Origin of the sequence: Amycolatopsis sp. NPDC049252 (genome assembly GCF_043197175.1) — a bacterium.
In the GTDB taxonomy this organism is placed as follows: Bacteria; Actinomycetota; Actinomycetes; order Mycobacteriales; family Pseudonocardiaceae; genus Amycolatopsis.
In genome coordinates, this window is sequence record NZ_JBICSQ010000049.1 from 1 (window position 1) to 57,149 (window position 57,149).

Annotated in this window: 51 protein-coding genes (1 of these 51 running past the window's edge); 18 read left to right on the forward strand and 33 right to left on the reverse strand. The window is 72.4% G+C overall.

All coding sequences use genetic code 11. The features are described from left to right. Positions 1 to 153: 153 nt before the first annotated feature. Positions 154 to 2,328 (forward strand): molybdopterin oxidoreductase family protein, encoded by a 2,175-nt coding sequence (locus ACGFMK_RS33850; RefSeq protein WP_392771985.1) that lies wholly within the window; start codon positions 154 to 156, stop codon positions 2,326 to 2,328. A 310-nt stretch (positions 2,329 to 2,638) separates the two neighbouring features. On the opposite strand, the gene ACGFMK_RS33855 is transcribed toward ACGFMK_RS33850, so the two are convergent. The 10 genes from ACGFMK_RS33855 to ACGFMK_RS33900 all read right to left on the reverse strand — a co-directional run bounded on the left by ACGFMK_RS33855 (position 2,639) and on the right by ACGFMK_RS33900 (position 10,181). Beyond that, positions 2,639 to 3,820, reverse strand: a complete 1,182-nt coding sequence (locus ACGFMK_RS33855) for an FAD-dependent monooxygenase (protein ID WP_392772110.1) — start codon at positions 3,818 to 3,820, stop codon at positions 2,639 to 2,641. Between the two features lie 84 nt (positions 3,821 to 3,904). Further along, positions 3,905 to 4,672, reverse strand: coding sequence for a cytochrome P450 (locus ACGFMK_RS33860; protein ID WP_392771988.1), 768 nt, complete (start codon positions 4,670 to 4,672; stop codon positions 3,905 to 3,907). Beyond that, entirely contained in the window at positions 4,672 to 5,103 is a 432-nt protein-coding gene (locus ACGFMK_RS33865) for a hypothetical protein (protein WP_392771991.1), read from the reverse strand. The genes ACGFMK_RS33860 and ACGFMK_RS33865 overlap by 1 nt, the downstream gene beginning before the upstream one ends. A 5-nt stretch (positions 5,104 to 5,108) precedes the next feature. After that, positions 5,109 to 5,579, reverse strand: a complete 471-nt coding sequence (locus ACGFMK_RS33870) for an SRPBCC family protein (protein ID WP_392771994.1) — start codon at positions 5,577 to 5,579, stop codon at positions 5,109 to 5,111. 109 nt (positions 5,580 to 5,688) lie between these two features. After that, complete coding sequence (aroF, locus tag ACGFMK_RS33875) at positions 5,689 to 6,735, reverse strand: 3-deoxy-7-phosphoheptulonate synthase (RefSeq protein ID WP_392771997.1); 1,047 nt, start codon at positions 6,733 to 6,735, stop codon at positions 5,689 to 5,691. 112 nt (positions 6,736 to 6,847) lie between these two features. After that, entirely contained in the window at positions 6,848 to 7,399 is a 552-nt protein-coding gene (locus ACGFMK_RS33880) for a carboxymuconolactone decarboxylase family protein (RefSeq protein ID WP_392772000.1), read from the reverse strand. Then, positions 7,371 to 7,811, reverse strand: a complete 441-nt coding sequence (locus tag ACGFMK_RS33885; RefSeq protein WP_392772002.1) for a DUF6187 family protein — start codon at positions 7,809 to 7,811, stop codon at positions 7,371 to 7,373. The genes ACGFMK_RS33880 and ACGFMK_RS33885 overlap by 29 nt, the downstream gene beginning before the upstream one ends. Beyond that, positions 7,804 to 9,120 carry an NAD(P)-binding protein gene (locus ACGFMK_RS33890; protein ID WP_392772005.1) on the reverse strand — a complete coding sequence of 439 codons (1,317 nt, stop codon included), beginning with the start codon at positions 9,118 to 9,120 and terminating at the stop codon, positions 7,804 to 7,806. Before ACGFMK_RS33890 ends, ACGFMK_RS33885 begins: the two co-directional genes overlap by 8 nt. 34 nt (positions 9,121 to 9,154) lie before the next feature. Then, entirely contained in the window at positions 9,155 to 9,640 is a 486-nt protein-coding gene (locus ACGFMK_RS33895; protein ID WP_323336650.1) for a DUF6423 family protein, read from the reverse strand. 220 nt (positions 9,641 to 9,860) lie between these two features. Next, positions 9,861 to 10,181 carry a DUF6235 family protein gene (locus ACGFMK_RS33900; protein ID WP_392772008.1) on the reverse strand — a complete coding sequence of 107 codons (321 nt, stop codon included), beginning with the start codon at positions 10,179 to 10,181 and terminating at the stop codon, positions 9,861 to 9,863. 289 nt (positions 10,182 to 10,470) lie between these two features. On the opposite strand from ACGFMK_RS33900, the gene ACGFMK_RS33905 reads away from it, so the two are divergent. The 5 genes from ACGFMK_RS33905 (at position 10,471) to ACGFMK_RS33925 (ending at position 14,977) form a co-directional block, all read left to right on the forward strand. Next, the gene (locus tag ACGFMK_RS33905) at positions 10,471 to 10,764 is read left to right on the forward strand and encodes a hypothetical protein (protein WP_392772011.1); all 294 of its coding nucleotides are present in this window, start codon (positions 10,471 to 10,473) and stop codon (positions 10,762 to 10,764) included. Positions 10,765 to 10,912: 148 nt separating this feature from the next. Beyond that, positions 10,913 to 11,341, forward strand: coding sequence for an SgcJ/EcaC family oxidoreductase (locus ACGFMK_RS33910; RefSeq protein WP_392772013.1), 429 nt, complete (start codon positions 10,913 to 10,915; stop codon positions 11,339 to 11,341). Further along, the gene (locus ACGFMK_RS33915) at positions 11,338 to 12,717 is read left to right on the forward strand and encodes a cytochrome P450 (protein WP_392772016.1); all 1,380 of its coding nucleotides are present in this window, start codon (positions 11,338 to 11,340) and stop codon (positions 12,715 to 12,717) included. The genes ACGFMK_RS33910 and ACGFMK_RS33915 overlap by 4 nt, the downstream gene beginning before the upstream one ends. A 30-nt stretch (positions 12,718 to 12,747) precedes the next feature. After that, the gene (locus tag ACGFMK_RS33920) at positions 12,748 to 13,956 is read left to right on the forward strand and encodes a class I SAM-dependent methyltransferase (RefSeq protein WP_392772019.1); all 1,209 of its coding nucleotides are present in this window, start codon (positions 12,748 to 12,750) and stop codon (positions 13,954 to 13,956) included. A gap of 10 nt (positions 13,957 to 13,966) precedes the next feature. Then, complete coding sequence (locus tag ACGFMK_RS33925) at positions 13,967 to 14,977, forward strand: carboxymuconolactone decarboxylase family protein (RefSeq protein ID WP_392772021.1); 1,011 nt, start codon at positions 13,967 to 13,969, stop codon at positions 14,975 to 14,977. Between the two features lie 464 nt (positions 14,978 to 15,441). Here the strand turns inward: ACGFMK_RS33925 and ACGFMK_RS33930 are convergent, their stop codons facing one another. The 14 genes from ACGFMK_RS33930 to ACGFMK_RS33995 all read right to left on the reverse strand — a co-directional run bounded on the left by ACGFMK_RS33930 (position 15,442) and on the right by ACGFMK_RS33995 (position 33,694). Then, positions 15,442 to 15,636 (reverse strand): acyl-CoA carboxylase epsilon subunit, encoded by a 195-nt coding sequence (locus ACGFMK_RS33930; RefSeq protein ID WP_392772023.1) that lies wholly within the window; start codon positions 15,634 to 15,636, stop codon positions 15,442 to 15,444. Between the two features lie 10 nt (positions 15,637 to 15,646). Further along, a complete protein-coding gene (locus ACGFMK_RS33935) occupies positions 15,647 to 17,362 on the reverse strand; it encodes an acyl-CoA carboxylase subunit beta (protein WP_392772026.1) in 1,716 nt (571 codons plus the stop codon). After that, positions 17,359 to 17,538 carry a DUF6222 family protein gene (locus ACGFMK_RS33940; RefSeq protein WP_392772029.1) on the reverse strand — a complete coding sequence of 60 codons (180 nt, stop codon included), beginning with the start codon at positions 17,536 to 17,538 and terminating at the stop codon, positions 17,359 to 17,361. The genes ACGFMK_RS33935 and ACGFMK_RS33940 overlap by 4 nt, the downstream gene beginning before the upstream one ends. Before the next feature lie 53 nt (positions 17,539 to 17,591). Then, the gene (locus ACGFMK_RS33945; protein WP_392772032.1) at positions 17,592 to 18,167 is read right to left on the reverse strand and encodes a flavin reductase family protein; all 576 of its coding nucleotides are present in this window, start codon (positions 18,165 to 18,167) and stop codon (positions 17,592 to 17,594) included. A 3-nt stretch (positions 18,168 to 18,170) separates the two neighbouring features. Beyond that, entirely contained in the window at positions 18,171 to 18,623 is a 453-nt protein-coding gene (locus ACGFMK_RS33950; protein ID WP_323336586.1) for an acyl-CoA thioesterase, read from the reverse strand. Further along, positions 18,620 to 24,445, reverse strand: coding sequence for an SDR family NAD(P)-dependent oxidoreductase (locus tag ACGFMK_RS33955; RefSeq protein WP_392772035.1), 5,826 nt, complete (start codon positions 24,443 to 24,445; stop codon positions 18,620 to 18,622). Before ACGFMK_RS33955 ends, ACGFMK_RS33950 begins: the two co-directional genes overlap by 4 nt. A 154-nt stretch (positions 24,446 to 24,599) precedes the next feature. Next, positions 24,600 to 25,394 carry a TIGR03084 family metal-binding protein gene (locus tag ACGFMK_RS33960; RefSeq protein ID WP_392772038.1) on the reverse strand — a complete coding sequence of 265 codons (795 nt, stop codon included), beginning with the start codon at positions 25,392 to 25,394 and terminating at the stop codon, positions 24,600 to 24,602. A 27-nt stretch (positions 25,395 to 25,421) separates the two neighbouring features. Beyond that, a complete protein-coding gene (locus tag ACGFMK_RS33965) occupies positions 25,422 to 27,074 on the reverse strand; it encodes a GMC family oxidoreductase N-terminal domain-containing protein (RefSeq protein WP_392772041.1) in 1,653 nt (550 codons plus the stop codon). Beyond that, the gene (locus ACGFMK_RS33970) at positions 27,071 to 27,628 is read right to left on the reverse strand and encodes a DUF5987 family protein (protein ID WP_392772044.1); all 558 of its coding nucleotides are present in this window, start codon (positions 27,626 to 27,628) and stop codon (positions 27,071 to 27,073) included. Before ACGFMK_RS33970 ends, ACGFMK_RS33965 begins: the two co-directional genes overlap by 4 nt. Before the next feature lie 53 nt (positions 27,629 to 27,681). Then, a complete protein-coding gene (locus ACGFMK_RS33975) occupies positions 27,682 to 28,689 on the reverse strand; it encodes an enediyne biosynthesis protein (protein WP_392772046.1) in 1,008 nt (335 codons plus the stop codon). 4 nt (positions 28,690 to 28,693) lie between these two features. After that, entirely contained in the window at positions 28,694 to 30,667 is a 1,974-nt protein-coding gene (locus ACGFMK_RS33980; RefSeq protein ID WP_392772048.1) for a CRTAC1 family protein, read from the reverse strand. Next, positions 30,664 to 31,647, reverse strand: coding sequence for a DUF1702 family protein (locus ACGFMK_RS33985; RefSeq protein WP_392772051.1), 984 nt, complete (start codon positions 31,645 to 31,647; stop codon positions 30,664 to 30,666). Before ACGFMK_RS33985 ends, ACGFMK_RS33980 begins: the two co-directional genes overlap by 4 nt. Positions 31,648 to 31,761: 114 nt before the next feature. After that, on the reverse strand, positions 31,762 to 32,760 hold the full coding sequence (locus tag ACGFMK_RS33990; protein ID WP_392772054.1) for a DUF1702 family protein: 999 nt from the start codon (positions 32,758 to 32,760) through the stop codon (positions 31,762 to 31,764). A 28-nt stretch (positions 32,761 to 32,788) separates the two neighbouring features. Then, positions 32,789 to 33,694, reverse strand: coding sequence for a helix-turn-helix transcriptional regulator (locus ACGFMK_RS33995; RefSeq protein WP_392772057.1), 906 nt, complete (start codon positions 33,692 to 33,694; stop codon positions 32,789 to 32,791). A 488-nt stretch (positions 33,695 to 34,182) separates the two neighbouring features. Between ACGFMK_RS33995 and ACGFMK_RS34000 the strand changes: the two genes are divergently transcribed. Together ACGFMK_RS34000 and ACGFMK_RS34005 are read left to right on the forward strand one after the other, a co-directional pair. Then, complete coding sequence (locus tag ACGFMK_RS34000; RefSeq protein ID WP_392772060.1) at positions 34,183 to 34,989, forward strand: BTAD domain-containing putative transcriptional regulator; 807 nt, start codon at positions 34,183 to 34,185, stop codon at positions 34,987 to 34,989. Between the two features lie 69 nt (positions 34,990 to 35,058). Further along, positions 35,059 to 35,757, forward strand: a complete 699-nt coding sequence (locus tag ACGFMK_RS34005; protein WP_392772062.1) for a winged helix-turn-helix transcriptional regulator — start codon at positions 35,059 to 35,061, stop codon at positions 35,755 to 35,757. A 405-nt stretch (positions 35,758 to 36,162) separates the two neighbouring features. Here ACGFMK_RS34005 and ACGFMK_RS34010 read toward each other — a convergent pair whose 3' ends face one another. Both ACGFMK_RS34010 and ACGFMK_RS34015 read right to left on the reverse strand, forming a co-directional pair. After that, positions 36,163 to 37,431 (reverse strand): RNA polymerase sigma factor, encoded by a 1,269-nt coding sequence (locus ACGFMK_RS34010; protein WP_392772064.1) that lies wholly within the window; start codon positions 37,429 to 37,431, stop codon positions 36,163 to 36,165. 1 nt (position 37,432) lies between these two features. Continuing rightward, positions 37,433 to 37,816: a YciI family protein gene (locus ACGFMK_RS34015; RefSeq protein WP_392772113.1), complete on the reverse strand. Its 384-nt coding sequence runs from the start codon at positions 37,814 to 37,816 to the stop codon at positions 37,433 to 37,435. Positions 37,817 to 37,951: 135 nt separating this feature from the next. Between ACGFMK_RS34015 and ACGFMK_RS34020 the strand changes: the two genes are divergently transcribed. Further along, positions 37,952 to 38,614, forward strand: a complete 663-nt coding sequence (locus ACGFMK_RS34020) for a maleylpyruvate isomerase family mycothiol-dependent enzyme (RefSeq protein ID WP_392772066.1) — start codon at positions 37,952 to 37,954, stop codon at positions 38,612 to 38,614. A 6-nt stretch (positions 38,615 to 38,620) separates the two neighbouring features. Here ACGFMK_RS34020 and ACGFMK_RS34025 read toward each other — a convergent pair whose 3' ends face one another. Next, positions 38,621 to 39,241 carry an L-threonylcarbamoyladenylate synthase gene (locus tag ACGFMK_RS34025; protein ID WP_392772069.1) on the reverse strand — a complete coding sequence of 207 codons (621 nt, stop codon included), beginning with the start codon at positions 39,239 to 39,241 and terminating at the stop codon, positions 38,621 to 38,623. Between the two features lie 154 nt (positions 39,242 to 39,395). On the opposite strand from ACGFMK_RS34025, the gene ACGFMK_RS34030 reads away from it, so the two are divergent. Further along, positions 39,396 to 39,914, forward strand: coding sequence for a DUF899 family protein (locus tag ACGFMK_RS34030; RefSeq protein ID WP_392772071.1), 519 nt, complete (start codon positions 39,396 to 39,398; stop codon positions 39,912 to 39,914). A gap of 232 nt (positions 39,915 to 40,146) precedes the next feature. Next, positions 40,147 to 42,420 (forward strand): sensor histidine kinase, encoded by a 2,274-nt coding sequence (locus ACGFMK_RS34035; protein ID WP_392772073.1) that lies wholly within the window; start codon positions 40,147 to 40,149, stop codon positions 42,418 to 42,420. A 695-nt stretch (positions 42,421 to 43,115) separates the two neighbouring features. Here the strand turns inward: ACGFMK_RS34035 and ACGFMK_RS34040 are convergent. Both ACGFMK_RS34040 and ACGFMK_RS34045 read right to left on the reverse strand, forming a co-directional pair. Beyond that, positions 43,116 to 43,721 carry a response regulator transcription factor gene (locus tag ACGFMK_RS34040; protein ID WP_323336620.1) on the reverse strand — a complete coding sequence of 202 codons (606 nt, stop codon included), beginning with the start codon at positions 43,719 to 43,721 and terminating at the stop codon, positions 43,116 to 43,118. 319 nt (positions 43,722 to 44,040) lie between these two features. Then, a complete protein-coding gene (locus ACGFMK_RS34045) occupies positions 44,041 to 44,223 on the reverse strand; it encodes a hypothetical protein (RefSeq protein ID WP_392772075.1) in 183 nt (60 codons plus the stop codon). Positions 44,224 to 44,679: 456 nt separating this feature from the next. Between ACGFMK_RS34045 and ACGFMK_RS34050 the strand changes: the two genes are divergently transcribed. Both ACGFMK_RS34050 and ACGFMK_RS34055 read left to right on the forward strand, forming a co-directional pair. Then, positions 44,680 to 45,432, forward strand: coding sequence for a helix-turn-helix domain-containing protein (locus ACGFMK_RS34050; protein WP_392772078.1), 753 nt, complete (start codon positions 44,680 to 44,682; stop codon positions 45,430 to 45,432). A 182-nt stretch (positions 45,433 to 45,614) separates the two neighbouring features. After that, complete coding sequence (locus tag ACGFMK_RS34055) at positions 45,615 to 46,220, forward strand: response regulator transcription factor (protein ID WP_323336624.1); 606 nt, start codon at positions 45,615 to 45,617, stop codon at positions 46,218 to 46,220. 70 nt (positions 46,221 to 46,290) lie between these two features. Here the strand turns inward: ACGFMK_RS34055 and ACGFMK_RS34060 are convergent, their stop codons facing one another. From ACGFMK_RS34060 to ACGFMK_RS34070, 3 genes are all read right to left on the reverse strand, one after another. Next, positions 46,291 to 47,496, reverse strand: a complete 1,206-nt coding sequence (locus tag ACGFMK_RS34060; protein ID WP_392772081.1) for a sensor histidine kinase — start codon at positions 47,494 to 47,496, stop codon at positions 46,291 to 46,293. A 79-nt stretch (positions 47,497 to 47,575) separates the two neighbouring features. Then, positions 47,576 to 49,015: a SagB family peptide dehydrogenase gene (locus ACGFMK_RS34065; protein WP_392772083.1), complete on the reverse strand. Its 1,440-nt coding sequence runs from the start codon at positions 49,013 to 49,015 to the stop codon at positions 47,576 to 47,578. 37 nt (positions 49,016 to 49,052) lie between these two features. Beyond that, positions 49,053 to 51,344 (reverse strand): TOMM precursor leader peptide-binding protein, encoded by a 2,292-nt coding sequence (locus ACGFMK_RS34070; RefSeq protein WP_392772085.1) that lies wholly within the window; start codon positions 51,342 to 51,344, stop codon positions 49,053 to 49,055. A 295-nt stretch (positions 51,345 to 51,639) separates the two neighbouring features. Between ACGFMK_RS34070 and ACGFMK_RS34075 the strand changes: the two genes are divergently transcribed. The 3 genes from ACGFMK_RS34075 (at position 51,640) to ACGFMK_RS34085 (ending at position 54,422) form a co-directional block, all read left to right on the forward strand. Further along, complete coding sequence (locus ACGFMK_RS34075) at positions 51,640 to 52,335, forward strand: helix-turn-helix domain-containing protein (RefSeq protein ID WP_323336629.1); 696 nt, start codon at positions 51,640 to 51,642, stop codon at positions 52,333 to 52,335. Between the two features lie 168 nt (positions 52,336 to 52,503). Continuing rightward, positions 52,504 to 53,082, forward strand: coding sequence for a hypothetical protein (locus ACGFMK_RS34080; protein WP_392772088.1), 579 nt, complete (start codon positions 52,504 to 52,506; stop codon positions 53,080 to 53,082). Then, positions 53,079 to 54,422, forward strand: a complete 1,344-nt coding sequence (locus ACGFMK_RS34085; RefSeq protein ID WP_392772090.1) for a copper resistance CopC/CopD family protein — start codon at positions 53,079 to 53,081, stop codon at positions 54,420 to 54,422. The genes ACGFMK_RS34080 and ACGFMK_RS34085 overlap by 4 nt, the downstream gene beginning before the upstream one ends. A 279-nt stretch (positions 54,423 to 54,701) precedes the next feature. Here ACGFMK_RS34085 and ACGFMK_RS34090 read toward each other — a convergent pair whose 3' ends face one another. Next, positions 54,702 to 55,376: a maleylpyruvate isomerase family mycothiol-dependent enzyme gene (locus ACGFMK_RS34090; protein WP_392772092.1), complete on the reverse strand. Its 675-nt coding sequence runs from the start codon at positions 55,374 to 55,376 to the stop codon at positions 54,702 to 54,704. Between the two features lie 121 nt (positions 55,377 to 55,497). On the opposite strand from ACGFMK_RS34090, the gene ACGFMK_RS34095 reads away from it, so the two are divergent. Then, entirely contained in the window at positions 55,498 to 56,274 is a 777-nt protein-coding gene (locus ACGFMK_RS34095; RefSeq protein ID WP_392772115.1) for an MgtC/SapB family protein, read from the forward strand. A 120-nt stretch (positions 56,275 to 56,394) separates the two neighbouring features. Beyond that, positions 56,395 to 57,149: the 5' portion of a M protein gene (locus ACGFMK_RS34100; RefSeq protein WP_392772095.1), read on the forward strand. 88 nt of this gene lie beyond the right edge of the window; only the first 755 of its 843 coding nucleotides appear in the window; the start codon lies at positions 56,395 to 56,397; its stop codon lies beyond the right edge, outside the window.

The following is a 57,149-nucleotide window of genomic DNA, read 5'->3' on the forward strand; positions in this document are numbered from 1 at the left end:
GGGGGGGCGTGGGGGGCTCCCGGCCGTGGGCGCGCGCGCCGCCGCCGCTGCGTCGGGCGGCTCGACCCCCCCCCCCTGCCCCGTGGCCCGGGCGAGTCCCGCCGGGACTCCCGTGGCCGCGCCCGTAGGGGCGACCCCACCACTGGAGTGCCGATGACCACCGCGCACCGCACCTGTCCCATCTGCGACGCCGTCTGCGGACTGAAGATCGACCTCGACCCCGCCGGCCGCGTCACGAAGGTGCGCGGTGACGAGCAGGACCCGTTCACCAAGGGCTACATCTGCCCGAAGGGCGCGAGCCTCGGCACCCTCGACGAGGACCCGGACCGCCTGCGCCACCCCATGATCCGCGAAGGCGACGAGTGGCGGGAGGCCTCCTGGGACGAGGCGTTCGCGGCCGTCGAGCGCGGGATCACCGGCGTCATCGAGAAGTACGGCCGCGACGCGGTCGCCGTCTACTTCGGGAACCCGACCTACCACACGATGGCCGGGTTCCTGTACCGCATCCCGCTGATCCAGTCGCTGGCGACGAAGAACGTCTACTCCTCCGGCACGATCGACCACATGCCGAAGCACGTCGCCTGCGCCCACCTCTACGGCGACCCGTTCGCCATCGCCGTGCCGGACATCGACCGGACCGACTACCTGCTCGTGCTCGGCGCGAACCCGATGGAGTCGCACGGTTCCCTGTTCTGCGCCCCGGACATGCCGGCGCGGCTGCGGGCGCTGCGCGCGCGCGGCGGCAAGCTGGTCGTGGTCGACCCCCGCCGCACCCGCACCGCGAAGGCCTGCGACGAGCACTTCTTCGTCCGGCCGGGCACGGACTCGGTGCTGCTGCTGGGCATCGTCCACACGCTGCTGCAGGAGAACCTCGCCACGATCACCCACGACGTCGCCGGGATCGACGAGCTCAAGGCCCTGACCGAGGAGTTCTCGCCCGCGGTGGCCGAGCTGGTGTGCGGCGTGCCGGCCGAGGACATCGCGCGGCTCGCCCGCGAGCTGGCCGCGGCGCCGACGGCCGCGGTGTACTCGCGCATGGGCGGGTCGACCGTCGAGTTCGGGACGATCACGCAGTGGCTCGTCGACGTGATCAACATCCTGACCGGCAACCTCGACAACCCCGGCGGGACGATGTTCACCCGGACCGCCGCGCTCGAGGTGTTCCGCACCGGGCAGCCGTTCGAATGGGACCGCTGGCGCAGCCGCGTCAAGGGTTTCCCCGAGGTGCTCGGCGAGCTGCCGACCGCGACGCTGCCCGACGAGATCGAGACACCCGGCGAAGGCCAGGTCCGGGCGCTGATCAACATCGCGGCCAACCAGGTGGTCGCGGCCCCCAACGGGCCGCGGTTCGGGCGGGCGTTCGACGAGCTGGACTTCATGGTCTGCGTCGACCCGTACCTCACCGAGACCACCCGGCGCGCGCACGTGATCCTGCCGCCGCCGCGCATCCTGCAGATGGCGCACTACGACTTCCTGATGCAGATCGTGATGGTGCGCAACTACACCCGCTACTCCCCCGCGGCCCTGCCGCTCGACGACGACCAGCGGTCGGAGGCGGAGATCCTGGCGCGGCTGACGCTGATCGCGGGCGGCGCCCCGCTGCAGGTGCCGGCGGGCGCCGTCGACGAGGGCTTCATCGGCCAGCTGCTCACCGGGGCGACGCAGATGCCCGGCTCCCCGGTGGAGGGCATGGACGTCGAGGTGCTGCGCGCGACGATCGAGGGCGACGACGGCCCGGAGCAGATCCTGGACACCCTGCTGAAGTTCGGCCCGTACGGGCTTTCCCTGGCCAAGCTCAAGGAAAAGCCGCACGGCATCGACCTCGGCCCGCTCGAGCCGCGGCTGAAGGAGCTGGTGTGCACCCCGTCGGGCAAGGTCGAGCTGACGCCGGAGCCGATCGTCGCCGACTTCGCGCGGCTGCGCGCGCGGCTGGCCGAGCCGGCGCCGGAGATGCTGCTGATCGGTCGCCGCCAGCTGCGGTCCAACAACAGCTGGCTGCACAACGTCCCGTCGCTCGTCGGCGGCAGCAACCGGTGCACGCTGCACGTCAACCCGGCCGACGTCACCCGGTACGGCCTGGGTGAGCGCGCGGTGGTGCGCTCGTCGGCCGGCGAGCTGGTCGTCGAGGTCGAGCCGACCGACTCGATCATGCCGGGCGTGGTGAGCCTCCCCCACGGCTGGGGGCACGCGGGCAGCACGCAGCGCGTCGCCGCGCAGCACCCCGGGGTCAACGCGAACACGCTGACCGACGAGCTGGTCGTGGACGTCCCGTCCGGCAACGCGGTCTTCAACGGCGTGCCGGTCACGGTCGGCCCGTACTCGTCCTAGCGAGACAGAAGATCTCGCCCACGGTGTAAGCGAAGCCGCGGCACGGCCTGCGGGCGGTGGCGGTCTAGCGCAAGTTGTAGAGTCGCGTCACGACAGGGGCCCTCTGCGTTCGACGATGGAGGTTTCTGGCCACTCAACGTCCCAGATCCTCCATCGTCGCCTCGCGGTCACGTCTCCAGCCGGAAGATCTCCGCGTAGAACCGGCTCGACCTAGGCAAGCGCGCCGGCCGGTGCGAGGCGGGTCTCGTCACCCTGCCGTTCGAGGACGACCTGCCGAAGCTCGCCTGACCCGGGCCGGGCCACCGCGAAATCAGGCGGTGGCCCCGGAATCCGGCACTCCGGCGTAGTCGGGCAGCTCGACGCCGTTGAGCGCGCGCTCGACCAGCGCGGTGAGCGCCTCCATGTCCGGCTCCGGGGCCGGCTCGGCGCCAGGCTCCGCCGCGGCGAGGCTGTCCACGTGCAGCCGGCCGATCTCCTGGTTGGCCTCGACGAACGAGCGCATCCGGGCCTCGTAGGCGGCGAACCCGGCCGCCGGGTCCCAGCCGGCGGCGGCCAGCTCCCCGGCCAGCAGGTAGGCGCCGACCAGGGCCAGCCCGGTGCCCTGCCCGGACATCGGCGACGCGCAGAACGCCGCGTCCCCGAGCAGCCCCACCCGGCCGCTCGACCAGCGCTCCAGCACCACCTGGGCGACCTGGTCGAGGTAGAAGTCCGGGGTGTCGTCCAGGTGCGCGAGGATGCGCGGGGTCAGCCAGCCCAGGCCGGCCACCCGCTCGCGCAGCAGGACCTTCTGGGCTTCGACGTCGCGGTGGTCGACGTCGAAGTCCGCCGCGGGGAAGGAGAACATGGCCATCGCCCGGGTGGCGTCCCGGATGGGCCGCAGGCTCGCGGAACGCCCGGACTCCTTGTCCTGGTGGTCGATCAGCCAGCGATCCAGCCCGAACTCGTTGGGCACGCTGTAGAAGGCGAGCACGAGCCCGAGGTGGCGGACGAACCGCTCGCGCGGCCCGAAGACCATCGCCCGCAGCGACGAGTGCAGCCCGTCCGCCCCGACCACCAGGTCGAAGCGCCGCCGGTCACCGCCCGCGAAGACCACGTCGACGCCGTCGGCGTCCTGGGTGAGCTCGGCGATCCGGTCGCCGAAGACGTACTCGACACCGTCGCGGGTGTCGTCGTAGAGCACCTGGGACAGGTCGCCGCGCAGGATCTCGATCTCCGAGATGTAGCCGTCGCCACCGTCGTCCTCCGCGCTGAAGGTCTCCAGCACGGTCCCGTCCGCGTCCACTGTGTACGCGCCGGCGGTCCGGGTGCGGGCCGCGCGCACCGGCGCGTCCAGCCCCATCCGCACGATGACCTCCTTGGTCACCCCGCGCGCGTCCACCGCCTGCCCGCCGGGACGCAGCCCGGGGGCCCGCTCGACCACGGTCACCGCGGCCCCCCGCCGGCGCAGCCAGTGGGCCAGCGCCGGCCCCGCGATGCTCGCCCCCGCCACCAGAACCCTGATACCGCCCACCGTGCCCCCAGTCCACCGTCCGGATCTCGTCCGGATTGTACGGTGGCCCGCGGCCCGGTCCCGGCGTCACCGGCCGCCGAAACGCAGGGGAAGGCTGTTCGGCCCGTGGATCCCGATCGGCGGCCGCCACGTGAACGGGCCCGCGAACTCCGGCGCCCCCAGCCGGCCCGCCAGCGCCGGCAGCGCCTCGCCCAGCTCCAGCTTGGCCAGCGCGATGCCGAGGCAGTGGTGCGGTCCCGCCCCGAACTGGAGCAGGGGTGCGTCGCGGGCGGCCGTGATGTCGAACGCCGCGCCGTCGGTGAAGACGCGCGGGTCGCGCTGGGCGGCGGTCACGACCACGGTGAGGAAGGTGCCCTCGGCGATGTGCCGGCCCTCGAAGTCGAAGTCCCGCGCGGCGAACCGGTAGATCGTCGGGGAGGACGGCAGCCAGCGCATGACCTCGTCGACCGCCTGGTCCGCCAGGCCGGGACGGCGGCCCAGCAGCCGCCACTGGTCCGGGTGCCCGGCGAAGGCGACCATCGCGTTGGCGAGCTGGTGGCGGGTCGTGTCGTGCGCCGCGAACACCGTGGTGACGATGAGGTTGCGCAGCTCCGCCGGGCTGATCAGCGGATCCTCCCGCTGGGCGGCGACGAGCGCGGAGACGAGATCGTCGCCCGGCGCGGTTCTCTTGGCCTCGATCAGCTCGTCGACGTACTTGTTCAGCCCGACGAGCGCGGTCTCGACGCGGGTCACGACGTCGCCGCCGAGCGCGAGGCTGAACACCAGGCCGATGTCCGTCGTCCAGGTGTGGAAGAGCTCGTGGTCCTCGGGCGGCACGCCGAGCATTTCGCTCATCACGGCCAGCGCAACGGGTTGGCGAACTCCTCGACGAAGTCGCCCTCCGCCGCCGACGCCAGGTGTCCGGCCAGCTCCCGCGCCCGGTCCCGGACGAACGGCCGCAGCCCGTCGACCATCCGCGGGGTGAAGGCCTTGCCCACCAGCCCGCGCAGGCGGCGGTGGTGCGCGCCGTCGTGGTTCATGATCATCGGGACGAACCAGTCGTGGATCGGCCCGCCGGAGACGCCGTTCATCGCCATGAAGCGCTTGCCGTTGTGGTCGAGGCGCTGGTCGCGCAGCAACGCGCGCGCCTCGGCGTAGCGCAGCACGAGGAGGCCGACCGGGCTGTCCGCGTACCAGTTCTTCGCCTGCGCCTCGGCCACTTCCGGGGTGCCGAAACCGAACCCGGGCGCGGTGACGTCCAGGAAGGCGACGTCCGTGCGGTCCATCGTGGCTACTGAGCCGGCGGGGCGAAGTAGTCCCGGACCACGCTGATCTGGTTGTCCATCATGGTCATGAGCGCCTCGACGATGCCCGGCTCGGCGTCTTCGGTGACCATGAACTCCCGCGAGTACTCCAGGAAACTGCGGCCGGGGTCGTTGGTCACCGGGAAGACGCGGTAGGTGGCGACGTAGTCGTAAAGACACAGCACGGGCGCGAGCGTCCGGTAGGTGAGCGAGCGGGCCACGTCGTTGCGCCCGGCGACCTCCTGCTGCACCAGACCCTGGTTGGCCAGCATCGTGAACTCGTAGCGCGACGGCACCCGCTCCGGCGAGCCGCCCTCGACCCACTCCACGCCGCCGACGGTGTCCCCGAAGAGGATCTTCACCAGCTTCAGGACGTCGCGGACCTCGGCCCAGACCGCGTCCGGATCGGCGTCGAGCACGGTCGTCTGGTACATCGTGTGCTTCGGCTTGACAATCACGACATCTCCACGGAGTTGAGGGGAACCGTCACCGCACGGTAGCCAGAACCGTTGCCACGACGGAACATTCGAGCGTGCGCACCGGTGATCCGGCGCACGGGAAAGGAAATCAGCCGGCCAGGAGGCGGCGGTTCCACCACGTCGGCGGACGCCGGCCGAGCACCTCGGCGAGCTCCTCGATGGACTGCTGGAGCACCCGCAGGTCGTCGGCGAGCAGCGCCTGCGGGCCGTCGCACAGGGCCTGTTCGGGATGGGGGTGGACGTCGACGAGCACGCCGTCCGCGCCGACCGCGACCGCCGCGCGCGAGAGCGGCAGCACGAGGTCGCGCCGTCCGCCGGAGTGCGACGGGTCGATCATCACCGGCAGGTGCGAAAGCCGCTGGACCACCGGCACCGCGGAGATGTCGAGCGTGTTGCGGGTGGCCGTCTCGAACGTGCGGATCCCCCGTTCGCACAGCACGATGTCGAGGTTGCCGCGCTGGGCGATGTACTCCGCGGCCATCAGCCACTCTTCGATGGTGGAGTTCATCCCGCGCTTGAGCAGCACCGGCTTGCCGGCCTCGCCCGCCGCCTGCAGCAGCGCGAAGTTCTGCATGTTTCGGGTGCCGATCTGGAGCATGTCCGCGTACTGGGCGACCATTTCGACGTCGTGCGCCGCGACCACCTCGGTGACCACCGGCAGGCCGGTTTCGGCCCGCACGTCGGCCAGGATCCGCAGGCCGAGCTCGCCGAGACCCTGGAAGGCGTAGGGCGACGTGCGCGGCTTGAACGCGCCCCCGCGCAGCAGGGTCGCGCCCGCGGCCTGCGCCATCCGCGCGGCCTCCAGGGTCTGCTCCGGCGTCTCCACCGCGCACGGCCCGGCGATCAGGGTGATGGTGTCCGGGCCGATCGGCACACCGCGGACGTGCACCGTGGAGCGCTCCTTGTGGTGCTCCAGGCTCACCAGCTTGTACTTCGCGGAGATGCGGGTGACGCTGTGCACTCCCGGCAGCCCGCTGAGGTTGAGCGCCTCGAACCGGTCGACGTCGCCGACCAGCCCGATGATCACCCGGCTCACCCCGCGGCTGACGAACGCTTCGCCGCCCGCCGCCGTCACCCGGTCGACGACGGCCTCGACGTCTCCTGCCGCGGCATCGGTCGCCATGACGATGACCATGAGTTCGGCACCTTCTCCCCGGCTGCGGCCACCACCGTCGGCGGCCCTCTGCACCGAGCATCCGGCAGCGCGGCGAGCCCCTGCGTCCTCGCGGTTGCGCAGGGCCGGAGGGTCAGCCCTCGTCGGTGAGGAACTTGGCCAGGCCCGTGTAGCCGCCGTCGTGCAGCCGCTGTCCGGACTCCGTCGCGTACGCCTCGTCGGCGCGCAGGCCCACGCCCTCCACCATGCGGTTCATGAAGTTGAACAGCGCACAGACCAGGACGGCGTCGTGCAGGGCGTCCTCGCTCCAGCCGGCGGCGAACACGGCTTCGGCGTCGGCCTCGGTGATCCGCGACGGCGTGCGGGTCAGCTTGCCGACGTAGGCGAGCACCGGCTTGAGCTTGTCGTCCACCGGCGCGGAGTCGAGGTCGCGCACCGCCGCGGCGAGCGTGCCCTCCGGGACGCCGAAGGCCTCCGCGGTGACCGTGTGGATGCCGTGGCAGTAGTCGCAGCTGTTCACGCCCGAGACGTACGCCGCGATCAGCTCGCGTTCGCCCGCGGTGAAGGGCGAGTCGGCCCGCATCACCTGCTCGTGCAGCTCCAGCAGCGGGCGAGCGGGGCCCGGGTGGGCCTTGAACACGTCCAGGAGCCGCGTCTCAGCCGGCAGGAACCTCAGGTACGACATCGGATTCTCCGTCTCCGTCGGCGACCCGGTCGACTTCCCCGCGACGCAGCGAACAGGCCGTCAAGTAGGCGACCGAGGCCGGACCGGCCTCGGGGACAGCGGCGGTGACGCGCTCGGCGGCCTCGGCCCACGCCCGGCGCGGCGAAGCCGACGTCTCGGCCCGGCTTTCGACGAGGTCCCGGACGGCGCGCCAGCGGGCGCGCCCGGCCGCGACCAGGTCGGCGAACCCGAGCCCGGCCACCTCGTGCCGGGCCAGGTCGACCGCCTGGGTCACCAGCGCCGGGTCGTCGGCGATCCGGGCGAAGCCGAGCCCGGCCAGCAGGCGCCGCGCGTCGAGGCCGAGCAGGATGATGCCGACCTCGGTCGAGGGCGGGTCGTCGATCGGGGGCAGCGTGAACCGGGTGTCAGGCACCGGCCACCGCCGGCACCCGCTCGTGGCGCAGGCTGTGCGCGATCGACGCGGCCACCCGCGCGGTCGCCACCCGGTGGCCGTCGATGTTGCGCGCGGCCGGGCCGAGCACCAGCCCGGCCGCCGCGCCGACCACCGAAACCCGGGGCGCGCGGGTGTAGCCGAGCGTCCGCTCGTCGAGGGCAGGCCAGCCGTCGCGCTCGGCGACGACGTCCGGCGGAAGCAGGCCGCCGCCGATCGACGGTGTCGTCCCGAGGGCCAGCACGGCGCGGTCCGCCTCGATCAGGTGCCCGCTCTCCAGCCGGCACACCACCCCGCCGCTGCCGTCGCCGACCTCCTTGACCGACTCGCCGCGGTGCACGACCAGCCGCCCCTCGGCCTCGGCCCGCCGCAGCCGCGGCCGGAACTCGAACATGATGGACGCGCGCCGGTGGCGGCCCATCAGCTCCAGCCGCCCGGCCCGGTCCACCCCGTCGAAGCGCGCGCGGCCTTCGGGGCGGAAGAAGGACGAGTTCACGTCGGCGCACTGGTACCGCTCTTCGGTCTCGCGGACGACCCAGTGGACCTCGTGGCCCGCCTCGAGCGAGGCGGTGAGCAGGTGCGCCGCGGTGAGCCCGGCGCCGACCACGATCCGCCGGTGCCCGCCGGCGGGCACCGGATCGTCCCAATAGGACACTCCGCGCGGCGGGGTGCCGCCGCCCCACCAGGCTTCGGGGGCCGGGCGCCGCTCCTCGCCGAGGCAGAGCACGACGTGCGGGGCGGTGACGGTGAACCGGTTCGCGCGCACGGTCACCGCTTCGGCGGTGGGCAGCACCTCACGCACCGACGCCTGCCACGTCCGCTCCGCGACGTGGTGGCTCGTCACCAGGTGGTCGCAGTAGGCCTCGAAGACGTCGACCGGCACGACCGAGCGGTGGCCGGCCTGGGCCATCCGGATCTCGCGCCGCTCGACACCGGTCAGCCGCGACCAGTGCAGCCGCGCGAAGTCCAGCAGCTCGCAGTCGCGGTAGCCCTCGACGCCGGGGTGGTGCTCGTACGGCGAACGCAGCACCCGCTGGCCCAGCCGGTCTATCCGGTCGAAGAACCGGCCGCACGGACGGCCGTCACGGTCGAGGACCACGACGTCGCGCACGCCGTGGTGCCACAGCGCGGACGCGACCGCGAGCCCGGCCGGGCCCGCACCGACGATGACGACGTCGGCGCTGTTCCCCGGCGCGCCGCCGCGACCCGGGGCCCGGGGCGCACCCAGGCGCGGCCAGTCACGCCCGCGGGGCGAGTCCAGCAGGTGCGGCTCCGGCACGAACTTGATCACGGGTCCCCCAGGGTCGCCGCGCCCGCACCCGGGCTCAATCGAGGACGGTGATCGGCACCGCCAGCTCGACCACCGGGCGCTGCTGCATCCCGTTGGCGACCAGCTGCTCGAGCGTCTCCAGTGACTGTTCGGCGCTGTCGGTGGCGATCGGGCTGTAGCGGGAGTAGAAGTACCCCGGCTTGCGGCCGCTCGTCTCCATCGAATACATCTTCAGCACCGCTTCGCCCGGGCGCACCTCACCGTCGTAGAAGGTGAGCCGCCGCTGGTCGGGCGTCATGAAGGACTTCGCGAACTGCGGGGACATCACCGCGGCGCCGGGGTCGTCGACGAACGTCGAGTCCTCGTCCAGCACCGCCTGCATGGCCACCCAGGTCCGGTCGGTCAGGTTCGTCTCGGCCTTGATGACCTGCCAGCGGCCCGCCTCGGGCAGGGACACGCTGATCGAGACGTCGTGGTCGGTGGTGTCGATCGCGCCGGTGATCATCAGGACCCGGCGGCCGAGGTCGGCCACCCCGGTCATCTGGATGTCACGAGCTCGGACCCGGCCGTGGACGTCCAGCCCGGGCAATTCCGGTGACGACATGGTGCAGCCTCCTTATGACAAGGACCCCAGGAATAAGGGCTGACCAGCGAACACGAAAAGGCTTTCACACGCCGCGAGAGGCTGTCAAGGTGAGGGATACATGATCGACCGGGCGTAATCGCACGGCCCGGGCGGACGCCGCCGTAACCCGTTCGGACTAGGCACCCTCCGGGCTGCTCGGCTCCTCGCGAGCTGGGGCGACGTCACCGTCCGTGTGGTCGGGCGCGCCGACGTAGCGGATCGCGAACGACGAGTCCGCGCGCCGCACCAGCACCTTGAGCACCAGCTGCGGGCGCACCGAGACAATCAAATTGCTCCGGTCACCGGGGTCGCCGAAAATGTCGTAAATCAGGAAGGCGGAACCGTCGCCAATAGCGAACAATGCCTCGTAAACAACATTTCGCTCGGCTTGTGACGCCGATTCAGCCCACTCCTCGAGCAACTCGAGTCCATCGACGAGCTGGAGGCGCATTGCCATCCGCCGGCCTCCCAACCAACGTCGCGAGGTACCCGGGACGGGGACGCGGGCCGGGCCCGCGCCGGGCCCGGTGACACTCCGGCCCAAACAGCCTCCAGTGTCACCCGCGAAGGGGCCTGGGATCATCTCCGATCGTGCCCTCCGGCACGGAGAAGTCCGTGCGGTAGCGGACAAGGTGCGCAGCGCGCAAGTGGTCGCGCCGAAGCCGTGGGGTGTGCACTGGGAGGTCAGGAGTTCTGCATACCCCCTCCCCCGGTGACGACACCGGCGTCCGCATCCGAGGTGCCCCATGACCGAACAGCTCAGCCCTCGCGAGGGCTTCGCCGACACCGAGACCGGCCCGCCGCCGACCGCACCGGCCCGGCGCGGGCCGGAGAGCGCGGCCGAGCGCCAGCGCACCTGCGCCGCGTGCGGGTCGGGGTTCGAACCAGGGCAGCCGACCGGGCTCGAGGTGCTGGTCGACGGCGAAGTCCGTTACGTGGCCGTACATCGCGGCCACAGCACCCACGCCGCCGCGCGGGAGCGGCAGGCCGCGTCCCGGCTGCGCGCGATGCGGCCGGAAGCGCACGACGCGGCGGCGTGAGCGCGCCGGTTCCCGCACAGCGGGAGACGTGTTCCGCAGCCCGCCGGTGCGAACCTGGACGTACCGGTCGACCGCGGGTGGCCCCGCTTTCGGCCCGTTTCCCCGTGCCCGCCCGCGGTTCCCGTCGCTCGCGCCGAAAGGAAGCACCATGACCACGAACGAGGCGTCGGCCGCCGACCAGGCAGCCGTCGCAGTGATGACCCAGAAGATGCTCGCCGCCTGGGCCCACGGTGACGCGTCGGCGATCGCCGATCTGTTCACCGACGACGGCACCCTGATCCTGCCGGGCATCTTCCGGCAGGGCCGCCAGGACATCAAGGCCTACTTCACCGAGGCCTTCGCCACCACCTACGCCGGTACCCAGGTCGTCGGCAAGCCGATCAGCCTGCGCTTCTTCGGTCCCGACACCGCGCTGCTGCTCTCTTCCGGTGGCGTCCTGGCCGAGGGTGAGACCGAGGTTTCCGACGAGCAGGCCATCCGGGCCGGCTGGTTCGCCGTGCGCACCGACGGCCAGTGGCGGCTCGCCGCCTACCAGAACAGCACCGCGAAGACCGGCCTGCCCCACCCCGGCGCATGACCGGCGCCACCCGCCGGGTTCCGCCGGGACCGCCGCGCCGGGCGGCCCCGGGGATCCTCCGCAAGCTCCGCGCGGACCGGCTGGGCCTGATGAGCGAAGCGGTCCGCGAGTACGGCGACGCGGTGCGGGTGGCGATCGGCCCGAAGACGCTCTACATCTTCAACCACCCCGACCACGCCAAGCACGTGCTCGCCGACAACGCGGCGAACTACCACAAGGGCATCGGCTACACCGAGGCCAAGCGGGCGCTGGGCGACGGGCTGCTGACGTCGGAAGGCGCGCTGTGGAAGGAACAGCGGCGCACCATCCAGCCGGTGTTCCAGCACAAGCGGATCGCCGCGCAGGCCGACGTGATCATCGACGAGGCGCTCGGCCTGGTCGAGCGCCTCGCCGTCCACCGCAACAGCGGCCGCCCGGCGGACGTGCTGTCCGAGGTCACCGCGCTCACCCTCGGCGTGCTCGGCAGCACCCTGCTGGACACCGACCTCAGCGCGTTCGACGCGGTCGAGCACTCCTTCGAGGCCGTGCAGGACCAGGCCATGTTCGAGATGGAGACGCTGGGCATGGTGCCGCGGTGGCTGCCGCTGAAGGGGCAGCGCGCCTTCCGGTCGGCCCGTGAGCACCTCCAGCACGTCGTGGGGCTCCTCGTGGCCAAGCGGAAGGCCGAGCCGTCCGCGACCGGTGACGACGTGCTGACCCGGCTCATCGCCTCCACGGCCAAGGAGACCGACAAGCGGGTCGCCGACCGCCGCATGCGCGACGAGCTGGTGACGCTGCTGCTGGCCGGGCACGAGACGACGGCCAGCACGGTCGGCTGGACGCTGGACCACGTGAGCAGGCACCCGGAGGTCCGGGACCGGCTGCACGAGGAGGCGGTGGCGGTCTACGGCGACCGCCGTCCGGCCTACGAGGACCTGACCAAGCTGCGGTACACGCACATGGTGCTGCAGGAGGCCATGCGGCTGAACCCGCCGGTGTGGATCCTGCCGCGCCGCGCGCTCGCCGACGACGAGGTCGGCGGCTACCACGTGCCGGCCGGCGCGGAAGTCCTCATCTGCCCGTACACCCTGCACCGGCACCCGCGGTACTGGCCGGAGCCGGAGCGGTTCGACCCGGAGCGCTTCGACCCGGACGTGCCCGCCGACCGGCCGCGGTACGCGCACATCCCGTTCGGCGCCGGTCCGCGGTTCTGCGTCGGGAACCACCTGGGCATGATGGAGGCCACCTTCATCATCTCCACCCTGATGCGCGACCTGCGGTTCGACCCGGTGCCCGGTTTCTCGGTCAAGCCGGAACCGATGATGTCGCTGCGCCTCGGCGGCGGGCTCTCCCTGACCGTCCGCTCGTTCCCGGACGCCGGCCGTGCCGCGGCCTGACCTCCTCGGACATCGCGAAAGTGAGTGAACATGACTGAGCAGGCGGAGAACGGCTACGGCCGACCCGAAGACCACCCGAAAGCGGCGGAGTTCGCGAAGCTGCGAGCCGCCATCGCCGACGAGGGCGTCCGGGAGCACTTCCCGTTCCGCTTCCTGGCGGCCAACGAGACGTTCGCCCGCCTCGTCGACGCGACCGCCCACCGGATCCTCTCCGCGATCGGCGCCCTGCCGACCGCCGCCGGCACCTCGGTCCCGCAGGCCAAGCAGGAGCTGTCGATCCCGTGGCGCCGGACGATCCCCCTGCACTTCCTGTACGAAAAGCTGTCGGACTCGGGGATCTTCGCCCGCGAAGGCGGCCGTTACGTGCCCGGCACGGTGCCCGTCCCGTCGTTCGACGACGTCGCCGCCGAACTCGCCGCGCGGGAGCCGGGTGCCGCCGTCGCCGTCGAAATCCTGCGGACGCTCGTCGACGAGGCGAAGACGTTCTTCGCCGGCGAAGCCACCGGCGACGAGATCCTCTTCGCGCCCGCGCAGCTCCCGCTGTGGCTGAAGTACTTCTCCAACGACAACCTGCTGTACTCCATCAACAACAAGGTCGGCGCGGAAGCGCTTTCCCGGCTCGCGGCCGAGGCGGACGGCGGCCCGTTCGAGATCCTCGAGATCGGCGGCGGCTGCGGCAGCGGCGCCGAGCAGGTGCTCCGCACGCTCGGCTCGGACGTCACTCGCTACCGCTTCACCGAGGTCGCGGAAACCTTCGCCCGCCACGGTGAGCGGGCGGCCAACGCGGCCGCGTCGCCGTCGACGACGGTCGAGTCGGCCCGCATCGACATGACGCTGCCGTGGGAGTCGCAGGGGGTCGAACCCGGCACGTTCGACGCGGTGTACGCGGTGAACTGCTTCCACGTGGCGCCCGACCTCGACTTCGTCGTCGCCGAGGCGGCGAAGGCGCTGAAACCGGGCGGGGCGGTCGTCGTGTCCGAGTGCGTGCGCCCGACGAAGCTCGCGCGGCCGATCCACGCCGAGATCATCTTCGACTTCCTGGACAGCTTCACCGACGTCATCACCGACCCGGTGAAGCGGCCGACACACGGCTTCCTCACCCCGGCGGCCTGGCGCGCCACGTTCGAGGCGGCCGGGCTGGGCGACGTGACGGTCCTGCCCGACGTCGACGCGATCGCCGAGGAGTACCCGGACTTCGTGGTGGGAGCCGTCATCGCCCGCGCGAACACCGCCCGATAAGGAGTCCGTGATGGTCGCAGGATTGGTCCGGTTCGCGGTGCGCAGGTCGCTTCGCGACACCCGGTACGTCCAGGTCGTGCCGCGGAGCCGGGCCCGCGGCCTGGTCGCCGCGGTGTACCGGCAGGTGGAACGGGACTTCAGCATGCTCGCACCGCCGGTGGCGCTGCACTCGGCGGCCCCGGAGGCGATGGCGGCGGCGTGGGCGATCCTGCGGGAGACCCTGCTGGCGCCGGGCCGGGCCGACCGGGCGGGCAAGGAGGCGGTGGCCACCGGTGTGTCCGAGGCCAACAGCTGCCCGTACTGCGTCGACGTCCACGGCATGACGCTCGCCGCGATCCCGGCCGGCGAGTCCGACCGGGAGGCCCTCGAGAAGTGGGCCCGGGTGTCGGCGACCGGGCCGGCGGGCGTCCCGCCGTTCCCGCCGGAGCAGGCGCCGGAGCTGATCGGCGTGGCGGTGGCGTTCCAGTACTACAACCGCGTGGTCAACGTGTTCCTGCGCGACTCGCCGTTCCCGTCGCACGTCCCGGAGTCGGCGAAACCGCAGGCGCGGAAGGTCTTGGGCAGCGTGCTGCGGCCGTCGGCCAGGACCCCCCGGCCGGGGGCGTCGCTGGACCTGCTGCCGGCCGCGCCGCTGCCGGCGGACCTGGACTGGGCGCGTCCGAACGCCCTCGTGGCCGACGCCTTCGCCCGCGCCTACGCGGCGGCGGAGGCGGCGGGCGCCCGTTCGGTACCGCCCGCGGTGCGCACACTGCTACGCGAGCGGCTGTCCACTTGGGACGGTCAGCCGCCGGGGCTCAGCCGCTCTTGGCTCGAGGAGGCCGTCACCGGTCTCGACGAGGCCGACCGCCCCGCGGGCCGGCTGGCGCTGGCCATCGCGCTGGCGTCCTACCAGGTCGACGACGCTCTGGTGGAAGCCTTCCGCACCACCGCCCCCGGCGACGACACCCTGATCGAGCTGGCGGCCTGGGCGAGCATGGCCGCGGCCCGCCGGATCAGCACCTGGGTAGCCACCCCGGCCTGACCCCGCCGGTTGCCCGAAGCCGGCCCAGCGCTTACCGCGCCGGGCCGGCTTCCCCGTACCCAGCCGGACGACACGCGTACCCAAGCGGACGACTCGCGTACCTGAATGGACGACACGCGTACCCGAAGGGTCGGCTCACGCACCCGACGAGCCGACCCTCTGGGTACGCGTGTCGTCTGTCTGGGCACGTGTGTCGTCCGCCCAGGTACGCGTGTCGTCCGCCCAGGTACGCGTGTCGTCCGCCCAGGTACGCGTGTCGTCCGCCCAGGTACGCGTGTCGTCCGCCCAGGTACGCGTGTCGTCTGTCTGGGTACGCGAGTCGTCCCCCAGGTACGTGTGTCGTCCGGCTGGGTACGCGAGTCGTCCATTTGGGTACGTGTGTCGTCCGCCCAGGTACGTGAGCCGGCTGTCTGGGGACGTGAGATGGCCGGGCTGGCACGGGAGTGGCGGCGAAAGGCCGCGGCTCAGTGCGGGAGGGCGGAGCGGCGCCAGGCGCCGGGGCCGGGGTGCCAGGTATCTCCGGCCCACGGCGAACGCGGGGGCGGCGGCGGTGGGCCGGCCGCCCCGGCGCACCGGACGAGGACGGCCACCAGGGCCGCCAGGCTCGCGTCGTCCGGTGCGCCGCGTACGACCAGCACCAGTTCGTCCACTGTGGACATCACAACTCCGTCAGATCGGCAGGTTGCCGTGCTTGCGGGAGGGTCCGGGCTTGCGCTTGTCCTGGAGCATCGCCAGCCCGCGGGCGATCGCGGCGCGGGTGTCGGCCGGGTCGATGATGTCGTCGACCAGGCCGCGCTCGGCCGAGTACTGCGGGTTGAGGTACTCCTCGGTGTACTCCGCGACGAGCCGGGCGCGCAGCGCCGCCGGGTCCGCCGCGGCCGCGAGGTCCCGGCGGTACAGCACGTTGACCGCGCCCTCGGCGCCCATCACCGCGATCTCGTTCGTCGGCCACGCCAGGGAAAGATCGCACCCGATGGACCGCGAGTCCATCACGATGTACGCGCCCCCGTAGGCCTTGCGCAGGATCACCTGGATCCGCGGCACGGTCGCCTCGCAGTAGGCGTGCAGCAGCTGCGCGCCCTGGCGGATGATGCCGCTCCGCTCCTGCTCCACGCCGGGCAGGAAACCCGGGACGTCGACCAGGCTGACCAGGGGGATGCCGAAGGCGTCGCAGAACCGCACGAACCGCGCGGCCTTCTGCGCGGCCGGCCCGTCGAGCACGCCGGCGAGCACCACCGGCTGGTTGCCGACGAGCCCGACCACGCGGCCGTCGACGCGCGCGAGCGCGCACAGGACGTTGCGCGCCCAGCCGGCGTGCACCTCGAAGAACTCGCCGTCGTCGGCGACCTCGGCGAACACCTCGCGCATGTCGTAGGGCTGGTTCGGCGCCGGCGGGACGATCTCCGCCAGCCGGGGCCGGTAGTCGTCCACCGCGCCGGTCCGGGCCGTCGCGGGCGCCGGCTCGAGGTAGTTCGACGGCAGCAGGGAGATCAGGTAGCGGACGTCGGCGAGGCAGTCCTCCTCGTCGTCGTGCACCACCGTGGCGACGCCCGAATGCGTGCCGTGCACGTCGGCCCCGCCGAGCTCCTCGTGGCTGACGCGCCGTCCGGTGACGGCCTCGACGACGTCGGGACCGGTCAGGTACATCCGCGCGGTGTCGCGCACCATGAACGTGAAGTCGGCCAGCGCCGGCGAATAGGCGGCACCGCCGGCGCACGGCCCGAGGATCACGCTGATCTGCGGGATGACGCCGGAGGCGTCGACCTGACGGCGGAAGATCCCGCCGTAACCGTTCAGCGCGAGCACACCCTCCTGGATGCGCGCGCCGCCGCTGTCGTTCAGGCCGATCACCGGGGCGCCGTTCGCGATCGCGAGGTCGAGGATCTTGTGGATCTTCGCCGCGTGCGCCTCCCCCAGCGAGCCGCCGAAGAGCGTGAAGTCCTGCGCGTAGACGAAAACCCGGCGGCCGTCGACCGTGCCGGAGCCGGTGACGACGCCGTCGGTGTAGGGCCGGTTCCCGGCCAGCCCCGGTCCCGAGGAGCGGTGCCGCCGGTACGGCTCGAGCTCGACGAAGGAGTCTTCGTCGAGCAGGAGCGCGAGTCGTTCACGGGCGGTGAGCTTGCCCAGCGAGTGCTGGCGCCGCACCGCGTCGAGCTTGCCCTCGGCGATGTGCTCCTGCAGCTCGCGACGCCGTTGCCGCAGCGACTGCATGCCGGGCACCCGGTCGGCCGCCGGGGCGGGGGCCGGGGTGAGGGCGATCACCTGGGCGTCGCCGCCCTCCCCGGTCCGGGGAAGACGGCGACGCCCGGTGCGGCTCTCGGACGGCACGGGCACGACGTCCGCCTCGTCGGCGCGGCGTGCGCCGCCGTCGAGGGAACCGCTCACGCGGCATCCCTCATCCGCTCCTGCAGGTCGTGCTCGATCTCGGCGACGATGTCCGACCAGACCACGCCCCGGCCGAGCCGGGGCAGCGGGCGCACGGTCGCCTCGACCGGCGCGGGCGGCACCGGGGTCTCCATGGGTGAACGGGCGTCCGGACGACCTGCGTCGCTGGCGGTCATGGCTCAGCCTCCTCTTGTCGATGCGGCCCCGGTTCCGCCGGGACCTGGTCCGTTCACGCCGCGCGGGCCTCGCCGTCCACGTGGTGGTAGCCGCCGCCGTAGAACACGAGGGCGTGCTCGGCCGTGCCGCGTCCGGTGGTGACCACGCGGCCCAGGAAGATCGAGTGGTCACCGCCTTCGATCACCTGGGTGAGCTCGCATTCGACCCACGCCAGCACGCCGGTGAGCAGCGGCGCGCCGGTCTTCGCGCCCGGGGTGTAGCCCACGGACTCGAACTGGGCCATGCCGTCCGGCCGCCGCCAGTCGGCGAAGTACTCGGACAGCCGCTGCTGGTCCGCCGCCAGGAAGTTCACCGCGAACGAGCCGGCGGTGACGATCGACGCGTGCATCCGGGCCGCCTTGGACACGCAGCACAGCACGAGCGGCGGGTCCAGCGACACCGACGAGAACGCGTTCGCGGTCATCCCGTGCGCGTCGTCACCGCCGGCGGTGAGGACCGTGACGCCCGTCGCGAACTGCCCCATCACCTGGCGCAGGGCCGGCTGCGGCGAAAGCGCGCGGTGTGTCTTCGACTTCGAAAGCCGTTGCAGCGGACGCCGTTCGACGGGGTTCGCTCCTGGAGAGCCCACTGGTCACGCTCCCTTGCCGTTGCGTGCCGAAGCCGTCGTGTAGGGCGCCAGCGCCTCCAGCAGCGCCTCGGGCACCCGCACCGGCACGGTCGCGGAGTTGGGCCCGCGCATGCACGCGATCCGCTGCCGCCCGCGCGCCACCAGCCGCTCGCCGTCCGGGTGCAGGTGCACGTAGTCGAAGGTGAACTGCAGCTGCGTCTGGGTCAGCTCCTCCAGGCGCATCCGGATGGACAGCTCGTCGAACCCGGTGATCTCGGCGAAGAACTCGCACTCGACCCGGAGCGTGTACAGCTTCAGGTCGCCGCGGATGTCCTCCAGGACCGCCGGGGCCCGCTCCACGAGGAACATCTCCCGGCAGCGCCCCTGCCACCGCACGTAGTTGACGTAGTAGACGTTGCCCACCATGTTGGTCTCTTCGAAGCCGACCGTGTGGCGGATCTCGTAGTAGCCGGTCATGCTCGGTTCCCCTCTGCGTGGAGGACGGCGAAGACCACCGGGTCCGGCCGGTCGTCGATGGTGGTCGACCAGGTGGCGATCAGGGCGTCGCCGCAGGCGAGCAGGGCCCACCCGTCGGCCTCGACCCGGCGCACGGTGAGTGCCTGGGTCATCTCGCCGGTCTTGCGCACGCACTCCAGCGCGCTCCAGACCCGGGTGTTGGCCACCGTGACCGCTTCGCCGGTGTCCGCGGCGAGGAGCTTGCCGACGGCGACGAGTTCTTCGCCCAGCAAGCCGGCCCAGTCCTCTTCGGTCCGTTCGACCGCGGTCTCGACGTCGCACGTGAGCTGCCCGCTGCCGGTGATGGCCAGCGTCAGCTGCGAGGTGTGCGACGCCGTCACCTCGAAGCCGTCGAGCTCCGGCTTGCCGTCCGGGCGGTAGCGGATCTCGACCGGGCGGTCGAGGCTGCGGCCCGCGGCCAGCGCGGTCTGGGCGCGCCGCTCGGCGATGCCCTCCACCGCGCGGTCCGCCGGATCCGGTTCGACGACCACGGCCCGGGTGCCCCCGAGCAGCCGCTCGCACGCCCGCTCCAGGTAGGACCCGAGCATCGACGGGACCCAGGGGCCCGCGCCGTCGCGCTTGCGCACCGCCCGCAGCTGCAGGCCCTCCCACCGCTCGACCAGGGTGCCGTCCGGGTTGCGGACGTCGAGGTCGTAGAGGTAGCTGTCGCCGTCCTGGGACCGCTCACGGGCGTCGAGCAGGACGTACTCGTCATGCTGCTCGCCCGGCGCGGCCAGGTAGAGCTTCTCGATGCTCTGCGGCAGCAGCGTCGCGTCCGGCACGCAGCACTGGATCGCGTGCATCATCGCGTCCCGGGTGCCCGGGTCGGCCAGGAGCCGGTCCTGCGGCAGGAAGGGCGCGAACCACGAGACGTTCGCGGTGGTCGCGATCTCGGCGACGGCGTGCCGGGCACTGGCCCGGCGGTAGCCGACGACCCGCTGGAACCGCTTGCCCTGGAACAGGACCGAGCCGTAGAGCTCGTGGATCGGGTCCACCGGCACGGCCGGCAGCGCGACGGTCCGCGGCGCCGGTTCCCCGAGCACCTCCGGGCGGGCGAAGTTCAGCCGGGCCCGGAAGTGGTCCGCGCTGAAGCCGGTTTCCTCGCTGCGGACCACGACGTCCACGGTCTCGCCGTCCCGTGCGAGCGCGGCCAGCCGGATCGTGGTCGACTTGCCCGGCGAGACGATGATCGGCCGGAGGAACTCGACGTCCTCGAGCACCGGCGTGCCGCCGCGGCCGAGGGTCGCCGTCGCGACCTGGGTCATCGCCTCCATGCCCAGCACGGCCGGGAAGAGCAGCTGGCCGTCGAGCAGGTGGTCGGTCAGGTACGGGTCGCTGCCCGCGGACAGCTCCGCCTCGGTGATCAGCTCGACCCCGGGGTAGTGCACGACCGTCCGGTCGATGAACCGGGTCAGCGGCAGCTCGCGCCGCTGGATCGGCAGCGTGGGCAGGCCGTTCATCCGGCCGCAGACGACGAGCACCGGCGGCGCGGCCGGGTCGGCGAGCAGGCGGCGCAGGATGGCGATGCCCTCGTCGAGCGGGATCGGCGTGATGCCGTCGCGCATCAGGGCGCTGACCACACCGAGCTTCTCGCCCATGCCCGTGCCCGACCAGACCGACCACTCCAGGGCGAACACCCGCGCCTGCGGGTGCTCCCGGCCGAAGCGCAGGGTCGCCTCGGTCATCCAGTCGTTCGCCGTGGAGTAGTGCGCCTCACCGCGCAGGCCGGCGCGGCCGATGATGCTGCCGAAGGTGATCAGCAGCTTGACGCGGTCCTTGTCGATCGCGTCGAGCACGGTGTGCAGGCCGTCGATCTTCGGCGCGAGCGTCTTGCGGAAGGCGTCCTCGGTCAGGCTGAACACCGCGGCCGGCTCGTTGCGGCCGGCGCCGTGCAGCACCGCGGTGACCGGGCCGAGGTCGGCCTGGATCCGGGCGACGGCTTCGGCGATGGCCGTGGCGTCGGTGACGTCGGCCCGCTCGTAGCGGTGGCGGATGCCCGCCGCCTCCATGCGGTCGAGGTTCTCCGCCAGCTCGGCGTCCTCTTCGGGGTCACTGCGCCCGAGGAGCGCCAGCTTCGCGCCGGAGTCCTTCGCCATCGCCAGCGCGCTTTCCGCCGTGATGCCCTTGCCACCACCGGTGACCAGCAGGACGTCGGAGCCGTCGAGGGTGTCGGTCCTCGGCTCGGCCGGCGCCGCCGGGATCCCGACCAGCCGCGGCACCGTGCGGGCACCTTCGGCGTCGTAACGGGCTTCGATGAAGTCCGTCGTGGCGGCGACCTCGGCGACGACCGTCGTCACCGCCGTCGTGATCGCCTCCGGCTCCGCCGGGGACGGGTCGGCCAGGTCGACGATCGTGGTCTTCGCCGACGGGTCCTCCAGCCTCAGCGTCTTCGCCAGGCCGGACGCGCCGTAACCGTGGTGCACCACGACGAACCGCGTGCCGTTGGGCGCGGACATGAGCGCCCGGCCCGCGTCGAGGAACAGCCCGACGTGGCTCTCGTCGCAGTCGGCGGGCAGGCACAGCAGCACCCCGTCACCGGCGCCACTGCGGGCGAGCGCGCTCCGCAGCGGCTCGGCCAGCGGGTGCCCCGGCGTCGCGAAGACCTGCCACTGCGTGGCCACCTCGCCCGCGGCGATGTCCGCCGCCGGCCGGGCGGCCGGCAGGTACTCGACCGCGAACGGCCGGACCCACGGCCCGATGCCGGGCGCCTCGCCCTTGCCGGCGGCGTCGGCCGGCTTGGCCGTCTGCGCCAGCTCGTCGATCATCTCGGCGAGCTCGCCGAGGCAGACCGTCGCGAAGTTCGGCATCCCTTCGAGCGCGGGACGCCCCAGTGCCCGGGTGACGTCGTTGACCAGCTGCCCGACCGTGATGGAGGACAGGTGCAGGTCGTCGAGCGGGTGCGTGTCGGCGGTGACCGCCTCCAGCGGCAGCTCGACCCGTTCGGCCGCGAGCTTGCGCAGCAGGTCGAGCGTGCTGCTGCCGGTGTCGGCCGTCTCGGACGCGTCGGCCTGGGCCCGCTCGGCCGCCACCTCCGCGGCGAGCTCGGCGTCGATCGCCGGCGCCTCTTCACAGGGGCTGGCCAGGAACCGGAAGTTCCCGTCGGCCGGCAGGTCGCGGACCACGCGGCCGGCGAACAGCTGCTCGAGGGTGACCGGCGCGCCCAGCGCGAACGCCGCGCCGAGCACCCGCAGGACACCGGCGAGGGAGCCGTTGTCCGTGTCGAGCGCGAGCACCGGGGTGCCCGGGGCGATCTCCTCGAACAGGCCGGTGAGCACCCGGCCGGGGCCGACCTCGATCACGAGGTCACTGCGCTCGGCGACCTTCGCCGCCGCCTCGCGGAAGCGGACGGGCAGCACGATCTGCTCGCGCAGCAGCTCCGGCAGGTTCTCCGCGGCGTGCAGCACGTCGCCGGTCACCGTGGAGACCACCGGACGCTCGAGCCGCGCGAAGTCGAATTCGCCGAGCCGCTCGATCATCGCGGTCGCGGCGGGCTCGACCTCCGGCGAGTGGAACGCGTGCGACACCTTGATCCGCGCCGCGCCGACGCCCTGGGCCTTCGCCTGGGCGACCACGCGGTCGACCGCGGCGACCGGCCCGGAGATCACCGTCTGCTGGGGTGCGTTGTACCCGGCGATGACGACGTCGGTGCCCAGGCCGAGCTCCTCGGTCCGGCCGGGCGAGGCGACGATGCTCGCCATCGCGCCCGTGCCGGGGCCGACCTCGGTGGCCATCACGCGGCCGCGGATCTTGGCGAGCTTCAGCACCTCACGCTCGCCGACCGCGCCGGCCCAGTGCAGGGCGGTCAGCTCGCCGAGGCTGTGCCCGGTCGCCGTGCTCGCTTCGACGCCGAAGGAGCGCAGCACGCGCAGCCCGGCCAGCGACCCGGTGACGATCCGCGGCTGGGCCACGTCGGTGGCGACCTGGTCGCCGACCGCCGGCAGCCCCGCCGCGTCGTGGATCTCGGCGGCCACGCCGAACCGGCGGCGCAGCGCGCTGTCGCCACCACGGCCCGAACCCTGGCCGGGGAACAGGAACCCGATCTTCGGCTCGGTGGGACGCGAGCTGCAGAAGATCCCGTCGACGCCCTCGAACACCGAGCCGTCTTCTTCGAGCAGCTCGAGCAGCTTGGTCAGCTTGCGCTCGGCCTGCTCCGGGTTCGCCGCGACGACCGCGGCCCGCACCGGCTTGCCCGACAGCTCACCGGCGAGCGCGCCGGCCAGGTCGGTCAGCTCGGCGAAGGACAGCTTCGGCACCGTCTCGAGCAGCGCCGCGAGGCGGCCGCGCAGGGAGGCGACGTCGTCGGCGTCGAACAGCAGGATCTCGGCGTCCTGCCGGCCGGCGACCAGGCTGCGGGAGCGCTCGTCGAGCTCCGCGCGCCGGGCCGCGTTGGGGGCCTCGGACACCGTGATGTGCGAGTTGATGCCGCCGAAGCCCATCGCGGACACACCGGCGCGCACCGGCTGGTCCGACGGCCACAGCCCGGCGTCGCTCGGCACGTACATCCGCGCGGAGTCGCCGACCAGCGACTCGTGCGGGTCGAAGTGGCCGGTGGCCGGCGGGATCACCTGGTGGTAGACGGCCAGGGTCGCCTTGATCAGCCCGGCGACGCCGGCGGCGGCCTTGGTGTGCCCGATGTTGCCCTTGATCGTCGAGAGCGCCGCCGGCTTGGCCAGCGGGTCCGCGTCGCGGCGGGCGGTGGAGAGGGCTTCGATCTCGGTGGCGTCGCCGAGCGCGGTGCCGGTGCCGTGGCCCTCGAAGTAGGACACGGTTTCGACGCCGTAGCCGGCCCGGGTGTAGGCGCGCTTCAGCGCGAGCCGGTGCCCCGCCGCCTCGGGCCGCGTGATGCCGCCCTTGCCGTCGGAGGAAACGCCCCAGCCGGCGACCGAGGCGTAGATCCGCTTGCCCTGCTCGATCGCGTCGCTCTCGCGCATCAGGACGAGCATGCCCGAGCCCTCGCCGGGCCAGAAGCCGTTGGAGTCGGCGTCGTAGACCTTCATGTCCCGCTTGGCGAGCGCGCCGGTCTTCGCGAAGCCGATCACCTCGAACGGGTCGATCGAGAGGTCCACGCCGCCGGCGACGGCGACGTCGAGGTCGCCCTGCACCAGCGCGTTCGCCGCGCTGACCACCGACAGCAGGGACGACGAGCAGGCGCCGTCCACGGTGTAACCGCCGCCGGCGAAGTCGAAGTGGTTGCAGACGCGCCCGGCGATGGTGTTCGCCAGGCCGCCGGCGAGGGTGTCCTCGTTGATCTCCGGGAACGGCGCCTTGTACTGGACTTCCAGCTCCCGCAGGAAGTCCCCGGTCTCCTGGTCGCCCCAGCCGCGCTCGCTCAGCGCCGCGGCGACGGTGCGCCGGACGTAGGGCCAGCGCAGCCGCAGGACGTTGGCGCGGGAGAACTCGCCGGTGAGGCTGTTGCCGACGACGACGCCGGTGGCCGTCTTCGGCGCGCCCTCCCCCTCGGGGAAGCCGGCGTCGGCGAGGGCCGCCGCGGCGACGTCGAGGGCGAGCCAGTGCGTCGTGTCGGTGGAGCGGAACGTGCTGCCGGCAACCTTGTGGGCGACCCGGTCGAACTCGTAGTCGCGCAGCACCGCGGCCTTCTGCGCGTAGAACCGGTCCGGCGCCTTGGGATCGGGCGAGTAGTAGTCCGCCCGGTTCATCCGCTCGTCGGGCAGCGTCCGGAACGCCCGGCGGCCGGCCAGCACGTTCTCCCAGAGCTCCTCCGGTGAACCTGCGTCCGGGTACCGGAGACCGATACCCACGATCGAAATCCGCTCACCGCTCATGCCACCGCACTCCCACTGGATCTCGTGCCCCGATAACCGGTCCGGTCCAGCATGGCCCGGCCTGCCGGTTGTGTCTTCTTTCTGCATGCCCGCGGCCACACAGGCCGCACGCAGCGACAATCCGCGCTCAAGTCCACAGTGGACGGAAGCACGCTCAGTCGGCGAACTGGCCCGGCGCCCGGCCTTCGCCGGCCGGGCCGCGGTACGCCTGCGCGATGTCGAGCCACTGGTCGGCCAGCGCACCCTCGGCCCGCAGGCCGAGATCGTCGCGGTGCCGGCGCCGGGTCACGAGCAGGCAGAAGTCCTCGGCCCCGCCCGTCACGCGCTCCGGCGAGTCCTCGGGCCCGAACGTCCACAGCGCGCCCGAGGGACCGGTGATCTCGAACCGGAACTCGGTCTCCGGCGGCGTGAGCCCGTTGGCCTCGTACCCGAAGTCGCGGACGCGCACGGCGAACCCGACGAGGTGGCGCAGCCGGTCGGTGCGCACCGGGCGCACGCCGAGCGCGTCGGCGATGTCCTGGCCGTGCCCGAACAGCTCCATCATCCCCGCGCACGCCAGGATGTACGGCGGCAGCGGGTTCACCAGCCACGGCACGAGCTGGTCGCCCGGGACCGCGGACAGCGCCTTGATCGAGTTGTCCCGGTCGGCGCGCCACTTCGTCAGCAGCACCTCGGCCGGGTCGTGCTCGAACTCCTTGAGCGCGGCGTTGACGGCGACGTCGAGCCCGCCGGTGAGCGACTTCGTCATCGCGACGAAGGCTTCCGGCTGCGCGGCGGCCAGGCCGGCGATGCGGAGGATGAAGGTGAGGTGGGCGATCTGCTGGCGGACCCGCCAGCCCGGCGCGGGCGTCGGCGTCTCCCACTCGGCTTCGGTGAGGCCGGCCACGAGCGCGTCGACCTCGGCGGCCTCGGCGGTCAGGTCGGCGAGCACACCCGTCGTGTCAGTCACGTTGTCCTGTCCTCTCGTTGGGCCGGCTCAACTGCCCGCCACCAGGTCCAGCTTGGAAACCGCGCGGCGGCCGGTGATCGAGCCGTCGGGCGCCGGGGCGCCGTAGGTGACGTCGACGCCACGGGCGGCCAGCGCGCGGACGATGCCGGGCACGGCCCGCTCGGCCAGCGCGGCGATCGTCATGGCGGGGTTCACCGTCAGCGCGCCCGGCACCGACGCGCTGTCGGTGACGAAGATGCCGGCGTGGTCACGCAGTTCGTGGTTCGGGTGCAGCGCGGAGGTCGCCGGGTCGTCCCCGATGCGGCAGGAGGCCAGCGGGTGCACGGTGTAGGCGCCGACGACGTCGTTGGTCCACGGCGCGACCTTCGCCATGCCGTCCTTCTCGATGATCGCCTTGCAGTCCGCGTCCGCCAGCGCCCAGCCGCGCCGGGTGTTCGGCGTCGGGTCGTAGCGCAGCGACCCGCGGCCCAGCATCTGCTGCGAGATGCGGTAGGCGTTGCCGGTGGGCGGCGGGGTGCCGAAGACACCCTCGTTGTCGTCCTCGGTCATCAGGAAGATCGTCAGCCAGTTCGACCACTGCTTGAGGATTTCCTTCTTCTCCGCGCCGAACCACCGCGGCTCCTCGCCGCCGGGCGCCTGCGCGAGGATGGTGCCGAGCCCGGGCGGGAAGTACAGCTGCTCCAGGGAGTACCGCTCGTACTCCGGCAGCGAGCCGTCGAGCTTGTCCCAGTTCGCCACCGTCGGGCCCTTGCCGATGTGGTTGGCCGCGTAGACCGCACCGTCCTCACGGGACAGTCCGAGCACCTCGCGCACGCGGTCCTCGTCGATGATCGCGGTGTTGAGCCGCTCGCCGTTGCCGGAGAAGTACCGGCCGACGGCGTGCGGCATCGTGCCCAGCGCCGCTTCGGACCGCTGCAGGATCACCGGCGTCGCCCCGGCGCCCGCGGCGATGATGACGATCTTCGCCTCGATCACCCCGGTGCCGGTGTGCACCCGGTAGTCCTCTTCGTCGATCAGGTCGTAGTGGACGCGGTAGTCACCGTTCTCGGTCCGCTCCAGCCGCTCGACCTCGTGCAGCGGCCGGATCTGCGCGCCGTGCGCCAGCGCGGCCGGCAGGTAGTTCGTCAGCATCGACCGCTTCGCGTCGAACCGGCAGCCCGCCATCATGAAGTTGCAGTTGACGCACTTGTCGTTGTCCACCGCCACCGGTGCCGGGTTCGCCGTCCGGCCCGAGTGGTCGCAGGCCGCGGCCCACAGCCCACCGGCGTACGAGACGTCGTTCCAGTCCTGCTGGGACACCGGGATCGACTCGGACACCCGGTCGTACCAGGGTTCCAGCGTGTCCCGGCTGATCACGGACGGCCACATGCGGCGCCCGATGCTGCCGTGGCGGTCGAAGACGAACTTCGGCGCCCGCGGCATCGCCGCGAAGTAGACGACGCTGCCGCCGCCGACGCAGTTGCCGCCGAGGATGCTCATCCCGTCACCGGCGACGAAGTCGAACGCCCGGGTGTAGGACGAGCCGAGGGCGTAGTCGTGCTCGACCTCGTCCGCGGCCAGCCACGGCCCGCGCTCGAGGACGACGACCTTCGCCCCGCCCGCGGCGAGGTGGTACGCCGGGATCGAGCCGCCGAAGCCGCTGCCGACTACGACGACGTCGGTCTTTTCCATCGCACTCATGCGGGACTCCCGGAGGGCGTCGTGTCGGGGTGGGGTTCGGCCAGCTTGCGGCCGTAGGAGAACTTCGGGAACCGCCAGAACCCGTCCGCGTCCGGCGGCTTGTAGCCCAGGGCCAGCAGCCCCGGGTGCCCGTCCCGGATCGCCTGGGCGGTGGGCAGGTGGGCGGCGCTGTCGAAGGCCATGTTGCAGAACATCGCCAGGCTCACCCACCCGTCCTTCTCCGGGTGGCCGGGCTTGGTCAGCCGGGTCACCAGCGCCCGCCGGTGCTCGTACGGGAGCGCCACGAACGGCGGGACGTCGGTGTCGATCTCCAGCTCGACCTCACCGGCGTAGGACTTCGCGTGGTCGTTGAGCGACTGCGCGAGGTACGGCAGACCGGCGGTGATGCCGGTGGCTTCCCAGCTGATCAGGTCCAGCGCACCCGCCGCCACCGCGCCCGGCCCCGGCGAAGCGCCGGCCACCGCGCGATCCTCCGGGAACCGCTTCTCACCCGGCACGATCGTGTCGGCGTACGCCTCCAGGGTCAGGACCCTGTCCTCTTCTTCGCCTGCCACCGGCCTGCCTCCTCAGCAAACTGTCCAAAGTAGAGCGCTACTGCCCGTGCGGGTCACGCCGCGAGCGGCTTCTCCTCGCCCGCCGCGGCGATCACCGGCGCGGCCGGCTTCTCGTCCAGCTCGGCCTTCGCCGCCTGCTCGGCCTCGAACTTGATCCGCGCCTTGTTCGAGAAGTGCAGGCCCCACAGGAACATCCCGCGGATCAGGCACACCGAAGCGGTGGCGAAGAACAGCCCGTAGGCGATGTGCGCGGCGGTGAAGAACCCGTACATCATCGCGATCCCCGCGCCGAAGGCGAACTGCGAAACCGGCTTCGACGGCGAGGTGCCCGGGTCGGTCACCATGTAGTTCGTGTAGAGCACGAACGCGATCCCGGTCCCCATGGCCAGCGCCCCGGGGATGGCCGTGCCGAACAGCACCCCGCGGAGCACCGCCTGGACGACGAAGAACGACAGCCACCCCCCGATCAGCCACATCCGGCCGGTCAGCAGCGAGTTGAGCACCGTGCCCGAGATCAGGATGATCGCCACGATCAGCCAGCCGATCCAGGTGTCGACCTTCTCCGAGAAGTGGTACGGCGGAGTCATGTTGACCCACGGGAACACCAGCAGCATCACGGTGATCCCGAAGTTCGACGGGTTCATGTAGTGGCGCATCCGGCCGAACACCGGCGCCTGCAGCACCCACTTGGCCCCGACCGCGACGACGACACCGAAGATCATCGCCCAGATGTGGTCGTTGACGTAGGTCAGCATGTTCAGCGCCAGCGCGGTGATGTGCGCCGGGAACAGGAACTCCACCAGGCCCCGGAACCCGTTGCCGCGGAACCGGACGTCCCGGCCGGTGACCCGGGCGTTGAGGATCTCCAGGCCGATCTCCGTGGTGTACGCGGTCGCCAGCGCGACGAACGGGTACAGCCACGGCTGCTCGAACCCGAGCACGGTGTAGCCGAGGATGTTGAAGATCGTGATCGAGATGGCGAAGCGGCGCAGGGCCGTGATGACCTTGTTGGTCCGCTTCGGCGGTGCAGTGTCCACTTTGGTCGTTATGGGCGTCACCATGACGTCACATCTCTTCCTTCGCCTGGGTCCCGAGCTGGTACATGTGGCAGCCCGGCGCTAGCTTCAGGTCCTGCGTGCGCAGCTGCCCGGTGCGGTCCCGCCACTGCAGGTGCACGTTCAGCGGGCCGGTGACGTTCTCGCCCAGCCCGATCTGCACGTCGAAGCTGCGGCGGCCGGCGTGGCCGCTGCTGCCGTCGACGCGGCCGACGTACTTCTTGCCGTCCGCCGTGGTGACGGTGGCCTCGGCGCCGATGGCCGGCGAGCCGGCCGAGGGCAGCGGGCCCGGTGCCACGGGGGCGTCGGTGCTCAGCTTCAGCTGCAGGAACTTCCCGGTCTTCGGGCTGTCGTTGTGGTAGAAGACCGGCTGCTCCCACTGCCGTGCGACCGCGAACTCGGGCAGGCCGTCACCGTCGGCGTCACCGACGCCGATGCCACGGGTGGGCACCGGGACGGCCAGGCCGAGCTTCGGCGCGAGGTCGACGTAGGTGCCGTCCGAGCGCTTCACGAAGAAGTGCAGCGTCTGGTCACCGGCGAGGTCGTCCCCGGGCCGGGCGTTGGGCCACCAGAACGGGTTCGACGTCATGCCGTCGTTGGCCACCGCCAGCTCCTGCAGCTGCGGCCAGCGGTTGACCTGGCCCTTGATGAAGCCGGTCGCCTGGGCGATCTGGACGTCACCGCTGTTGTTGAAGTCCTCGATCTTCGGGTCCCAGCCCCAGCCGGACCACGCCGTGCGGGTGTCGCCGCTCTCGTCGTGGAACGGGGCCACGCCCTGCTGCAGCTGCTGCTTCAGGTCGGTGAGGTCCTTGGCGGTGTTGACGAACTGGAGGTTCGACTCCTCGACACCCCACGACGTCGTGATGTTGCTGACGAAGATGTCGTAGAGGCCGTCGTGGTTGAAGTCGCCGAAGTCGACGCCCATGCCCTTGAAGGAGTCGTTGCCGAGCACCTTCGACTTCGGGTCGGTGATCCCGCGGACCCCGGTGACCTCGCCGAACTCGATGGCGCCCGGCTTGGACTTGTTGTAGAGCAGGTGGTCGTGCCCGAAGTCGTTGGCGATGTAGAGCTCCGGCAGGCCGTCGGAGTCGATGTCCGTGGCGCTCGCGCCCAGCGACCAGCCGCTGCGGGCGGCCTCCGGGATCCCCGTGGAGGCGTCCACGAAGGACACCGACGGTTTCGCGCCCGCGGTGGCACCGGTCCAGCGGTAGATGAACTTGCCGCCGCCGTTCTTCGCGTGCGACATCGACTGGTTCATCGTGATGCCGCCGTCGGCGTTCGGGTCGAGGACCTTGCTGTCCGGGAAGTAGTTCCCGATGAAGACGTCCACGTGCCCGTCGCCGTCGAAGTCGCCGATGGTGGCCGCGTTGGTGTTCCACAGCGGGCCGTTGTACTTCCCGTCGGGACCACGCAGGTTGCCGGGCACCATCTCGGTCGGCTGGAAGGCCGCGGGGGCCAGCTTGGTGGCGCCGGCCTTCTGCAGGAACACGACCGGGGTGCGGCCCCAGTAGTAGACCAGGACGTCCATCCGGCCGTCCTCGTTGAAGTCGCCGGGTACACAGCCCATCGGGGCCATGTAGTCCCACGTCGGCAGCGGGGCCGGGTCGAGGGCGAACGGGGCGTAGCGGTCCTGGCCCTTGCCCGGCGTCGGGGTCACGACGACCTGGTCGCTGCGCGGGTCGACCAGGCAGATGTCGTTGGCCAGGCCGTCACCGTCGAGGTCGTTCATCGCGATGGCGGCGCCGGTGGAGGACATCCAGGCCGAGATGTGCTCGTACTGCTTGTTCAGCGTCCGCACGTTCTGCGACTTCGCCGCCGCCGGCAGCGCGATCGTCATCGGGGTGAAATGGAACTTGCCCGCCAGCTGGTCCTGCTCGGCGGCCGAGACGTTCGGCAGGCGAGCGACGAAGAACATCGTCAGCACCAGCACGATCGCCACGATGCCCGCCAGCTGCCGGCGCAGCCAGCGCAAGGTCGCGGTCATTGGTTCACTCCTCCACGGGTCAGCACTTCGCCGGCGATCCGCTGCCGCCAGGTTTCGAACGCCGGGAGCTCGCCGTCGACGATCTCCGCCGGGCGCACCTCCTGGGTGATCGCCGCCGCGCGCTCGGCCGGCAGCCCGCAGATCGCCCGCGTGGCGACCTCCGTCTCGGGGATCAGCAGGCCCGCCCGCACCCGGGCGTCGGCCGCGAAGGCACTGCCCTGGGCGAGCTGCCCGCGGTGCTCACCCGCGCGCCGGGCGAGTTCGGTCAGCTCGGCCTCGTCGACCCCGCACGCGTAGGTCGAGGCGAGGCCGATCCCGGCGTACAGGTCGCCGTGGCGCGCCGGGTCGAACTCGGCGACGGTCTTCGTCACCAGGTCGACGTCGGTGCCGCAGATGAACCACAGCGCGCGGCCGATGCCCTGGTCCATGGCCCGCAGCGCGTAACCGCTGTATTCCTTGGCGGGCCAGGGGAAGTCGCGCTCCTGGTACTGCTGCCGGACGTACTTCTCGGTCTTGAAGTACGCCTGGTGGAAGCCGTAGCCGTCGAGCACCAGCCAGCGCAGCAGCGGGTCGAACCGCTCCGCCTTCGGCCAGGCGAACCGCGGCAGCCGCGCCATCGCCCAGCCGACGCCGACCAGGACGATGTAGTTCTGCAGCGCCCCACCGGGGTTAGCGAGGAAGTCGTCGACGTGCTTGCGGCCGCCGAAGGGCAGGCCGTCGAGCATCGCGTAGCCCATTCCCGCGCCCTCGTAGGCGAATCCGCGGAACTGGACCGGGATGCGGCTGAGCCATTCCTCGCACTGGGCGGGGTTCCGGGCTTCCACGGCGTGCGCGTAGCCGAGCAGGAACTGCTGCCCGACCGTCTCCAGCAATTCCTGAGCCTGCGGGCTCTTCTTGTGGAAACCACGTTTGTCCAGCGACGTCTCGGAGACGTCCGGTGTGAGGATCCGGCGCCTCAACGCGCGCCAACTGTCGCCCAACGCACTTCCCCCTTCGAGGGTGGTGGTTTCGTACGGTGCTCGTTCCACGGTCACAGATTTCGTACCGGGCGGTCTACTCCACGTTTGCCGCCGCCCGCGGGCCGTATCCGCACGTCAGCCCGCTGCGCGGCGCGCGTCCGGCCGGAACTCCGACCGGATGCGCTCGCGCCAGAGCTCGTACTGCGGCTGGGGGCCGTCGTCGTCGCTTTCCGCGGCCTCGGTCCGGTCGGAGACGGCCTGCAGCCCCTGCACCGAAAGGTCGGTGAGGACCCCGGCGGCGAGGTGGGTGTGCGCGGGCACGTGGCCCGAGTACGTCCGGCCCTTCACGGCGAACACGACACCCAGCGCGAGCTGGTCGTAGTAGTCCCCGGAAGCCCGGCGCAGCTGCGCGAGCCCGCGCTGGTCCGCACCGCCGGCGAACGTCGACGCGAGGCCGACCCCGCTCCACAGGTCCGCCCGCCGGTGCTCGGCGAACCGGCCGACCGCGGCGGCCACGGCGTCCGGTTTCCCGCCGTGCATGAACCACAACGCCCGCCCGACCCCCTGGTCGAACGCCCGGGGGAAGTACTCCGGGCGCCCCGCCCACGGGTAGGGCACCGGCTCGGCCTGCTCCCCCACCCACTTCTCCGTGTCGAAGTAGGCGCGGTCGAAGCCGTAGCCGTCGACGGCGAGCCAGCTCATCACCGGGTGGTAGGGCTCTTCGGTCAGCTCGGGCAGGATGTTCTTCCACAGTGGACGCGGCAACCGCGCCATCGCGAAGCCGATCCCGATGTAGGTCAGGAAGATGTGCGGCCGCGCCGGCCCTTCGAGCAGCGCGCGGGTGCGGTCGCGGCCGCCGCCGGGCATGGCGTCGAGGATGGTGTAGCCCATCGTCGCGCCTTCGTAGGCGAACCCGCGCTGCTCGGGCTCGACGAGCGCGAGCCGCCGCTCGATCTCCCAGAGGGACGCGCCTTCGATGGCCCATTCGAACCCGCACACCACCGCCTGCGGCACCGCCTCCAGCCGGGCCGTCGCGTCGGTGTGCGTCACGGGGAAGCCGCGTTCGGCGAAGCCGACCGAGGCGATCGAAGGAGCGAGAAAACGCTTACGGAGGACACCGATCAAGGTGGACATCGTCGTGTGATCCTTCTGCTCGTCGGGATCAGGCGGCGGAGCGCAGGTGCGGCCGCTGGGAGGCGAGCATGCGCTGGGTGTACGGCGACTGCTTCGACGCCAGGGTGATCGCGATCGGCGCGTCGGTCGGGGCCGGCGCGCGCAGTTCCATCCGGGTGGCGGACCGGCCGGTCGGCGCCACCTGCACGGTCGAGTAGCCGATCGAGAACCGCGGCTCGGCGTTGCCCGGCCGGTGCTGCGCGACCGCGATCGCGGTCCACCGCCCGGCGGGCGCGCCGGGGATGACCAGCTCGCCGGAGTTCATCTCGGCCATGCCGCTGAACGCGACCGGACCGCACTGGGGCACCGGGTCGGCGAAGAGCCCGACCAGGGTGTCCGCCGGCGCGGAGCCGCGCGGCAGGCCGAGGTCGATGGCCAGCGTGCCGGTGCCCGGCTGCAGGGACGCGCAGCTGTGGCCGGCCGCACGCAGCGCCCGCAGCGGCGGGAGCCGTTGCAGGGTCGGCGAAATCGCCACGAGCAGCTCGGCGACCTGCGGCTCCCGGTACTGCGTCGGCGTCAGCCCGACCGCGTTCGAGAACCGGCTGGTGAACGTGCCGACACTGCTGTAGCCGACGCTGCACACGATGTCGGAGACGTTCAGCGAGGTGGTCAGCAGCAGCCGCTTCGCCTCGAACAGGCGCACCGCGGCGAGGAAGCGGCCGGGCGTGACGCCGGTGGCGTCGGCGAACATCCGCGAGAAGTGGAAGCGGCTGACGAACACCTCGGACGCGAGGTCGGCCAGCGTGATCGGCTCGAAGTACCGTTCCCTGATCGACGAGATCGCCTGCAGCACCGCGGGCCGGACCGACTTCTCCACGCGCTCGAGGGCCGGGCGCCGGGGCGGATCGTCGAACTCGCTGTCGTGTCCGACAGACGCAACAGAGTGCAACATCATCAGTCCAACCTCGAATTCCCCTGGTGGCTGTTCTCCTCGTTGCCAGGGAAGACGTCAGGTGTCGCAGATCGATTGACGAGCGATCGAGGGTTCCCGTGATCGTTCGCCGTCGTTCGCGGGACGCCCGGCCGGGAGCGGGTGATCCACCCGGGCCGTCCGTGCGGAACGCCCGGGTGCGGTGTGCCGGACGCCCGCGGAGCTGATCGACGGCGGTCCCGCGTGACGAGCGTCTGGGCCGATCCAGGGACCCCGCGAGCTCGCGGATCGGCGGTTCGACCAGATGGCCGAGGATGCGTCGCGCACGTCCGGGACCTGCGAAACGCACGTGGGGCCGGGGTGAACGCATGTCGACTCTGGTGGGCGGTTCACTGGCCGCCGGGGCGGCGCTCTGTCACATTCGGACAGAAGCCCGGAGTTCGGCCGTCCACCGACCCGCGCGGCACGACCTGGGGAGCGCGAGGACGCACTGACGATGGTGGAGGCCTGCCATGTACTCCGAACTGCAGCGAACCGACGAGCCGGACCGCGGCACCGTCCACTTCACCGTGCTCGGGCCGCTGGAGGTGTTGCGCCAAGGCGTCGACTACGCGCCCAGCGCGCCGAAGATCCTGTCCCTGCTGGCCGTGCTCGTGATGCGGCCGGGCAAGATGGTACACATCGACACGCTGATCCGGGAGCTCTGGTCGGATCACCCGCCGCGGACGGTGCGCACGACGTTGCACACCTACGTCTACCACCTGCGCCGCTGCATCGACCAGAACGGGCTCGCGGCCGACGGCGAGGCGATGCTGGCGACCAAGCACACCGGTTACACCTTCAACATCGATCCGTCCCAAGTGGACACCCACCGCTTCGTCCGGCTGCAGCAGGCCGGGCAGGAGCGGCAGGAAGCCGGCGACCACGCCGGGGCGGCCGACGCCTACCGGGACGCGCTCGACGTCTGGACCGGCCCGCCGTTCGCGAACGTCCACTGTGGACCGGTGCTGTCCGCCTACCGGACCGAGCTGCTCGAACAGCGGCGCAGTGTGCTGCACATGCGCATCGAGGCGGAGATCGTCAGCGGGCGGCACCGCGAGCTGATCGGCGAGCTGCGCTCGCTGACTACCGGCAGCCCGCTCGACGAAGCCCTGCACGGGCAGCTGATGCGCGCGCTCGGCCGCAGCGGCCGCCGGTCCGACGCGATGGCCGTCTACCGCAGGCTCCGCTCGCGGCTGGCCGGCGAGCTGGGTGTCGAACCGTGTGACGACCTGCAGCTGCTGCACCGCGAGCTGATCTCCGAGGGCGACCACCGCTGAGCCGCCCACCGCTTCCCCGGCAGCCGCCGGAGCCCGTCGTACCGCCCCGAAGAGAAGTGAGGAAGTTCGATGCCCACTCCGCACACCCGCGCCTACGGCCAGTACTGCGGCGTCGCCCGCGCCCTCGAGATCGTCGGCGAGCGCTGGTCGCTGCTGATCATCCGGGACCTGGTCCTCGGCGCGAAGCGCTACGACGAACTGCAGACCGGCCTGCCGAAGATCCCGCCGTCCATCCTGTCCGCCCGGCTCAACGAGCTGGAGGCCACCGGGGTGATCCGCCGCCGTGTCCGCGCCGAGCTCGACGCCGGTCTCGTCTACGAGCTGACCCAGTACGGCAGCGAGCTCGACCAGATCCTGCTGGACCTCGGCCTGTGGGGCGCCCGCTCGCTCCAGACCCCGGCCGCCGACGACGTGGTCATCCTCGACTCGGCCATCCTGTCGCTGTACTCGACCTTCCGCGCCGAGCGCGCCGAAGGCGTGCAGGTCACCTTCGAGATCCGCTACGACGACCGGATGATCGTGCACGCCCTCGTCGAGGACGGCGTGGTCAAGGTCGGCGAGGGCCGCTTCCCCGGCGCCGAGCTGGTGATCAAGGCCGCGCACGGGTCGGCGCTGCTGGACGTGATGAGCGGCCGGCTCACCGCGGCCGACGCGGTCCGCTCGGGCAAGCTCGCCATCGACGGCGACGTCACGGACCTGGAGCTGTTCGCCCAGCTGTTCCACGTAGGCGCAGCACCGGAACCGGCCACCGGCATCGTGGTCCGCTGAACCCGGCCGAGCCGCTCAATCCCGTCGGGCGGCTCACAGAACCCGGTCGACTGCCGGCATCGTGGTCCGCTGCATCCGGCGAAGCCGGTCAGCACGGCGAAGCCGGCGGCATCGTCGCCCGCTGAATCCGGCCGAGCGGTCAACCTGTTGCCGGACCACTGAACCCCGGTCGGCACGGTCGGGCCGCCGGCATCGGCACCCGCTGAACCCGGCCAGCCGGTCAGCCGGTCAGCACGGCGGAGCCGGCAGCATCGGCGTCCGCAGAACCCGGCCGAGCGGTCAACCTGTCGGCGGCCCGCTGAATCCGGCGGAGCCGATCAGCACAGCGGAGCCGGGCGGCATCGTCGCCCGGCAGGTCCGACGAGTCCGGCCGGACCGGCATCGGCGTCCGGCGAAGTGCACCGGTCAGGCCGTCGGCCGGTCCGCATCGAGCCGGCCCGGGGCGAGCCGGTCCGCCCGGTCCTGCAGGTAACGGCGTTCCGGGCCGCTCTCGGTCCGTGCGGCCGCGCGCAGGTAGTGCTCGCGCGCGTCGGCCGGGCGGCCGGCGCGTTCGAGCAGGTGGGCGCGCACGGCGTCGACGCGCCGGGCCAGGTCGAGCTTGCCGTCGACGCGGTCCAGCACGTCCAGGCCGGCGGCGGGGCCCGCCACCTGCGCGACGGCGACGGCCAGGTTCATCGTCACCACCGGGCTCGGCATGAGCTCGCCCAGCACGCCGTAGAGCTCGACGATCTGCGGCCAGTCGGTCTCGTCCGTGCCGGGCGCCTCGTCGTGCAGCGCCGCGATCGCGGCCTGCACCTGGTACGGGCCGACCGGGCCGCGCCCCAGCGTCGCCCGGACGAGCCCGGTGCCCTCGGCGATCATCGCCGCGTCCCACCGGCCGCGGTCCTGCTCCGGCAGCGCGACGAGCTCACCGCCGGGGCCGGTGCGCGCCGCCCGCCGCGCGTCGGTCAGCAGCAGCAGCGCGAGCAGGCCCGCCACCTCGCCCTCGTCCGGGAGCAGCGCGTGCACGGCGCGGGTCAGCCGGATCGCCTCCGTGGCCAGCTCGGCGCGCACGAGGTTCTCCCCCGACGTCGCCGTGTACCCCTCGTTGAAGATCAGGTACAGCACCTGAAGAACCACGCGCAGCCGCTCCGGGAAGTCCGACGGCGAGGGCTCGCTGAACGTCGACCCAGCGGCGGCGATGCTCTCCTTCGCCCGGGTGATGCGCCGGGTCATCGTCGTCTCGGGCACCAGGAACGCGCTCGCGATCTGCGCCGTGGTCAGGCCGCCGACCGCGCGCAGCGTCAGCGCGACCTGCGAAGGCGGCGACACCGCGGGGTGGCAGCACAGGAACAGCAGGGACAGCGTGTCGTCGGAGTCGGCGGGCCGGTCCTCGCCGGGGCCGGGGACGACCGCCGCGGTCACCGGCTCGCGCACGGCGACCGACTCCTCACGCCGCCGCCGGGCGCTCTCGCTGCGCCAGAGGTCGGTCAGCCGCCGGGTCGCGACCGTGACCAGCCAGGCGCGCGGGTTGTCCGGCACGCCCTCGGCCGGCCACTGCTCGCTCGCCGCGAGCAGGGCCTCCTGGACGGCGTCCTCGCACGCGTCGAACTGGCCGTACCGGCGGACCAGCACGCCCAGCACCTGCGGCACCAGCGGGCGCAGGACCTCGGCGACCGGAGCGGGCGCGGTCACCTCACGAACCGGGGATCGAGGACTCGGCGTCGGCGAAGAAGACGATTTCGCGGACCTCGACGGCGAGTCCGTCGATCGCGGCGTCCGGGATCATCGCCGCCAGTTCGAGGGCGCGCTCCTTGTTCTCGACGTCCACGAGGTAGTAGCCGGCCAGGAACTCCTTCGACTCCAGGAACGGGCCGTCGGTGATCGCCGGCAGGCCCCCGCGCACCCGCACGACGCTGCTGTCGGCGACCGGGGCGAGGGCCTGGGTGCCGATCATCTCGCCGGACTCCCGGATGGTGCGGATGAACTCCTGGTGCCCGGTCATGATGCCGTCCATCTCCGGTTCGGACAGGCCGGCCATCACGTCGGGGTTCAGGTACATCGCCAGCAGGTACTTCAACTCCGGGCTCCCTTCGCCCACCGCCACCTGGTCGTCGCCACGAACATAGCGTCGCACGCGCGGAGTGGAGCGGCCGCGGGCCCGCGTGCCAGCCTGGGCCTGCAGCCGGTACCTCGAAACGGGAGGGTGGCACCGATGGCCGACGTGTTCACGGACCTGCAGGCCGAGACCGAGGGGCTGGTCAAGCTGGCCGAGCGGCACGGGTACGGCCCCGGCCCCGACCTCACCGGCCACTTCGCCCGGCTGACCTCGACCGCGCGCCTGGTCCGGCTCAGCGCCGAGGACCCCGGCTCGTTCGGCGTCACCCCGCAGGTCTCCTACGACTCGCTCGACGAGGCGATCGTGTCCTGGCTGATCGAGCAGCGGAAGGCCAACGCCCTGCTCGCCGCGGCCCCGCCGGAGCCGGCCCTGCCGTGGAGCGACGGGCCGCTGCGCCCGTCGGTGCTCGCCGCGGCCGCGCTGACCGAGCTGTTCGCCGGCGGCCAGGACATCGCGGACGCGCTCGGGGTCCGCCCGCGGCGCGACGACGCCATCGGGCACGTCGCCTACTACGGCGTCCGGACCAGGGACCGCGCCTACCGGCGGCACCGGCGGACCCCGCCGGGGCCCTTCCGGTTCGAGCTGCGGGCGCCGTCCGGGACCGCGTGGACGTTCGGTCCGGAGGACGCCGACGGCCGCGTCGCCGGCTCCGCCGAGGACTTCTGCCTGCTCGTGACCGGCCGCCGCCGCGCCGAAGACCTCGCGCTGACGTTCGTCGGCGAGCACCCCGTGGAATGGCTGCACCTGCTGGAGAGCTGACCGGCCCTACTCGAAGGGCGTGGGGTCCCCGGCGCCGTAGCGCACGATCTCCGGTTCACCGGAGGAGAAGTCGACGACCGTGGTCGGCTCCACGCCGCAGTCGCCCGAGTCGAGCACCGCCTCGAGCTGGTGGTCGAGCTCTTCCTTGATCTCCCAGCCCTGCGTCATCGGCTCGTCCGAGCCAGGCAGCAGCAGCGTGCTCGACAGCAGCGGCTCGCCGAGCGCGGCGAGCAGCTCCTGGGTGACGTGGTGGTCGGGGATGCGCACGCCCACCGTCTTCTTCTTCTCGTGCATCATCCGCCGCGGCACCTCCTTGGTGGCCGGCAGGATGAACGTGTAACTGCCGGGCGTCGCGGCCTTGATCGCGCGGAACACCGAGTTGTCGATGATGACGAACTGGCCGAGCTGGGCGAAGTTCTGGCACACCAGGGTGAACTGGTGGCGGTGGTCCAGCTTGCGGATGGAGCGGATCCGGTCGAGCCCTTCGCGGTTGCCCGGCCGGCACCCGAGCGCGAAGCACGAGTCGGTCGGGTAGGCGATCAGCCCGTCGGCGCGGAGGATGTCCACGACCTGGCCGAGCGCCCGTTTCTGCGGGTTGTCCGGGTGCAGGTCGAAATAGCGTGCCATGGCCGGTGAGCCTAAGGTCACGGCCCGTGCACGGCACGGCGGGCCCGCGCGTCTCCCTGCGTGCCGTGTCCCCGCTAGGTGGGGGACAGCGCCGGCCCGGCCGGCGCACAATCGGCGTCGAGCTGGTCGAAGGCCACAGCCGGGAGGACTCGCCGTGACAGAACTGACCCTGCCGGAGTCCCAGCGGACTCCCGCCGTCACGTTGTGGAAGTACCAGTTCGAGGGGCCGGACGGCCGGGTCCTGCTCGCGGACCTGTTCGGCGACCGCGCGCGGCTGGCCGTGTACCACCCGATGCCGGACTTCAGCGGCCCGCAGGACCTGGTGCCGACGGCGGAGGTCGCGGCCGCGCTCGCCGAGGAGGACCTGCGGCTCGTGCTGGTCTCCCACGCCCCGTACCCCAAGCTGGAGCAGTACCGGCGTCACTTCGGCCGGAACCTGCCGGCGTACTCCGTGGTGAGCGCCGGCTTCGCCGAGGACTTCGCGGCGACCCACCGGATCCCGTCGGCCGAGCGCACCGGCCCGTGGGACGACGACTGCGCCGGGCTGAGCTTCTTCCGCCGCGAGCGGGACTCGGTGCGCCACATCGGTTCGATCGCCGTGCCGCAACTGGACTTCCTCGGGCTGCTCGCCGTCCCGGGGCCGGTTCCGTTCGCCCGGCGCGCCGAGCAGTAGCACCGGACACGACGGCGACGGGTTGCGAGGAATGGTCCAGACCGATTCCGGTTACCGGGGACCCGGCCGCGAGTGGGCTAGGATGGTTCGCGGACGGACAGCACTGCGCCCTGTGCGGTCCCGGAATGGCTGGCCGCACCACACAGCCGGAGGGTTCCCGATGTCCCCGGTCGCAGCGCTCGAACCCACCCCCGGTCAGTCCGCGACAGCCGAGCCCCGCGGGACGACAGGCGTGGACCGGCGGCCCCGGCTGGCGACCTATCTGGCGGCGGGCATCATCGTGGCCGTCATCGCCGGGTTCAGCGTGATCGGGATCGCCAACCTGCTGCCCGCCTCGGTCGACGTCGTCGACGGCGTCTTCGGCCTGCTCGGCATCACCGCGCTCCTCGCGATCCAGCTGCTGTGGTTCAGCCGCCCCACCGCCCGGCTCCACTCGACGACCAGCCACGTCCTGTTCGCGGTGATGATCGTGCTGGCCTACGTCCCGATGCTGGAGTTCGGCATCCTGTGGGCCGACATGCCGGACTTCGTCGCCGGAGCGGCGCTGCTGGTCCTGCCGTCCCGCTGGGCGTGGCCGGTCGTGGCCGCCGTCTGCGGCAGCGTCGTCTGGATCAGCCAGGCCAGCAACCACGACCTGCTGTCGACCATCTACAACGGCCTCGCGACGCTGGTCTACAGCCTGATCTTCTACCTGCTGGCCCGGCTCGTCCGGATGGTGTACGAGCTGCACCTGGCCCGCACCGAACTGGCCCAGCGGGCCGTCGCCGAGCAGCGGCTCGCCTTCGCCCGCGACCTGCACGACCTGCTCGGGTTGAGCCTGTCGGCGATCGCGCTGCGCGGCGAACTGGTGCACCGCCTGATGCGCAAGTCCGCCGGGCGCGCCAAGGAGGAGCTCGCGGAGATCACCGCGACCGCCCAGCGCACGCTCTCCGACGTCCGCGCGGTCTCGCACGGCTACCGCGAGCTCTCGCTGGAAAAGGAGTCCAGGACGGCCGAGTCCCTGCTCGGCGCGTCCGAGATCGCCGTGCAGGTGCACCTCGAGCAGGACGACCTGCCGGTCCAGGCGCGGACCCTGCTCGCCAGGGTGCTGCGGGAGGGCGTCACGAACGTCCTGCGCTACAGCGACGTCGAGCACTGCCAGATCAACGTGCGCCAGCACGACGGCAAGGTCACCCTGGAGATCGTCAACGACGGCGTGAGTGCCGACCAGGCGGCCCTGGAACCGGGCAGCAAGCTCACGAAGCTGCCCGAAGAGGTGGCGGCTCTCGGCGGCACCGCCACCGCCGAGGCCGGCCCGGACGGCCGGTTCACCCTGCGTGTCGAACTGCCCCTGCCGGCCGTGCTCGACCGGCCGGAGCGGGACGGGGCCGGGCCCGAGCCGGCGGCCGAGTCCCGGCGGATCCGGCTGCTGCTGCCGGTGGTGATGTCGCTGCTCGGCGCCGGAGCGGTGGTGCACGTGATCCAGCTGACCACCGAGCCGTGGCGGATCGCCCTGGTCGTCGGCCCGGTGACGGCCCTGCTGGCCCTGCAGTTCTCCTACTTCAACCGCCCGTCGACGGTGCTGCGCACGGCCCAGAGCTACGCGATGCTCTTCGTCCAGGCGTGCCTGATCTACCTGCCGCTGGTGGCGCTGGGGAAGGACTGGACCAGCGTCCTCGGCCTGCTGCTCGGGAGCGCGCTGCTGGTCATGCCGCCCGCCGTCGGCTGGCTGTTCTTCCTGGTCAACATCGCCGCCTACGCCGAGATCCAGCGCCTCACCGGGGCGGGCACCGCCGCGACCATCTTCTACACGGGCGCGGCGGTGATGATCGGGCTGGCCGTGTTCGGCCTGCTCTGGCTGGCCCGGCTGGTCACCGAGCTGGACGAGACCCGCCGCCGCCTGGCCGAGATGGCGCTGGCCGAGGAGCGGCTGCGGTTCGCCAGGGACCTGCACGACCTGCTCGGCATGAGCCTGTCCGCGATCGCCCTGAAGAGCGAGCTGACCGCCCGGGTGCTCCCGCTGGACCGCGACCGGGCCACCGAGGAGCTCGTCGAGGTCCTCCAGCTGACCCGGCAGGCGCTGTCCGACGTCCGCTCGGTCGCCAGCGGTTACCGCGAGCTGTCGCTGGACAGCGAGTCCCGCGCCGCCCGGTCCGTACTCGTGGCCGCCGACGTCCGGGTGCGCATGGAGATGCTGCAGGACGAGCTGCCGACCCCGGTGCGCACGGTGCTGGCGGTCGTCCTGCGCGAAGGCGTCACGAACGTGCTGCGGCACAGCTCGGTGGAAAGCTGCGAGATCGCCATGCGGCGCTCGGACGCGGGCGTGACCCTGGAAATCGTCAACGACGGCGTGACGGACACCGACCCGTCGCCGGCACCGGCGTCCGCCAACGGCGCGAGCCGCGACGTGTCCCCCGGAACCGGCATCGGCAACCTCACCCACCGCGTCGCGGACCTCGGCGGCGAGCTGACAGCGGGCGTGGAGGCGGACGGCCGCTTCCGCCTCCGCGCGGTGGTCCCGGTCTGAGCCGGCCACCGGCCCCGGCACCCACGCCCGACCCGGCTCACCAAGCCGGCCCCGGATCGAGCCGAGTTCCTCGACGCGCCGCGGACCTCGGCGGGCAGCCGGCCCCCTCAGCGCGGCCACACCGCGCCGACCAGACCGACGCCAGCCCCAGCCAGCTCCGCCGCAGACACCGGCAGCCCACCGAAGCTGAACCGGCCACCCGCCCCAGCACCAACCAGCCGCGCCGGCCGGCACCGGACCACCCGCCCCAACCCCACGCGGCACCCACCGAACCGAGCGCCGGCCAGGCTCCTCGGCGCGCCACAGACCTCGGCGGACAGCCGGCCACAGAAGCGGAACCGAACCACAGCCCCACGCGGCTCCCACCGAACGGACCCACCAAATCCAGCCGAGCATCTCGGCTCGCCGCAGCCTCCGGCTGGCAATCGACCACAGAAGCGGAACCAGACCCCCAGCACCACGCGACCACACCGGCCCACCCCAACGACCCGGCGCCGAGCCCCAGCCACGCTCCTCCGCACGCCACAGACCCCGGCGGACGGATCGACCACAGAAGCGGAACCGCACCCACCCCAGCCAGGGTCCCGGCACGCCGCGGCGGACAGCCGCCCACAGGAGCCGAGCCGAAGCCCCACCCTCAGCCGCGCCGATCCGAACCAGACCACCAGGCCCACCCGGCCCCCCTCGAACCGGCGTCAGATCCAGTCGGACTCCTCGGCGATGCGGATGGCGTCGACCCGGTTGCGGGCGTTCAGCTTCGCCACCACCGTCGTCAGGTAGTTGCGGACCGTGCCCGCCGACAGGTACAGCCGCGCGGCGACCTCCACGGTGCCGTAGCCCTGCGCGGTCATCCGCAGCACGTCGCGCTCGCGGCCGGTGAGCGGGCAGTCCACGGTGTCCCACGCGGCCAGCGCCAGGTCGCCGTCGACCATGCGGCGGCCGGCCAGTACGCCGCGCACCGCGTTGGCCAGCTTGTCCGGGGGCGCGTCCTTCAGCAGGAACCCGCCCACCTTGGCGTCCAGCGCCCGCCGGAGCGTGCCCGGGCGGCCCAGGCTGGTGAGGATGAGCGTGCGGCACTCCGGCAGCCGTTCGTGCAGCTCACCGGCGGCGGTCAGGCCGTCCATGCCCGGCAGGTCGATGTCGATCACGGCCACCTGGGCGCGGTGCTCGCGGGCCGCGGGCAGGATCTCGGTGCCGTCCGCGACCTCCGCGACCACCTCGATGTCGTGCTCGAGGCCGAGCAGGGCCACCAGGGCCCCCCGGACTATGTGCATGTCTTCGGCAACGAGCACTCGGATCACGGATGCCTCCCCAGACGGCTCCCCGGAACTCTCCCCAGAAACCCAGTTAAACACCGTGTACGGCAAAGTCGGTTACCCCGTTCAGGCGCCCTTGGGCACTACTGACGCTAATGCGCGGGCATTAGGGCAAGAGCACGGTTAAAAATACCGCCACGCGCTCGGACGACTACCCGAAGTGACAGAGTCAGTTCGTGTCGGAAACTTTCCGGCGAAGGGCTCCGGGACGGCGTTGTCCCACCTACGCCTCGGGCCGGCCGCGGCGGGCACAGAGTGCCCGGTCACGACCGGCCCGTGGTGAGGACACCGCACCAGCCCCCGGTCAAGCCGCTTCGAGGACGTCCACGCGGCAGATGCAGAACCGGACGGCGCCGGGCGCCGGCGCGACGTCGCTCCACAGCTCGAACCGGTCGATGACCAGCTCGGTGGGGCGCTCGGTGCTCTCGGCCTCGATACCCAGGTCGGCGAAAAGCGTGTGAACGTCAGCAGAAAAAGGTGCGGACATTGTTTTCTCCCAGTGGCGAAGATGAATGCTTCACGTGACATAAATAGTCACCCAGCACGCCGATGACGGCCAGTGCCCGTGTCATCGGCCCCTTGTGCCTTACACATGCTCTGCCTAGTGCCCGGCATTGCTCCGAACAGACCAATGAATACCGGGAAGAAGCCCGCGGAATCCCGAATTGCGACTTTGCGTCACCACAGGACTGCGGTGTGTCGCGGATCACACGGGTCGCGAGCATGTCGAGGGCCCGACGAGAACCGCCGGATCGGGGCGTTCGCGGGCATGTGCAAAACGCATGTCCGCACCCGGTGAAATCCATCCGCACCGGTGCGCTGAGCACTTAAGAAGTAGACGCCGACCGTTCTAGGGTTTTAGACGCAACCCATTTCTCCGCACCGGATGCCTTCGCCGGGAAGGCGCGGGGCGGCCATGTCGAACTGAGGGGACGGGCCCACCATGGATGAGATCGTCCGGCAGGCGGTGGCACGGGCCATCGTGACCATGCGGGACAGACTGGGCGAACGACTGACGATCGACGACCTCGCCCGCGCCGCGATGTTCAGCAAGTTCCACTTCACCAGGGTGTTCCTGCGGACCACGGGGCTCTCGCCCGGCCGGTTCCTCTCGGCCATGCGGCTCGCCGAGGCCAAGCGGCTGCTGACGACCACCACGATCTCGGTCGCCGACATCAGCCACCAGGTCGGGTACAACAGCGTCGGGACCTTCAGCGCCCGCTTCAGCGGCAGCGTGGGCGTTTCCCCGTCGGGTTACCGCCAGCTGCGCGGGGCACCGGCTGCGCGGATCGCCGAGCGGCCGGACCACCGGCTGCCCGGGGCGACCGTGCGCGGCCAGCTGCACGCCATGCCGCCGGCCGAGGTCGGGCCGGTGTTCGTCGGGCTGTTCCCGGCCCGGATCGCCGAAGGTCTGCCGGCGCGCCACACCCTGGTGCCCGGCCCGGGGCCGTACACGCTGGCGGACGTGCCGCCGGGCTCGTGGTACCTCATCACCCACGCCTACGGCGCCAACCCGCTCGACCAGTACGGCCAGCGCCCGTTCACCGGGCTGACCGGGCCGGTGACCATCCAGGTGGGCGTGACCGCGCGCCTGGCCGACGTCCGGCTGCGGCCCCGACGCGGGTTCGACCCGCCGGTGCTGCTGGCGCTGCCCGACCTGCGCAAGGCCGTGGCGGCCCACGCGGTGGCCGTCTGAGGAAGGGAACCGCGCGCGGTGCGCCACTTCGCACCGCCGCGATTCCCCGGGCCGGCGGGCATTTCCGCGCCGGCGCGACGGGGCGCGGAATGGGGCGCGCCTTTCGCGGAATCAACGGCGGTGACGGGCAATGGCGTACCATTGCGCACGGGGTATCGCCTACTGGGGTGCGAGGTATCGCGGTGATCAGGGTATTGCTGGCCGAGGACATGCACATGGTCCGCGGCGCTTTGGTCGCGCTGCTCAACCTCGAGTCCGACATCGAGGTCGTCGCCGAGGTTTCCGCCGGCGACGAGATCCTCCCGGCCGCGAAGGCGACCCAGCCGGACGTCGCGGTGATCGACATCGACCTGCCGGGCAAGGACGGCCTGTCCGCGGCCATCGAAATCCACGAAACCCTGCCCGACTGCCACACGCTGATCCTCACCAGCCTGGGCCGCCCGGGTACCGTCCGGCGCGCGCTGGACGCCAAGGTGAACGGTTTCCTGCTGAAGGACGCGCCGTCAGACAAGCTCGCGAACGCCGTGCGGTCCGTCGCGATCGGACGCCGCGTCATCGACAGCGAGCTCGCGCTGGCCGCCTGGGAGACCAACGACTGCCCGCTCACGCCGCGGGAGATCGAGATCCTTTCGCTCGCCGCCCGCGGGCGCACGGTCTCGGACATCGCCGCCGACCTGTTCCTCTCGGCCGGCACGGTCCGCAACTACCTGGCCGCGGTGGTGACGAAGCTGAACGCCCGCAACCGGGTGCACGCCATCCGCATCGCCACCGAGGCGGAGTGGCTCTAGGCCCCGTCCCGCAAGGCAAGCTCGCCGTCCGCAGAGGACAGCGCCGGAGAAAGCGCTTCCGGCCGGGCCCTCACACCGGGATCTCGGCCACCAGCCGGTGCGTGCCGTTCGGTTCCGCCTCGGCGGTGAACCGGCCGCCGAGCGCCTCGACCCGGCGGCTCAGGTTGACCAGACCACTGCCGGAGCCCGCCGGGCGGCCGGCGAACGCGCCGACGCCGTCGTTGACGATCTCCAGCCACGCCATGCCGTCCGACGTGGACACGCTGAACGCGCACCAGGTCGCCGAGCTGTGCCGGACCACGTTCGTGACGCCCTCCCGCAGCACGGCGGCCAGTGTGCTCGCCACCTGGGGCGGGAGGTCGCCGGTGCCGGCCCGCGCCGAGGTCACCCGCACCCCGGCCGCCCTCAGCACGTCCACGACCGCGCGGCACTCGTCGTCGAGCGACAGCTCCCGGTACCCGGCCGCGACGGCCCGGACGTCGGCCAGCGCGCGCCGCGACATCACCAGCAGCTCCGCCAGCTCCTCCTTGGCCGCCTCCGGCCGGGTGCGGACCAGCCGGTCGACCAGTTCACCCTTGAGGGTGATCGCCGACAGGCTGAGGCCCAGCAGGTCGTGCATGTCCCGGGAGAACCGCCGGCGCTCCTCGACGACCGTCCGCCGCTTCAGCTCGCGGACCTCGGCCTCCCGTTCGGCGGCCAGCCGCGCGGCGGTGGCCGACCCGAACAGGGCCGCCCCGGCCACCGCGGTCACCGCGGCGGCGGTGAGGCCGTCCAGCGCCGCGACCGCGGGCCGTTCGGACAGCGCGACGAGCACGCCGGCCGCCAGGCTGACGAACACCACCGCCGGGACCGACCGCGACGGCCGCGCGACCAGGAGGACCCCGCCGGCGAGGAACCCGCTCGCCACCGCCCAACGCGGCCCGAGCTGCAGCATCGGCACCCAGCTCAGCGCGGCGAGCAGGATCAGCGCGGGAACGGGCCGTCGGGCCCGGCCCTGGCCGAGCCCGGCGAGGTAGACGACGACGAGGGCGGCGGTGTACCCGGCCGCGGAAACCTGCACCGGCCAGGGCTCGCGCCCGGTCAGCGTGAAGGCCGGGACCAGCAGGCCCACCGCGACGGCGGCCGCGAACCGGGCCCCGGTGACCAGGCGGCGGAAGTCCCGCTGCCCGCGTGCCGCCACGGCGGCCCGCACCTCGTCCGGCTCGGCCGGCTCGTCGGCGGCCACGACCGTCCGGGCGGCCAGGCCGATCCCCGAAATCCGCACCGGAACAACCACGGCCCCTCCCGTGTCGCCACCCCGAGAGACCAAGGTAACAGGAGGTCGGCTCCGGCGACGGCCGGTCACCGGAACGGCGTCACCCCGGCAGGTCCAGCACGCACTCCCCGACACTGACCTCGGCCGGCCACTCCAGCCCCAGCGTGCGGTCCACCCGGTCGCCCGCGTCGACCGGCACGGCGTGGGCGCTCAGGCCCATCGCCAGCCCGGTCAGGTAGAGGATCTGCTGCAGGCAGCCGACGTGCACCAGGGTCGTCGCGTACGCGGCCTTGCCGAGGACCCACGCGGTCCGCGTCAGCCGGGCGGTGATCGTGAGCAGCACCGGCGGGCGCCGGTGGCCCCCGGCGCCGATCATCGCGAGGTCGAGCAGGGCGGCGAGCGCCGCGGGGTCGTCGTTGACCGGCGCGAGCGCGTGCCCGAACGGGTCGTAGTGGTAGATCCCGGGCGCCAGGCCGGCGCAGCGGTTGACGCTGAGGTAGATCTCCAGCTCGTAGAGGCAGCCGATGCTGAAGTACGGCCGCTGGGAAGCCTCGTGGCTGGGCCAGCCGGGCAGGTGGGCCGGGCCGATCGAGCGGACCCGGGCGGCCCGGAAGAGGAACTCGCCCACCTGCTCGGCGGTGAGGCTCCGGCCGTTCGACTCCGGGCAGCTGTGGTCGTGTTCGAGCAGCGACGTCAGGCTCGCGCCGTCGGACCCGACGGTGACCGGGTCCGGGCGGTGCAGCGGGATCGCCGGGCCGCCCGGGAGCAGCTTGAGCACCGGCGGCTCCGGTCCCGAGCGGTCGCCGCCCGGCTCCAGCGGGCCGCCCTTCTGCCAGGTCCGGCTGCGGGAGTGGAACATCAGGTCCTCGGGCGGCCACACCGCCAGGTCGGTGTCGGTGTCCTCGGCGAACTCCGCCGCCGGCCCGGCGGCCAGCGCCACCCCCGCGGCCACCAGGAACGCGACGACGTCGGCCACGACCGGCTCCGGCAGCCCGCTGTCGGCCGCGACCTGCTCGACGGTGACGGGCCCGGCCAGCGACGAGGCGACGGTGACCGCGGGCCGCCGCAGCAGCGCGAGCCGGTACCGGGCGCGCGGCGACTCGACCACGAGCGCGCCGCCGTCCGGCCGCATCGTGGCGAACCGCGAGAGCTTGACCAGCCGGCCGGGCGGGACGGGCTCGGCGGAGAACACCGGCGCCTGGGTCACCGGGATCGCGGAAAGCACCGGTCCGCGGCCGTCGCTGAGGCCGACCGAGTGGACCACCGAGCCCGCCAGCCGTTCGAGGACCTTCCGCAGCATCCCCCGCCAGTCCCCGGCGGCGTCCGGCATCGACGAGGCGAGGTTGTCCATCGACACCGGGCCGAGCAGCATCCGGCCCAGCGAGTCGCGCACCTGCGGGGCGATGTGCGGCAGTTCGTACTCACCCCACCACGTGACCGCGACCAGGGTGTCGTCCTCCCCGTTCTCCAGCAGGGTGTCTTCGGTGAACGACCACAGCCGGACGGTCTCCGAGCCCGCTTCCGGGCGGTCAGCAGGCACAGCGAACTCCTAGAGCGGGTACCGCGAGTGGGTGGAGCTACAGGAACATGGGCAACGGGTTGAGCCGGTCGTACGGCGTCGGGGCGTCGAGCCGGCCGAGCCGCACCGGCACGTCGAACAGGCGGCCCGGGGCGAAGCGGGCCCACAGCGGCCGCAGGCCGGGCGCGAGCACCTTGACGACCGGGATCCCGACGTCGGGGCGGGTCTGGTCGAGCACCAGCAGCTCCAGGCCGGCCCCGGCGAGCGTCGCGGCCAGCGCTTCGACGTCGTCACCGACGTCGGCGCGCTCGACGAACGGGAAGTCGCCCGCCGCCCGCATCCGCTGCCCGGCCGCCGGCCGGAGGTAGGGCTGGTTCGCGACGGTGGCGAACTCCAGCCAGCGGCGCGCGTCCGGGTCGTCCAGCTCGTGGCCGGCGGCCAGCACGACCGGCAGCATCTGGTTGAGCTCGGTCACCGCGCGGCGCACCGCGATGCGCGGGTCGAGGTGGGCGCCGAAGCCGAGGATGACGTCCTCGCGCGGGCCGTCGGTGCGCCGCGACAGCGCGGCCATCACCGGCACCCCGAGGTCCGAGGTCAGGTCGAGCACCCACAGCTGGCGGCCGATGCCCCCGTAGTTGCGGGTCATCTCCTCGAGCCACCGGTCGCCGAAGGAGTTCAGGTCCACCCCCGGCACCGCGACGCGGTTGTACCACCACAGCGCCACGGCGTCGCGTTCGACGAGCTCTAGCGCGCCCTGCAGGATCGCGTCCTCCAGGCTGCTGCCCGCCGCCGCACCGTTCGAGTCGGCGTGCACCCCGCGCGCGCCGGGCGCGCCGTAGTACAGCTGCGCCGTCGGCAGCAGCCGGCGCCGCCCGGTCAGCGACCACACCGGCGTCCAGTCGATCACCGCGCCGGTGTCGAACCGCCCGGGCACCCGCTGGAAGTCCGCGTGGTCGGCGTTCCAGGCCGCCCGGTCGTCGTACTGCCGCTCGGCGAACAGCATGCAGTCGTTGGGGTGCAAGGCTTCCGCGCCGAGCTCGGCGAAGGTGGCGCGGACGCGCAGCTCGTCACCCTGGTAGCTGCCGGAGAACCGCTCCGCGGCCTCGCACAGCGCGCCGACCTCGGCGTCGAGCGGGGTGACGCCCTTGCCGCCGTTCTGGGAGCGCAGCCCGGCCCGCAGCGCGGCCATCCCGGTCACCCCGCGGGTCACGTTCGGGCCGGAGTGGTAGGCGTTGGCGAACGCGGGGGCCGACGGGTCGGGCCGCACCGCCTTGACGATGCCGGTGATCGGGCTGATCAGGTGCCGGTGCCGCTCGAGCATCTGCGCCGGCGTCGCGGTGCGGTGCCCGCCGCCGCCCGAGGTCACCTTCTTCGCCGGCTGCAGCACGACCGGGGCGGCCGAGCGCCGGGCCACCAGCCCGGGGTCGCCGCAGCCGGCGCACTGCGGGCGGCGGCGCAGCTCGTGGAGCCGTCCCTGCAGGTCGAGCGTGTCGAGCGTCCACACGCACTGCTGGCCTTCGTAACGGTAGCCGGCCAGCCACTTGCACGCCTCGAGCGCGACGAAGTGGGCCGCGGCCGCGGCCAGCGGCGGCACCGCCGAGACCGGGCGCCGCGCGGGACCGTCGTGGCCGAGCACCTCCTGGACGCACGCCTCGGCGTGCCGGTGGCCCCACAGCCGGTGGGTCAGGCAGTGCCAGCACCCGCCGCCGGGCCGCAGCACCGGCCCGATCCAGACCTGGGCGCCGAACGGCCGCGCGATCAGCCACGGCCGGCCGCCGGCCCGGTGCGCGGCGTCCACGGCGGCCAGGCGCGGGTCGAGGTAGTCCGAGCAGAGCACCACGGACAGGTCGGCGACCTCGGTCCCGCCGGTGACCACCTCGACGTCGGCGTCGGTCAGCGCCGCGCGCACCCGCTCGGTCCCGATGTCGTCCCCGACGGTGATCAGCCGGACCCGGCTCGGCCGTTCGCGGGTCGCGAGCCGTTCGGCGTCCACCCCGCAGGCGTCCCAGTAGGCCAGCGCCCGCTCGTCGTTCTGCCCGCCCCGCTCCCGCACCGTCACGAGCCCGGCCTCCACGAGCTGGGCCAGCAGTGCGCGGACCTGGTCCGGCGGCATCCCGCCGGGCCGGCCGCGGAGCAGGCTTTCGAGGTCGTGGGTCCCGTCGAGCAGGGTCGCCAGTGATTCGATCTGCGCGCCGCGCATGGCGATGACACCCTGTTCGGAGAACAGGTACGCACCCTTCCCGGCCCGCACCTCGGCCCGGAGGTGCCGCTTGAACGCCAGTGTCGGCCCGGCGGGCACCTGCCCGCCCTCCTTCAGCGCACCAGTCCTGTCCACCGCTGGATTGCGCATGAGCACTCCTGCCGGTCTGCGAGGGTAGTACGGGACGAGTGTCCGAATCCTGCTCCTCCGGGGGACTCCCAGCCAGTGCGCGAGGCACCGTGAAGTCATGCGATTTGCACGTGCCCACCTGGGCAACGCATGTGGTAGCGGTGTGCATCTCACTGGCCGGGTCACGTGCGAGCCGTCACCGTAGACGGAGACGCCGGGAGTACTACACGGCGACTGAGGCACCGTAGCGGACCCCGCGGCCACGCGCGAGCCAGGCGGTGCCCGGTCTGGACCCGAGACAAGTGAGGACCCGAGTATGCCTACCTCTGCTCGCACCTACGGACAGTTCTGCGGCCTGGCACGGGCGCTCGAGATCGTCGGCGAACGCTGGTCGCTGCTCGTCGTCCGTGACCTGGTGCTCGGCCCGAAGCGGTTCACCGACCTGCAGCAGACGCTGCCGCGGATCCCGGTCAGCATCCTCACCTCGCGGCTGAACGAGCTGGAGGAGGCCGGGGTGGTCCGCCGCCGCGTGCTGTCCCAGCTGGACGCCGGCGTCGTCTACGAGCTGACCGAGTACGGCAACGAGCTCGACAACATCGTCCTCGAGCTGGGGCTGTGGGGCGCCCGCTCGCTCACCTACCCCCGCGCCGACGAGGTGTTCACCCTCGACACCGCGATCATCTCGCTGTACACGACCTTCCAGGAGGAGGCCGCGTCCGGCGTGCACGTCAACTACGAGCTGCACCACCTGGGCGGCGAGATGATCGTGCACGCGATGGTCGACGACGGCGCGCTGAAGGCCGCGGCGGGCGCGCTGCCCGCGGCGGACCTGGTGATCGAGCCGCAGGGACCGGCGATGATCGACCTGTTCAACGGCAAGCTCGGCGCCCAGGACGCCATCAGCAGCGGCAAGGTCCGCATCGACGGCGACCCGGCCCACCTCGAGCTGTTCACCCGGCTCTTCCACATCCCGCCGGCCCCGGAGCGCCCGACCGGGCTCGCCCTCCACTGACCCGCCCGCACCGGCGGGTGGCGGTCTCACCCGCCCGCCGGTGCGCAATCCGCTGTCTGCCGCAATTTCCCTTGCGATGTCAGCAATCCGGAGTAACGGATCACCGCGCGCGAGCGGCTATCGTCTACGCACCAAGGCATTGGCGCACACGCGAAAACTGGGGTCAGCATGTCGACGTCCGAACTCGCCCGGCCCACGGGCTTCCTCGGCGGGCTCAACAGCCGCTACCACCACCGCGCCCTCGCGGTGTTCATGATCATCGTCATCGCGCACTGGGCCGAGCACATCGTCCAGGCCGTCCAGATCTACGGGCTCGGCTGGCCGACGTCACGGGCCAGGGGCGTGCTCGGCATGCCGTTCCCGTGGCTGATCTCCCAGGAGTGGCTGCACTACGGCTACGCGCTCGTCATGCTGGTGTTCCTGTGGGTGCTGCGGCACGGCTTCGCGGGCCGCTCGAGGCAGTGGTGGAACCTGGCGCTGGGCATCCAGTTCTGGCACCACATCGAGCACCTGCTGCTGTTCATCCAGGCCCAGTCCGGCTGGCGGCTGGCCGGGCAGAAGGTGCCCACCAGCATCATCCAGCTGCTGGTCCCGCGGGTGGAGCTGCACCTGTTCTACAACACGATCGTCACCATCCCGATGATCGTGGCCGTCGTGCTGCACCGGCGCGCGTCGAAGGCCGAGCACGAGCTCACCGGCTGCGTCTGCGGGCTGAAGCCGCAGGCGCCGGCACTGTCCGGCTCGTGAGCCGCCCGGTGCTGCGGCGGGCGCTGGCCCTGCTGGCCTTCCTGGCCGGCTGGCTGGTGCTCACCGCCGCTCCGGCCTCGGCGCACGTCGAGATCATCTCCTCGACGCCGGGTGACGGCACCCGGCTGACCGCGGCGCCCGGCCAGGTGTCGGTGACGCTGTCGGAGAACATCGGCATCCAGCCGGGCTCGCTGAAGGTCGTCGACACCCAGGGCACCGAGGCCGACACCGGCCCGGTCTTCCAGCCCGGCGACGCCGCCGAGCAGGTCGCCGTCCGGCTGCGGCCGGGCCTGCCCGACGGCAGCTACCTCGTCGAGTACGCCTTCGTCTCCGCCGACTCCCACCCGGTGCGCGGCACGTTCGCCTTCGTCGTCGGCACCGGCCCGCTGATCACCTCGGCGGGCGCGGTCGCGGCCGCGACCGGCACCGATCCCGCGGTGGACGTCCTCTCCACGACGTTCCGCTGGCTCTCCTACGTCGGGGTGGTGCTGCTCGGCGGGCTCGTGTTCGTGCGGACGTGCCGTCCGGCCGGCGGCACCGACCCGCGCACGCGGCGCCTGCTGTCGTGGGGCGCCGGGCTCACCGCCGTGACGGCGGTCGCCGCGCTCGTGCTCCAGGGCCCGTACGCCGCCGGACGCGGCCTGGGTGCCGTCTTCGACACCGGGCTGCTCTCGGACACCCTGCGCGTGGCCTACGGCAAGCTCCTGCTGCTGCGGCTGGCCGCCGTCGCCGTGCTGGCGGTGCTCCTGCCGCGGCTGCTGGCGCCGGTGCTGTCCGAGCGGCTGCGCGCGCGGTACGAGAACGGCGCCATGGTGACCGGCTTCCTCGTGCTGCTGAGCTTCTCGGCGACCGGCCACCCGGTGACCGACCCGATCATGTTCGTGTCGGTCGGCGCGGACTTGGTGCACTACGGCGCCATCGCGATCTGGGCCGGCGGCCTGGTCCAGCTCGCCTTCGCCCTGCGCCGCCCCGCCGCCGGCGAGGACCTCGGCCCGGTCGTCACCCGGTTCTCGCGGCTGGCCGGCAGCGCGGTCTTCGCAGTCGCGGTCAGCGGCGCCGTGCTCGCGTTGCGGATCATGCCGTCGCTCTCGACGCTCTGGACCACCGGCTTCGGCCTGCTCCTGCTGCTGAAGATCGCCGGGTTCGCCGCGCTGCTGGCCGTGGCGCGCGTGTCGCGCCGCGCGGTGCAGCGCGGCATCACGGTCAGGTCGTCCGGCGGCACGGCCACGGTGACGGCCGACCTGCGACGGCTGCGCTTGGCCGTCGGCACCGAGGTCGTGCTGTCCGTGCTGGTACTGGGCCTGGCCGCGGTCCTCACGGTGACCTCGCCGGGCGGCTGAGCCTAGACGCCCGGCGCCCTCGCCAGGCAGATCCCGAACTCACCCGCCGGCACCAATGGCCCCAGGTGAACACCGGCAACCACCGCCGCGGCCCTCACTCCAGCCCGACACCACCAGCCGCGCCACCGAACACCGACCCCGGCCACGGCGACCTCACCCGCCCGACACCAACGGCCCCCAGGTCAACGCCGGCAACCACCCCGCCGGCACCACCAGCCACGCCAACGAACACCAGCCGGACCCAGAGCCACGGCGACCTCGCCAAAGCAGATCCCGAACTCACACGCCCGGATACGACGGCGGCTCGAACGGGCCCCAGGTGAACGCCGGCAGCCACGGCTCCGGCGCCTCGCTCCAGTCCAGCACCGCCAGCTGCGCCGGTGAGCGGCGGCCGGCGAGGGCGCGGTAGAGGTCGTGGGCGGGTGCGGTCAGCGACGCCGTCGCCCGGCCGTGCCCCGCCGTCCACTCCGAACCCCCGGTCGTGCGGACGCGCAGCGGCGGCAGGCCGCGGCCGGCCACCGAGCCGGAGAACCCGCGGACCAGCACCTCGAAGCTCGGGGCCCAGGCCAGGTGCTCGTCCGGCGGCGCCACGCCGAGCGCGGCGCGCAGGTCCAGTTCGTGGGTGTAGGCGTCCATCACCATGATCTCGCCGCTGCGCCCGCCCGCCTCGGCGAGCAGCCGGTCGAGCTCCTCGCCCACGGCGTCCCAGCGGTCGAGCAGGCCGGGGACGTCCCGGGGCGCGGGCGCCGGCGGCGGTGTCCCGCCGTGGCGCACGAGCACGCGCTCGGCGATGCCGGTCAGGTGCGCGAGCAGGTCCGTGACGGTCCACTCGGGACACGCCGGGACCGGCCGCACGTCCAGGCCGTCCCGCCCGCCGAGCAGCGAGCGGATGCCGCGCCGCACCTCGGGGTAACCGACGAAGTCGGGGGCCGGGACCGGCCGACGCACTGTCACGCACTCCACCTCACCCTGGCACGATCGGTGATATCCGCTCAGTATGCCCTGGTGACGGCCCCGGAGGTTCTCCTCGCTTGCCGGGTCGCCGGGCGCCCCGAGACCCCGGGAGGTCGTGACCTTGCCCACACTGTGGTCCACGTCGGCGCAGTGGGAACTGCTGCCGCCGGTACTGCTCGCGCTGCTGCTCAGCGTCGCCATCGGCCTGGAGCGCGAAGCCGGGATGAAGGCCGCCGGGCTGCGGACGCACAGCCTGGTCGGCGTCGGCTCGGCCGTGTTCATGCTGGTGTCGAAGTACGGCTTCGCCGACCTGCTCGGCACCGAGCACGTCGCGCTCGACCCGTCGCGGATCGCCGCGCAGATCGTCTCCGGCATCGGCTTCATCGGCGGCGGGCTGATCTTCGTCCGCCGCGACGCCGTCCGTGGCCTGACCACGGCCGCGACGATCTGGCTCACCGCCGCGGTCGGCACGGCGTGCGGCGCCGGCCTGCCGGTGCTCGCGGTCGGCACGACCATCGGGCACTTCGTGGTGACACGCGGTTTGCCGCCGCTGCAGCGGTTCGTCGCGCGGCACCGCAGGGAACCGCCGGTGGTGCGGCTCACCTACGCCGACGGCCAGGGTGTGCTGCGCGCGGCGCTCGCCGTGTGCACCGGACGTGGCTGGTCCGTGCACCACGTGGAGGTAGATCACGAACCCCATTGGGGGCTCCGGGTGGCGGAGCCCCCGGCCCGGGGCGAAGCCCCGGATGTCACAGTTTCCGAGGAGGGGCAACGGATCGCGGTCGTCACGCTGCGGCTCGACGGGCGAGGTGATCTTTACGACCTCGCCGCCGAACTCGCCGAACTGCCGGGCGTCCGGAGCACGTCCACCGGCGCCGGGGAACCGCTCGACGAATGATCACCCGCCCGGGCAGCGCGCGGGGGCGGGTTTGCGGCACACTGGGGTGCACCCGGAAATCCCCGGTACCGCAAGGAAAACGTGCGGCCGAGGAGAAACCATCCAATTCGGAGGTGAGACATGGCCCCCGGCGGTGGCGAGGACGTGGCGCACACGCGGCCCGGATTCGACCTGGCGTGGCGCGGTTTTCATCGCGCGCAGGTCGTCGAATACGTCGAGTGGGCCGAAGCCGAGATCCAGAGACTCACCGCCGAACGCGACGCCGCGGCGCGTCGCGCGGCCGCGCTCGCCGAGGAGAACCGTGAGCTCCGGGTGAAGATCGACCGGATCAGCCGGACCCCGATCCCCGCCGACGCGCTGCAGGAGCGCTCGCGCCGGATGATCGAGCTCACCCGCGAGGAAGCGGCCGAAATCACCGCGCGGGCAACGGAAACCGCCGAACGGATCAAGCGTGAGGCGGAGCTCGAGGCCGTCCGGCTCACCGAGAAGGAACGGGAAGCCCTGGCCGCGGCCGAAGCCGATCGCGAGCGGCAGCGCACCGAGCACGAAGAACTCCTGCGGGCGGCCGAGCAGCGCCGTCGCGAGCTCGACGAGGCCGCGGCGAAACGCCGGGCGCGGCAGGAAGAGGACCACACGCGGGCGATGACGCTCCGCCGGGCCGAGGCGATGCATGAGCTGGCCGAGCAGGACACGGCCGCCCGCACGAAGGCCGACAGGCTGGTCGCGGAAGCCACCCAGCGCGCCGAAACCCTGGTCACGGCCGCGGAACGCGAGGTCGCGGCCCTCACCGACGTCCGCGACAAGCTCCACGCGAGCCTCACCGGCTGCCGCTCCCTGCTGGCCGAAGCGGCCGTCGCGCTCGACGAGCGGCCGTT

Coding starts and splice junctions, on each gene's coding strand:
- ACGFMK_RS33850 (WP_392771985.1), top strand. CDS start 154: ATGACCACCGCGCACCGCACCTGTCCCATCTGCGACGCCGTCTGCGGA.
- ACGFMK_RS33860 (WP_392771988.1), bottom strand. CDS start 4,672: ATGAGCGAAATGCTCGGCGTGCCGCCCGAGGACCACGAGCTCTTCCAC.
- ACGFMK_RS33865 (WP_392771991.1), bottom strand. CDS start 5,103: ATGGACCGCACGGACGTCGCCTTCCTGGACGTCACCGCGCCCGGGTTC.
- aroF (WP_392771997.1), bottom strand. CDS start 6,735: ATGGTCATCGTCATGGCGACCGATGCCGCGGCAGGAGACGTCGAGGCC.
- ACGFMK_RS33880 (WP_392772000.1), bottom strand. CDS start 7,399: ATGTCGTACCTGAGGTTCCTGCCGGCTGAGACGCGGCTCCTGGACGTG.
- ACGFMK_RS33895 (WP_323336650.1), bottom strand. CDS start 9,640: ATGACCGGGGTGGCCGACCTCGGCCGCCGGGTCCTGATGATCACCGGC.
- ACGFMK_RS33900 (WP_392772008.1), bottom strand. CDS start 10,181: ATGGCAATGCGCCTCCAGCTCGTCGATGGACTCGAGTTGCTCGAGGAG.
- ACGFMK_RS33905 (WP_392772011.1), top strand. CDS start 10,471: ATGACCGAACAGCTCAGCCCTCGCGAGGGCTTCGCCGACACCGAGACC.
- ACGFMK_RS33910 (WP_392772013.1), top strand. CDS start 10,913: ATGACCACGAACGAGGCGTCGGCCGCCGACCAGGCAGCCGTCGCAGTG.
- ACGFMK_RS33915 (WP_392772016.1), top strand. CDS start 11,338: ATGACCGGCGCCACCCGCCGGGTTCCGCCGGGACCGCCGCGCCGGGCG.
- ACGFMK_RS33920 (WP_392772019.1), top strand. CDS start 12,748: ATGACTGAGCAGGCGGAGAACGGCTACGGCCGACCCGAAGACCACCCG.
- ACGFMK_RS33925 (WP_392772021.1), top strand. CDS start 13,967: ATGGTCGCAGGATTGGTCCGGTTCGCGGTGCGCAGGTCGCTTCGCGAC.
- ACGFMK_RS33930 (WP_392772023.1), bottom strand. CDS start 15,636: ATGTCCACAGTGGACGAACTGGTGCTGGTCGTACGCGGCGCACCGGAC.
- ACGFMK_RS33940 (WP_392772029.1), bottom strand. CDS start 17,538: ATGACCGCCAGCGACGCAGGTCGTCCGGACGCCCGTTCACCCATGGAG.
- ACGFMK_RS33950 (WP_323336586.1), bottom strand. CDS start 18,623: ATGACCGGCTACTACGAGATCCGCCACACGGTCGGCTTCGAAGAGACC.
- ACGFMK_RS33955 (WP_392772035.1), bottom strand. CDS start 24,445: ATGAGCGGTGAGCGGATTTCGATCGTGGGTATCGGTCTCCGGTACCCG.
- ACGFMK_RS33965 (WP_392772041.1), bottom strand. CDS start 27,074: ATGAGTGCGATGGAAAAGACCGACGTCGTCGTAGTCGGCAGCGGCTTC.
- ACGFMK_RS33975 (WP_392772046.1), bottom strand. CDS start 28,689: ATGGTGACGCCCATAACGACCAAAGTGGACACTGCACCGCCGAAGCGG.
- ACGFMK_RS33980 (WP_392772048.1), bottom strand. CDS start 30,667: ATGACCGCGACCTTGCGCTGGCTGCGCCGGCAGCTGGCGGGCATCGTG.
- ACGFMK_RS33990 (WP_392772054.1), bottom strand. CDS start 32,760: ATGTCCACCTTGATCGGTGTCCTCCGTAAGCGTTTTCTCGCTCCTTCG.
- ACGFMK_RS33995 (WP_392772057.1), bottom strand. CDS start 33,694: ATGATGTTGCACTCTGTTGCGTCTGTCGGACACGACAGCGAGTTCGAC.
- ACGFMK_RS34000 (WP_392772060.1), top strand. CDS start 34,183: ATGTACTCCGAACTGCAGCGAACCGACGAGCCGGACCGCGGCACCGTC.
- ACGFMK_RS34005 (WP_392772062.1), top strand. CDS start 35,059: ATGCCCACTCCGCACACCCGCGCCTACGGCCAGTACTGCGGCGTCGCC.
- ACGFMK_RS34020 (WP_392772066.1), top strand. CDS start 37,952: ATGGCCGACGTGTTCACGGACCTGCAGGCCGAGACCGAGGGGCTGGTC.
- ACGFMK_RS34025 (WP_392772069.1), bottom strand. CDS start 39,241: ATGGCACGCTATTTCGACCTGCACCCGGACAACCCGCAGAAACGGGCG.
- ACGFMK_RS34045 (WP_392772075.1), bottom strand. CDS start 44,223: ATGTCCGCACCTTTTTCTGCTGACGTTCACACGCTTTTCGCCGACCTG.
- ACGFMK_RS34050 (WP_392772078.1), top strand. CDS start 44,680: ATGGATGAGATCGTCCGGCAGGCGGTGGCACGGGCCATCGTGACCATG.
- ACGFMK_RS34070 (WP_392772085.1), bottom strand. CDS start 51,344: ATGCGCAATCCAGCGGTGGACAGGACTGGTGCGCTGAAGGAGGGCGGG.
- ACGFMK_RS34075 (WP_323336629.1), top strand. CDS start 51,640: ATGCCTACCTCTGCTCGCACCTACGGACAGTTCTGCGGCCTGGCACGG.
- ACGFMK_RS34080 (WP_392772088.1), top strand. CDS start 52,504: ATGTCGACGTCCGAACTCGCCCGGCCCACGGGCTTCCTCGGCGGGCTC.